This is a genomic window from Streptomyces sp. GESEQ-35 (genome assembly GCF_017948485.1).
Classification (GTDB): domain Bacteria; phylum Actinomycetota; class Actinomycetes; order Streptomycetales; family Streptomycetaceae; genus Streptomyces.
In genome coordinates this window covers 168,305-223,587 of sequence record NZ_JAFFSX010000015.1, presented here as the reverse complement: position 1 = coordinate 223,587, position 55,283 = coordinate 168,305, and the positions used below count along the sequence as shown (strand labels likewise).

Sequence of the window (55,283 nt, the reverse complement as noted above, 5' to 3'; positions counted from 1 at the left end):
CTTGCCGGGGACGGCCGGGATGCTCGGCAGGATGTCGTCGCGGTGGACGACCCGGGCGCCGGCGGCGGCGGCCACCTCGGAGGTGCGGTCGGTCGATCCCGAGTCGACGACGACTATCTCGTCGACGAGCGGGACCTGGTGCATGAGGTCATGACGGATCACGGCGACGATCTCACCGACCGTCTCCTCCTCGTTGAGCGCGGGCAGCACGACACTGACGGTCTGGTGCGTGGCGCGTTTCGCGGCAAGAATCTTGTGGAGCGGACGATCGGTCACAGACCAGGAGCGTGTGCTCAGCCAGCGGTCAACTTCTTCCAGCACAGTAAGCGGCTCCTCACTGTCGCGGATCACCACTCAGGGGCGTGTGATCCATCTCGCGGTTCGGACGACTATCTCAACTGTCCTGGCCTTCGGTTACAGTCTTGAACAACGCTGATGACCATCGCATGTCGGGGGCCGTCGGCGACCACGACCGCATGACAACTGCATACAGCTCATCCAGAGGGGCAGAGGGATACGGCCCGTTGAAGCCCCGGCAACCCTCCAGTCGGTACTCGTAGATCAGTGTTGATCGTTCTTGGCGAGGCTCCCGACTAGGGAAGGTGCCAAATCCGTCTCACGGCGAAGTGCGTCGTGAGGAAGATGAGGAGAAAGGGCCTCGCCTCACATGGCTGCGCAGACAGTTGCAAGCACCACGAACTCCGTAGACCTCGGACCCGCCGCCGCTCTCTCGTGCCGCGAGTGCGGTCACCGGGTACCCCTCGGTCCGGTCTTCGCCTGCGAGGAGTGTTTCGGCCCGCTCGAGATCGCCTACGACTACTCGGCCTACGACACCGAGGAGCTCCGCAAGCGCATCGAGGCGGGACCCGCGAACATCTGGCGGTACGCACCGCTGCTGCCCGTCCCCGCGGACGTGGCCGACAAGCCCAACATCAACCCGGGCTGGACCAAGCTCGTCAAGGCCGACAACCTGGCGCGCGAACTGGGTGTCGACGCCGGCAAGCTCTTCGTGAAGGACGACTCCGGCAACCCGACGCACTCCTTCAAGGACCGCGTCGTGGCCCAGGCCATCGAGGCCGCCCGCGCCTTCGACTTCACCACCCTCTCCTGCTCCTCCACCGGCAACCTCGCCGGTGCCGTGGGTGCCGCCGCCGCCCGCGCCGGCTTCCGCTCCTGTGTGTTCATCCCGCACGACCTGGAGCAGGGCAAGGTCGTCATGGCCGCGGTCTACGGCGGTGAGCTCGTCGGCATCGAGGGCAACTACGACGACGTGAACCGTTTCTGCTCCGAGCTGATCGGCGACCCGGCCGGCGAGGGCTGGGGCTTCGTCAACGTCAACCTGCGGCCGTACTACGCCGAGGGCTCCAAGACCCTGGCCTACGAGATCTGTGAGCAGCTCGGCTGGCAGCTCCCGGACCAGCTCGTCATCCCCATCGCCTCCGGCTCGCAGCTCACGAAGGTCGACAAGGGGCTACAGGAGCTGATCAAGCTCGGGCTGGTCGAGGACAAGCCGTACAAGATCTTCGGCGCGCAGGCCGAGGGCTGCTCGCCGGTGTCCGTCGCCTTCAAGGGCGGCCACGACGTCGTCCGGCCGCAGAAGCCGAACACGATCGCCAAGTCGCTGGCGATCGGTAACCCTGCCGACGGTCCCTATGTCCTCGACATTGCGCGTCGCACCGGTGGTGCGGTGGAGGACGTGAATGACGAGCAGGTCGTCGATGCGATCAAGTTGCTGGCGCGTTCGGAAGGCATTTTCGCCGAGACGGCGGGTGGGGTGACGGTGGGTGTCACCAAGAAGCTCATCGAGGACGGTGTCCTTGACCCCACCAAGACCACGGTCGTCCTGAACACCGGTGATGGTCTCAAGACCCTTGATGCGGTGGCCGGCACGGGGCTGACTGCGACCATTCGTCCCAACCTGGACTCGTTCCGGGAGGCGGGTCTGGGCTAGGGCCCGTCCCATTGATTTCGTCTGCGGGCCTGTGGGGGCTGGTCGCGCAGTTCCCCGCGCCCCTTTCAGGGGCGCTGTACTGACCGGAGGTCACATCGTGAGCGTTAGCGTCCGTATCCCCACCATCCTGCGCACCTACACCGGCGGTGCGGCCGAGGTCGCTGCCGAAGGTGGCACCCTCTCCGAGGTCATCTCCGACCTGGAGAAGAACCACACCGGCATCGCGGCCCGCATCCTTGACGACCAGGGCAAGCTGCGCCGGTTCGTCAATGTGTACGTCAATGACGACGACGTCCGTTTCGAGCAGGGGCTGGAGACGGCGACGCCGGACGGTGCGGGTGTCTCGATCATTCCGGCGGTCGCGGGCGGCTGAATCACGCATTGTTCATCGAATGGCCCCCTCCGTGAGAGAAGCGGAGGGGGCCATTCTCTATGGTTGAGCACGGTACAGTTGGGGAAGCTGCCCGCGCCTTTCATGCCGGGCGCATATGAGTTCCGCCCGCACGGCCGACAAGAAGTAGCCAAAGTACGCGGGCCTTTTGCGTCATTCGCTCCTTTTATTGGGTCCGACTTGCCCTGAATTCCCATAAATTCTCCGCATTTTACCGACCGGTCGTGCCCAGAATTCTCGTCCGATTGACCTGTTGCAGACGGCAGTTGGACAGATACATTCAGCCGCGGTCGACGCGTTCCGGCGCACGCCCCCAACCGTGGGGGGTGAGGTCTGACCCGGATCCGCGAAGTGCGGATCTGTGCAAGGGCCAGTAATAGGGGAGTTAGGCATGGCTCAGGGCACCGTCAAGTGGTTCAACGCGGAGAAGGGGTACGGCTTCATCGCGGTCGACGGTGGTGCGGATGTATTCGTCCACTACAGCGCGATTCAGATGGACGGCTACCGCACCCTGGAAGAGGGTCAGCGAGTTGATTTCGAGATCTCGCAGGGCCAGAAGGGGCCGCAGGCGGACATGGTCCGACTGGCGACCAGCTGAAGCACGCGCCGACTGAGTGCAGCGACGTTCTTCTGTTCTTCTTCGGAGGGCTCGTTTCCCATGGGGAGTCATGGGTTGCGAGCCCTCCGGCATGTCCGGACCCCTTGGCCCGCCTGGGGATCACTGAGGAGAGCTTGCACTCGGCATGGGCGAGTGCTAATCATTGGCGTTAGCACTCTGAAGGTGAGAGTGACAACGAGGACCGGGTCGGTGAGGCCCGCAGGCCGGGTGGGGCAAGGAACCACAGGCAGGCGAGCCGTCCGTCGCGGGCGCCAGCGCGGTCCGGAGCAATCCACCCCAGTCCGGGAGGACCACTTCACATGGCCAAGATCATCGCGTTCGACGAGGAGGCACGGCGCGGCCTCGAGCGCGGCATGAACCAGCTCGCGGACGCCGTGAAGGTGACGCTCGGCCCCAAGGGCCGCAACGTCGTCCTCGAGAAGAAGTGGGGCGCCCCCACGATCACCAACGATGGTGTCTCCATCGCCAAGGAGATCGAGCTCGAGGACCCGTACGAGAAGATCGGCGCCGAGCTGGTCAAGGAAGTCGCCAAGAAGACGGACGACGTCGCCGGTGACGGTACGACCACGGCGACCGTGCTCGCCCAGGCCCTGGTCAAGGAGGGTCTGCGCAACGTAGCCGCCGGCGCCAACCCGATGGCCCTCAAGCGCGGTATCGAGAAGGCCGTCGAGGCCGTCTCCGGTGCCCTGCTGGAGCAGGCCAAGGACGTGGAGACCAAGGAGCAGATCGCTTCCACGGCCTCCATCTCCGCCGCCGACACCCAGATCGGCGAGCTCATCGCCGAGGCGATGGACAAGGTCGGCAAGGAAGGCGTCATCACCGTCGAGGAGTCCCAGACCTTCGGTCTGGAGCTGGAGCTCACCGAGGGTATGCGCTTCGACAAGGGCTACATCTCGGCGTACTTCGCCACCGACATGGAGCGTATGGAGGCCGTCCTCGACGACCCGTACATCCTGATCGCCAACTCCAAGATCTCCTCGGTCAAGGACCTGCTCCCGCTCCTGGAGAAGGTCATGCAGTCGGGCAAGCCGCTGCTGATCATCGCCGAGGACGTCGAGGGCGAGGCCCTGTCGACCCTGGTCGTCAACAAGATCCGTGGCACCTTCAAGTCCGTCGCCGTCAAGGCCCCGGGCTTCGGTGACCGCCGCAAGGCCATGCTCGGCGACATCGCCATCCTCACGGGCGGCGAGGTCATCTCCGAGGAGGTCGGCCTCAAGCTGGAGAACGCGACCCTGGATCTCCTGGGCCGCGCCCGCAAGATCGTCATCACCAAGGACGAGACGACGATCGTCGACGGCTCCGGCTCCGCCGACCAGGTCGCAGGCCGGGTCAACCAGATCCGTGCCGAGATCGAGAACAGCGACTCGGACTACGACCGCGAGAAGCTCCAGGAGCGTCTGGCGAAGCTGGCCGGCGGCGTGGCCGTCATCAAGGCCGGTGCCGCCACCGAGGTCGAGCTCAAGGAGCGCAAGCACCGCATCGAGGACGCCGTTCGCAACGCGAAGGCGGCCGTCGAGGAGGGCATCGTCGCCGGTGGTGGCGTGGCCCTGCTCCAGGCCTCCACGGTCTTCGAGAAGCTGGACCTGGAGGGTGACGAGCTGACCGGCGCCAACGCCGTGAAGCTTGCGCTGGAGGCCCCGCTCAAGCAGATCGCCGTCAACGGTGGTCTCGAGGGCGGCGTCATCGTCGAGAAGGTGCGCAACCTGCCCGTCGGTCACGGCCTGAACGCCGCGACCGGTGAGTACGTCGACATGATCGCCGAAGGCATCATCGACCCGGCGAAGGTCACGCGCTCTGCCCTGCAGAACGCCGCCTCCATCGCCGCGCTGTTCCTCACCACCGAGGCCGTAATCGCCGACAAGCCGGAGAAGGCCGGCGCCGGCGCCGGCGCCGGTGGCGGCATGCCGGGCGGTGACATGGACTTCTGATCCTTCCGAGGATCGGATCCGTCCGTTCGAACCGAGGGCGGCACTCCCTGTTCTGACAGGGGGTGCCGCCCTCGGGCATGTCCGGGATCACACGGCGGGGCGGGGAATGCCGTGGCCTGTGGGATGGCTGACGTTGACGGCCTTTCGATGCGTGTGCACACAATGCATACGCACATACCCACCGGTACCCCAAGGAGCCTCCCACGTGACCGTCACCGTCTCCGAGTCCGCCTCCCGCGCGGCCCAGATCCTCTCCCGGCCGGCCTCCATCAACGGCCTCACGCTCCCCAACCGGATCGTGATGGCGCCGATGACCCGCAAGTTCTCCCCGGGCGGCATCCCGGGCGCGGATGTGGCGTCGTACTACTCGCGTCGCGCCGCCGCCGGGGTCGGACTGATCGTCACCGAGGGGACGTACGTCGGCCATGAGTCGGCGGGGGAGAGCGACCGGGTGCCGCGGTTCCACGGGGAGGAGCAGCTGGCGGGGTGGGCGAAGGTCGCCGAGGCCGTGCACGCGGCGGGCGGGCGGATCGTGCCGCAGCTGTGGCACATCGGCATGGTGCGCAAGGAGGGGCAGCAGCCTTACCCCGAGGCCCCGGCCGTCGGGCCCTCCGGGCTGCGCATCGGCTCCACCGAGGCCACCGGCAAGGCCATGACGCAGGCCGATCTGGACGACGTCATCGGCGCGTTCGCCGAGGCCGCGGCCGCCGCGGAGCGGATCGGGTTCGACGGCGTGGAGCTGCACGGCGCCCACGGCTACCTCCTCGACCAGTTCCTGTGGGCCGGCACCAACCGTCGTACGGACGGATACGGCGGTGACGCCGTCGCCCGTGCGAAGTTCGCGGCGGAGATCGTGGCGGCGGTACGGGAGACGGTCTCCGCCGACTTCCCGATCCTCTTCCGCTACTCGCAGTGGAAGCAGGAGGCCTACGACGCACGGCTCGCCGAGACCCCGGAGGAGCTGGAGGCCGTCCTCGCCCCGCTCGCCGCGGCCGGTGTCGACGCCTTCCACGCCTCCACGCGCCGCTACTGGCTCCCGGAGTTCGAGGGTTCGGACCTGAACCTCGCGGGCTGGACCAAGAAGCTCACCGGCAAGCCGTCCGTCAGCGTCGGCTCGGTCGGCCTGGACGGCGACTTCATCAAGGTGTTCCAGGGTGAGGGCGCCGCTGTCGGCAGCCTCGACAACCTCCTCGACCGGCTGGAGCGCGACGAGTTCGACCTGGTCGCCGTCGGCCGCGCGCTGCTCCAGGATCCGCAGTGGGCGGCGAAGGTGCTCGACGGCCGGTTCGGTGAGCTGGCGGCGTACGACGCGGCGGCGCTGAAGTCGCTGAGCTGAGCTGCGTGTGAGCCGCGTCGGGGGCAGGGCACAAAAAATAGCGCTTGAGTAAGTCAAGCAACTGACTTAAGGTTGCCTAGGTCAAGCTTACAAGCGTTCCTACGGAGGCCCAGTCATGTCCGACGCCCTTGCCCGTCCCGCCGAGGCGGCAGGTTCCTCCCCCACTGCCCGAAAGGCGCGGGAGGGGCCCCCATCGCCGAGGTCGAACGCCGTGGTGGCGGTGCTGGCCTTCGCCGGAATCGTCGTCGCGCTGATGCAGACCCTGGTCATCCCGATCGTCCCGGAGCTGCCCAAGCTCCTCGACGCTCCCGCGTCGGACACCGCCTGGGCGGTCACGGCGACGCTGCTCGCCGCCGCCGTGGCGACGCCGGTCGTCGGCCGGCTCGGCGACATGTTCGGCAAGCGCCGCATGCTGCTGGTCAGTCTCGGCATGCTGATCGTGGGCTCGGTCGTCTGTGCTCTCAGCGACTCTCTGATCCCGATGATCCTCGGCCGTGTCCTTCAGGGACTCGCGTCCGGTGTGATCCCGCTGGGCATCAGCATCATGCGGGACGAGCTCCCGGCCGAGCGGCTCGGCTCCGCCACCGCCATGATGAGCGCTTCCCTCGGCGTCGGCGGCGCCCTCGGTCTGCCCACCGCCGCGCTCATCGCGGACAACTTCGACTGGCACGTCCTGTTCTGGGCCTCGGCCGCGATGGGTGTCGTCGCTCTCGCCCTGGTGCCGGCCTTCGTACCGGAGTCGAAGGTGCGCACCGGAGGCCGCTTCGACCTGGTCGGCGGCATCGGCATGGCGGTGGGCCTGGTGTGTCTGCTGCTGGGCATCTCCAAGGGCGCGGACTGGGGCTGGGCGAGCGGCACCACGGTCGGTCTGTTCGTGACGTCCGTCGTCGTCCTGCTGGCCTGGGGCTGGTGGGAGCTGCGCACCGAGCAGCCGCTGGTCGACCTGCGCACCACCGCCCGCCGTCAGGTCCTGGTCACCAACCTCGCCTCGATCGCCGTCGGCTTCGCGATGTTCGCCATGTCCCTGGTCCTGCCGCAGCTGCTCCAGCTGCCCGCGGCGACCGGGTACGGCATGGGCAAGTCGATGCTCATCGCGGGTCTGGTCATGGCGCCGTCCGGCCTGGTCATGATGGCGACGGCCCCCGTCTCCGCCGCGGTCTCCAAGGCCCGTGGCCCCAAGGTCACGCTGATGATCGGCGCTCTGATCGTGGCCGCCGGCTATCTCCTCAACATCGTGCTGATGTCCGAGGTCTGGCACTTCGTCCTGGTGTCCTGTGTCATCGGCGCCGGCATCGGTTTCACCTACGGCTCGATGCCCGCGCTCATCATGGGTGCCGTGCCCGCGTCGGAGACGGCAGCCGCGAACAGCCTCAACACCCTGATGCGGTCCATCGGTACGTCGTCGGCGAGCGCCATCGCCGGTGTGATCCTGGCCCAGATGACGACGGACTTCGGCGGCTACGCGCTGCCGTCGCAGAACGGCTTCAAGGTCGTCCTCGCCGTCGGCGCCGGGGCGGCGCTGCTGGCCTTCGCGGTCGCGTCGCTGATCCCGCGTCAGCAGCCGGCGCAGGTGGGGGCACCGCACGCCGCCGCCGAGCCGGCGCAGGCGGCGGTGAAGTCGTAGGGGACTGCTGGGCACCTCCGGGCGGTCGCTCTCGCGGAAGCGGGGTGGCCGCCCCGGCGTTTCTGCCGCCGTCCACCGGAACCCCTGACAGTGGCTCGGGGCATGCGCCGGGCTCAGCGCCGGTCTTCGTTCCGGCGTTCCTCGACTCCCAGGTTGCCCAGGGGCTCGATGTCGACGTGGACGGGTGTGCCCCAGACCCGCAGCACCTCGTAGTCGGTGAACTCGTGGACGAGGCGGTAGGCCATCGCCGGGCGGGGGCCGCGTCGCTGGGCGGTGAGATACAGCTCGGCCTCGTGCCGGTCGCGGCGCGGGGTGCCGCACAGCTGCCACACCTGGCCGTTCCACATCTCCGGCAGCCAGCGCTGCTGCGGCTGCGGCCGGTCGTCGCGGACGCCGTAACGGGAGGGCGCCGGGTCGGCGGACCGGGGGCGGGAGGACGGCCCGTTGATCTCCGAGCGACGGGCGGCGCGACGCCTGGTCTCGCAGAGCAGGCACAGGTCGGGGGCGCTCTCGTCGACCGGGCCGGTGGGGTGTTCGGGGCAGCGGGTGGTGGGGGCCGCGCCGGTGACGCTCTCGTCGAGGATGTCCAGGGCGCGACGGAGGTCGGACTTGACCTCTTGGAGGCGCACGTCAGGGGTGTCGGTGGTGAGCGACTCGCCGTGCTCGCCCAGGAGGCGGAGAGCACGGCCGAGGGCGGTCAGCTGGGCGTGGTTCATGAGAGTCAGTGTCCCGGTCGATGAACAAGTGGACAGGACGAGTTCGGTATGTCGCCCCGCGCCCCCGCAGGTGTTGCCGGCACCGGCGGGGGCTGTTCATTATTCGGGCACGCCGGTTGAACCGGTGAGTCAGCCCATGCTCTTCGCTCCGTCCAGGGCCTCCCGGATGATGTCGGCGTGGCCCGCGTGCTGGGCGGTCTCGGCGGTGATGTGCAGCAGTGTCCTACGGGCCGACCATTGAGCGTCGGCTTCGAACCACGGGGCCTTGGGCAGCGGATGAGCCGCGTTCAGGTCGGGCAGGGCGGCGACCAACTCGTCCGTACGGCGGGCCACTTCGGCGTACTCCGCCAGCACGCCGGACAGCGTCTCGCCGGGCAGCATCCGGAATTCGTCGGCCCGCCGGGCGAAGTCGGCCTCGGTCATGGCCGTGAAGTCGGGCATCGCCGTCGGGCCGTTCCGGATGAAGTCCGCCCAGTTCCGTTCCGCTGAGGTGACGTGCTTGATCAGGCCGCCCAGGCACAGTTCGCTGACGGTGGTGCGCTGACCGGCCTGTTCGTCGGTGAGGTCGCGGGTGGTGAAGCGCAGGAAGTACCGCTGCTTGGCCAGCGCTTCCAGCAGGTCGGTGCGCTCGTCGGTGACGGTGTCATGCGTGGTGTAGGTCATGAGAGGCACGTTAGGAGCCCTTTAGGTCAGATACTGACCGCATTGACGAAGGTCGACCAGGCCGACGCTCGGAATATGGGCGTCGGGCCTTGGGGGTTCTTGGAGTCGCGGACCGGGACGAGGGCAACGTACGGACGGCCGAGTGTCTGGCCGATGTGCTGCGCTCGATGTCGACGGGGGAGGAACTGCGGGCCCGGGTACGGCAGTTGAACAGGGAGGGGCAGCGGATGCCATGACCGGTTACCAGAGGTAGAGCTTGTCCAGGCGGGTGACCTGCTCCTCGGAAAGCTCCAGCCCCGCCGCCGCCACGTTCTCCTCCAGGTGAGCCACGTTCGCCGTACCCGGAATCGGCAGCATCACCGGCGAGTGCGCGAGGAGCCAGGCCAGCATGACCTGCGTCGCCGTGGCGCCGGCCTCGGTCGCCACGGCGGCGATCTCGGCCGTCGTGCCCGAGGTGCCGTGGGCGACCGGGCGCCACGGCAGGAAGGCGATGCCCGCTGCCTCGCAGGCGTCGAGGACGGGTTCGTACTCGCGGTCGAGGAGGTTGTAGCGGTTCTGGACACTCGCGATGTCGGCGGTCGCCCGAGCTTCGGCCAGTTCGGTCACTGTGACCTCGGACAGGCCGATCCTGCCGACCTTGCCCTCGGCCACCAGCTCGCCGAGGGTGCCGACCTGGTCGGCCACCGGGATCTCTGGGTCGATGCGGTGCAGTTGGAGGAGTTCGATGCGGTCGAGGCGGAGCCTGCGCAGGGCCGCGTCGACGCCCGCGCGCAGTCCGGCGGGGCTGGCGTCCTGCCGCCACTCGCCGTCTACGCGGGAGATGCCGACCTTTGTGGCGACCAGGAGGTCGTCCGGGTACGGGTGCAGGGCTTCTGCGAGCAGTTCCTCGTTGGCGCCCCAGCCGTACAGGTGGGCCGTGTCGATGAGGGTGACGCCGAGTTCTACGGCTTGTCGGGCGACGGCGATCGCGGTGCGGCGGGCTTCCGCCGGTTCGGTCGGTAGGTGCATCGCCCCGAATCCGAGGCGTTTCACCTCCAGGTCGCCGCCGATCCGGAACGTGGTTGCTGCTGCCGCTGCCATGCGGCCACGCTACGTGCTTTGCGGCTGGCGCCGCGAGGGATTGTCGGTCATCTGCGGGTCCGTCGTGGCTGGTCGCGCAGTTCCCCGCGCCCCTTCGGGGCGCTGCCAGGGGCGATCAGTGCGGCTCGGCGTCTTGTGGCAGGCCCCCGAAGAGATACGTCGCCGCGAATCCCACCCCGTACCCCGTTACCAGGCCGCCCGCGTAGATCGCTACCGTCGGCGCCCAGCCCCCGTCCGCCGCCAGCAGCGGGAACAGGGCCCAGCCCGATGGGCCGATCGCTGTTGCGCCCACGCGGTTTCCGAGCATCGCGAAGAGGCCGATGAAGGCGCCGCCCGCCGCTCCGCCCACGCAGGCGGTGAGGAACGGTCGGCCCAAGGGGAGTGAGACGCCGTAGATCAGTGGCTCCCCGACTCCCAACAGGCCTGCCGGGAGCGCGGACTTGATCGTCGTACGGATGGAGGTGTCGTGGCGCAGGCGGACGTACACCGCGAGCGCCGCGCCCACCTGGCCCGCGCCCGCCATGGCCAGGATGGGGAGCAGGGTGGTGTGGCCCTGTTCTTCGATCAACGTCACATGGACCGGGATCAGTGCCTGGTGGAGGCCGAGCATCACCAGGGGGAGGAACAGGCCGCCTAGGATCAGGCCGGCGAGTGCGCCGGTCGTCGTGAGGAGCCAGTTCGCGGCCGTGCCGATGGCGGTGGAGATCTCGCCGGCCACGTACATGAGGCCGTAGAGCGTGGCCAGGCCGGAGACGAGGACGGTCAGGGTCGGGGTGAGGAGGACATCGAGGGCCTCGGGGATCCAGGTGCGGCACCAGCGCTCCACGTACGTCCCCAGGACCGCGGCGGCCAGTGCGCCCAGCACCCCGCCCTGGCCGGGAGCGAGAGTGACTCCGAACGCCGTCACCTTCGCCACCCCGGGGTACACGACGATCGCCGCCACCGCACCGCCCAGCACCGGGGTGCCGCCGAACTCCTTCGCCGTGTTGTAGCCGACGAAGACCGCGATCAGCGCCATGAAGGCGGAGGCGATGGCGGTCAGGGCGGGGGTGAGGGCGGGGAGCCAACCTGCGTTCAGCAACAGACCGTTGACACCCGCCAGGATGCCGCAGCCGATCAGGGCGGGAATGAGGGGGACGAAGATGTTCGCGATGCGGCGGAGGGTCTGCTTGAGCGGCGTCGCGTTGCGCCGCCGCCGGTCCTCCCTCAACTCGGCGCCTTTCACGCCCAGTTCACCGGCCCGCGTCAGCAGCGCCTCGAACTCCGGCGTCACCTTCGCCACCACCCCCGGCCCGAGCACGATCTGATACGTGTCGTCGTCGGCGACCACGCCGAGGACACCGGGCACTGCCCGTACGGCCGCGTCGTCGACCAGGGCGCGGTCGGCGAGGCCCAGGCGGAGGCGGGTCATGCAGTGGGCGACGGCGGTGACGTTCGCGGGGCCGCCGACCAGCGGGAGGAGGGCGGCGGCCGTGGTTGCGGAGGTGTGCATGCGGTGAGCGTGCGGGTCAGCCCCTCGCCGCAGCCAGCGCGGCGCGCAGATGGCCGCCGGACTCCTCCAGAAGGCGGGCGGCCGTCGGGCCGTCGACGCCGGTGAGGATGGTCAGGATCGCGTTCTTCACCTCGCCGTCCGTGGCCGCGAGGGCGGCCTCGGTCTCCTCGTCCGACGCGCCGGTGGCGAGCGCGACGATACGGCGGGACCGGGCGCGCAGCTTCTCGTTCGACGCGCGTACGTCGACCATCAGGTTCCCGTACGTCTTGCCGAGCCGGATCATCGTGATCGTGGACAGCATGTTGAGGACCAGCTTCTGCGCCGTGCCCGCCTTCAGCCGGGTCGACCCGGTCAGCAGCTCCGGCCCCACGACGATCTCGATGCCGTGGTCGGCGGCAGCCGCGAGAGCGCTGTCCGCGTTGCAGGACAGGCCGACGGTCAGGGCACCCAGCTGCCGGGCGTGCTCGACGGCGCCGACGGCGTACGGGGTGCGGCCGGAGGCGGAGATCCCGACCACGGTGTCGTTGGCGGCCAGCCCGAGTCCGTCCAGGTCCCGTCTAGCCAGCTCACTGGAGTCCTCGGCCCCTTCGATGGACGTGACCATGGCGTCCGGTCCACCCGCGATCAGGCCCACGACCTGGGAGGGGTCCGTGTTGAAGGTGGGCGGGCACTCGGAGGCGTCCAGTACGCCGAGGCGACCGGCGGTGCCCGCGCCTGCGTAGATGAGGCGGCCGCCGCGAGACATACGTTCGGCGATGGCATCGATGGCGGCGGCGATGACGGGAAGTCTTGCGGCCACGGCAGCGGGAACGGTCGCGTCCTCGCCGTTCATGAGCCGCGCGATCTCAAGGGTCGGCAACTGATCGATCTCAGAGAGTTCAGGCCGAAACGCTTCGGTCGTCAATGACTCCAACTCGGCACGTACGTCGCGGTGAGGAGAGGTAGAGGTCATGGGCGCGGCTCTTTTCAATCTACGGTCAGGGCTGCGCCCCAAAGGGGCGCGGGGCTGTATCGATATGCGGCTCCGCCGCGTGGGCGCGACCAGCCACGAACCACCCGCAGCCGCCCGCGACGCTTCAGACCTACGGTCTACCGCGCACCGTTCCGATGCCGATGCGCCAACGCCTCATAAGACGCCGACAACGCGGGCGCAGCCGTCTCATACGTCCGCTGCGCAACCCCGATGAACAGACAGTCCACCACCAACAACTGACTCGTACGCGACGACATCGCCGCAGGCCGAAGCTCACTCTCCCGGGCCGTGGATGTGGTCAGCACATGATCCGCATACTGGGCCACCGGCCCGCCCGGCCGACCGGTGATCGCAACAGTCGTGGCCCCGTGCTCGAACGCGACCCGCAACGGCTCGATGACATCCCCCGTGGACCCGGAGTGCGTGATCGCGATCGCCACGTCCCCCGCACGGAGCTGCACGGCATTGGTCACGGCAAGGTGCGGATCGCTGTGCGCCTGGGCTATGAGGCCTATGCGCAGCAGCTTCTGGGTGAGGTCCTGCGCGACCAGCCCCGACGCCCCGACCCCGTACACATCGGTGCGGCGCGAGGAGGCCAACGCCGACACGGCCGCGCCCAGCTGCACCGTGTCCAGCCCGGCCGCCGTGTCCGCGAGGGTCTGCTGTTCGTCGTAGGCGAGCTTGGCGACCACGTCGGCGATCGGGTCGTCGACGGCGATGTCGGTGGTGAGCGCGGGCGCCCGCCCGGACTGAAGCTGTGCGGCGAGCCCGGCGAGGGCGAGGCGCAGATCCCGGTAACCGGGGTAGCCGAGCAGGCGGGCGGTGCGGACGACGGTCGCCTCGCTGGTGCCGGTGAGTTCGGCGAGGCCGGTGACCGTGAGGGCGGCGCAGCCGGCCGGGTCGTGGGCGACGGCTTCGGCGACGCGCTGCATGGAACGGGTCATCGAGGGGGCGAGGGTGCGCACCTTCGCCGCGAGGGCGGCGGGTGCGGGCGGGGCGGCTCCGGAGCCGGTGGCGAAAATTTCCTTCACGTCCTGGGTCACTACTGAAAGATATTTTCGGCTCGGTGTCGTGGTCAAGAGTGCGCACAATGGAGGCATGGATCCCACCGGCTCCCCTGTCAGCCCCCTTGAGCAGGCGTTGCACGCGGCACGCGCCCTCGTGCTCGCCGATCTGGTCGCGGGCGATGTCGCCGAGGCGGATGTGGTGTCGCTGGTCGAGGAGTCCGTCGTACAGCGGCGCTGGTGGGTGGAGCAGTGGCCGGAGGGCGCGGAGTATGTGGCCGGGCTGGTCGCCCAGGACGTACAGGACGCGCTGCTGGAGCGGTACGGCCGCTGGCCCCTGTGCCCGGTCTGCGGCTCCGGCGACCCGCACGCGCTCGACGTCGAGCCGGAGCTCGGGCCCGACCCGCACTGGGTGTGCCACAAGGCGGGCGTGAGGGTCGCGTCCGTCGGCACGCTCGGGGCGGCTCCCGGCGGAGCGGTCTCCTCGTGACGGTCTACATCGACCCGCCCACCTGGCCGGGACACGGCCGTATGTGGTCCCACCTCGTGAGCGACGTGTCGTACGACGAACTGCACGGCTTCGCGGACGAGTTGGGCGTGCCCCGGCGCGCCTTCGAGCGGGATCACTACGACATCCCGTCGCATCGTTACGCGGATGCGGTGGCCGCCGGGGCGGTGGAGGTCAGCAGCCGGGATGTGGTGCGGCTGCTGACGGGGGCGGGGCTGCGGAGGCCGAAGGGGCGGCCGTAGGGCTTGCCCGACCGCCGATCGTCTGCGGGCCCGTCGTGGCTGGTCGCGCCCCGCGGCGGAGCCGCACATTGATGCAGCCCCGCGCCCCTTTGGGGCGCTCAGCCGCGGAGTTCGTAGACGAACAGCCCCTCGTCCTCGCCCACCTTGGTGAATCCGGCGCGGGTCACCACGCGCTGCGACGGCAGATTGTCGTGCTCGATCTTCGCGAGGATCCGCTGTACGTCGTCCCGGGCCAGGGCCCAGGTCGACAGTGCGCGCAGCGCTTCCGTGGCGTAGCCACTGCCGCGGCCGCTCTCGACCAGGTCGTAGCCGATCTCCACCTGGCTCTCCTCGTCCGGCGCCGCGTGGAAGCCCATGCCGCCGACCGCACGGCCGTCGTCCCGCCGCACGAGGACGAACACGCCGAACTCCGGCCGCAGCACGCCCTCTTCGTACGCCTTCAGCAACAGCCCGGCAGCCACCCGCGTGCCCTCGAACGGCTCACCGTCCACCCACTCGAACCCGCCGTCGCCGCCTGCGTGGAGGTCGGCGGCGGCCGTGGGGGTGAGGCCCTCCAGGCTGAGGCGGTCGGCGGGGAGGACCAGGTTGTTGTGCCAGCGCCACTGGGCGACGGGCGCGCGGCCGGGCAGGTCGCCGCGGCCGGTGGCCCACAGCAGGGTGGGCCAGGGGGCGGGGCCGGGGCGGACGTGCGGGAAGATCGTGGTGAGGACGGACTCACAGAGCTCGGCGGAGGGTTCGTACGCCAGGCCCAGCCCCTCGGCGATGTCCTGCGTGTGCAGGAGCACCTCCGCGATCCCCATCGCCGCGAAACCCTCGCGGTTCGCGCTGCGGAACGGGTACGGGTGGAAGGCGCGCACCTCGCGAGGGGTGGTGCGCAGGGTGGCCGAGAACAGGGCGCCGGTCGTCTCGATCACGTCGAGCACGCCCGCGTTGTCGACGCCGTCCTCGGGGACGATCTCGAACGGGACGTACCGATCCTGCGCACGTCCGGCGAGCTGGCCGGCGTACGCGAGCAGGTCCTCGGCGATGTGGAACGCGGTGTAGCGGCAACTCCACGTCAGCCCACCGGCCTTGACGCCCTCCCAGTCCCGTTCCGTGGCCGTCCGCAGTACGGCGACACAGCCCGCAACGGCTTCCTGCACCTGATCCCCACCCGTGTTCCGCATGCGGTGCAGGCTAGGCGACGGATCTCAGCCGAGCGACAGCATTTCCAGCTCCGACCGCAGGTTGTAGCGGGCCGTCGCCTCCCACTCCCTCTCGCCGTACGGGGTGTGGAACAGGTGGGGCAGATCGAGGAGCTGGCGGAGGATCGCCGAACGGCCGTCGCGGAAGGCGTCGTTCGGGACGAAGTGGTACTCCTCGCGGACGGCCGCGGTGTAGGCGGCGTACACGGACGGCGCGGACGCGAGGATCGCCAGGTCGGCATCGCACAGCACCTGGCCGTCGCGGTCGTCGTCGGCCGGGGCGTGGGTGACGGTGAGCCGGACCAGCCGGGCGACCTCGGCGGTCTTCGCGGCGGACAGACCGCTCTCCGGGAGCGCGCGCTCGGCGAGGCGTGCCGACCGCTCCTCGTTCTCGGACCGGTCGGGCGCGTAGACCGCGTCATGGAACCATGCCGCCAGCCGTACGACGTCCGGGTCGTCCGCGTGCTTCTCCAGTACGTCGATGTGGTCGAGGACCGCGGTGAGGTGCGTGAGCGTGTGGTACCGGCGCTGGGGTTCCTGCCAGCGGGTGAGGAGGTCGTTCGCGTACGGCGCCGGGTCGGGGGAGTCCACGGGTGCGCGGGCCGCTCGCAGGGCGTCGGAGAAGCGGGTGCGGAGGACGTCGAGGTCGGGCATGTGTCCATTCTCCCGTGACGTGGGCCACGCGCCCTAGCGTGTGGGGCATGACTTCTGCTGACGTACGTGACCCGGAACTGCCCGGACGGCTGCTGACCATCGAGCGGGACACGCTGGTTCCGCTGCTGCGCGGGCGGCCTGACCCGGACTACGCGCTGCCGGTCCCCGCGTGTCCCGGGTGGAGTGTGCGGGATGTGCTGGCGCACTGCTCGGCCGCGCTGCTGCGGGTGGTGGAGAGCCGGTACGAGAAGGGGGTCTTCTCGCCCGAGGCCAACGACCGGGACATCGCCGAGCGCGCCGACTGGACGAACGCGCAGGTCGTCGACGAGCTGGAACGCGGGATGACCGAGGCCGGGCCGGTGATCGCCGCTGCGGGCGGGGTGCTGGACGCGATCGCGCTGGGGGAGTGGGTGCACGCCGGGGACGTTCGGGAGGTGTGGGGGGAGCCGGGGGCGTATGCCGATGCGGGCCTGCCGTATGCGCTGGAGCTGCTGGTCCGGGTGACCCGCGACCGGGGGCACGTCCCGCTGCACGCCGACCTCGACGACGTCGACGAGCCGGTGCGGCTGGGTGATGTGTCCGGGGTGCGGACGCCGGCGCGGTTCATCGGCGACGCGCCGACCCTCGTACGGCTGTACTCGGGCCGTCCGGCCTCGGGTGTCGCGTACGAGCTGGCGGGGGTGAAGGAGGGCGAACTCAACATCTTCGGGTGAGCGGCGGCGCGGGCAGCGGGCGTAGTCTTGGATTGGACTAGACCTGTAGCCGCCCGACGAATGGGGTCCCATGAGCAAGCGTGCAGTCCTGGAGGTGATCGCCCTCGACGCCGAGGACGCGGTCGCCGCCCAGGCCGGAGGCGCGAACCGCCTCGAACTGGTCACCGACATGGCGGCGGACGGCCTCGCACCGTCCGCCACGACCTTCGCCGGGATCCGTTCCGCGGTCGACATCGACCTGCGCGTGATGCTGCGGCTGGAGGACGGGTTCGCCGCGGGCGATGTCGAGCGGCTGGTGGGTGCCGCCCGGGAGCTGCGGGCGGCGGGGGCGGACCAGTTCGTGCTGGGGTTCCTGGACGCGGATGGTGGAGTGGACCTCACGGCTGTCGAGCGGATCGTCGCGGAGCTCGACGGCTGCCGGTGGACCTTCCACCGGGCGATCGACCGCGCCGCCGACCGCGACGCCCTGCGCAAGCAACTCGACGGTCTGTCCGGACTCGACACCTACCTGACGGCCGGATCGGCGGACGGGGTGGACGACGGTCTCCCCACGCTGCTCCGTGAGGCGGGGCGACGCGGGGAGCCGGGTTACGAGCAGCAGATCCTGGTGGGTGGAGGCCTACGCCTCGATCATGTGCCGACCCTGCGGGCCGCCGGGATCGATGCCTTCCACATCGGCGGGGCCGCGCGACCGGATGGCTGGGAGCACCCGGTCTCGGCGGAGGCAGTACGAGAGTGGCGCCAAGTACTGGACGAACGCTGACCGGATCGCCCTTAGGGGCGCGGGGCTGTATCAATATGCGGCTCCGCCGCGTGGGCGCGACCAGCCCCCACTCACCCGCACCCGCCCCGCAACCTCAAGAGGCAGTCACAACTGAGACGGCAACGCGGCCGCATGCGTCACGATCAACCCCGAGACCGCCCGGGTCAGACCCACGTACAGCCGTCGCAGACCAGTCCGCTCATCCGGCTCCCCGTCCACCACCGCCTGCGGCTCGTCCAGCACCACGTAGTCGTACTCCAGCCCCTTCGCGAGCGACGCCGGGACCAGCGTCAGCCGGGTCTCGGCCGTCGTCTCCTCGCCGGGGGCGAGATACGTGATCCCGGCCGCAGCCAGCGCCTCGGCCAGCGCCGGGATCCGCGCGTCCGCCGCGATCAACCCCGTAGACCCCTCATTACGCAGCAACTCCTCGCACGCCGCCACCACTTCACCCGCCCCGGAGACCGAACGGACATCGAAGAACCCCGGATTCTCCCGAACCGACGCCACCGGCGTCAGCCCCGGCGCGATGTGCGGCAGCAGCCGGGACGCGTACGTGATGACGTCCGTGGGGACGCGGAAACCCGCCGTCAGCTCCTCGACCACCGCGTCCGTCTTCCCCAGATGGGCCAGCGCCTCGTCCCAACTCCGCGTCGCCCAGGGCGTCGTACCCTGCGCCAGATCGCCGAGGACCGTCGCCGAACCGGTGGTGCAGCGGCGGCCGACCGCCCGGTACTGCATGGGGGAGAGGTCCTGCGCCTCGTCCAGCACCACATGCCCGAGTGAGTGCGTGCGCTGCACGAGATCCGTCGCCTCGTCGATCAACACGGCGTCCGCGGCGGACCACTTGGCGGCCTTGACCGACCGCACCGGCTTCGACCACTGAATCGTCTTCTGCTCGTCCTCGGTGAGGACTCCCTCCGCGTGCACGGCGAGGAAGTCCGCGTCCGTCAGCAGCCGCAGCACCAGTTTCGCCGGGTCGACCGGCGGCCACATCCCCTTCACCGCCGCCTTGACCGCGGAGTTACGGGCGACGGCGTCCTGCACACGGTCGTCCGGGGCCTCCCCGGAGCGTTCCATCTGCACCAGGACCGCGTGCGCGATGCGCTGCGGGAGGGCCTCGCGGGCGGCGCCGTAGCGGATGTCGCGGTCGAGCAACTCCTGGACGATGCCCTCCAGTTCGTACGCCGGGACCCGCCAGCGACGCGAGCCGCGCACGACGACGACCTGCTCGGTGGGCATGGTCACATGGGAGCGGACGGCGCGCCGCAGTACGCCCGCCATCCGCGCGTCGCCCTTGATCACCGCGGCCGCCGAGTCGTCGGTGCCCCGCACGTCGACGTGTGCCACAAGGTCATCGACCGTCGCCTGGCGGACCGCCAACTCCCCCAGAGCGGGCAGCACTTGCTCGATGTAGTGCAGGAAGGACTTGTTCGGCCCAATGACGAGTGTGCCGGTGCGGGCGAGCCGCTCGCGGTGGGCGTACAGGAGGTAGGCCACCCGGTGCAGGCCGACGGCCGTCTTTCCGGTGCCAGGCCCGCCCTGTACGCACACGGTCCCGCCAAGACCGCTGCGTACGATCTCGTCCTGCTCCGGCTGGATCGTCGCCACGATGTCACGCATCGGGCCGACGCGCGGGCGCTCGATCTCCTGCTGGAGCAGCTTGCTGGTGCGGGCCGCCTCGGCCGGATTGGAGAGGTGCTCGTCCTCGTACGCGGTGAGGTCGCCGCCCGTGTAGCCGAAGCGGCGGCGCAGCGCGATGTCCATCGGGTCCTTCTTCGAGGCCCGGTAGAAGGGCTGGGACACCGGGGCACGCCAGTCGATGACCATGGGGTCGCCGTCGTGGTCGTGCACATGCCGCCGCCCGATGTAGAAGCGCTCGCCTTCAGCGCCCTCCGCCCGGTCCGCACCCGGTGCGTGCAGGTAGTCGAGCCGGCCGAAGAACAGCGGGGTGTCGCTGAGGTCGGCGAGGGCCTTGATGCGCTCGTCGATCTGGTGGGCGAGCGCCTCGGCGTTGACCCAGTTCGCGGTGACGTCGTTGATGTCGAGGGACTCGACGTCCTCGCGCATCGCGCGCAGGGCGCCACGGGAGGAGGCGAGATGGGAGCGCTCTCGTGAAAGGGGATCGGCGGACGACGGCGTGGACAAGGGGTGCCTCCGTTGGATCCAGACAAGAGCGGAGATTCTAGGTCGCCGCGAGAGATGGACGCCAACGGTTTTTCGCTGCCGTGAGCCGTCGCGTTTCTGTGCCGCGCGTCATCCCCTAGGGGAACTCGCTCTCCGCCCTAAGGGGCATGGCTAGCCCCGGAGGCGTACGAACGGACGGCACCGGTTCGCCCCACAGACCGATGCCCTCCTTATACGGGGAGAGCGACCATGGATACATGAGCGCAGCAACCTTCACCCCAGCCCCCGGCCGCGCCTCAGGCGCGACCGCAATGACTTCCGCCCAGCACCGTCACCGCCTCGGCGAGGCCCTGCGTGCCGTCAAGGTCTTCGCGGGCGCCGCCCTCGACGTCGTCATCCTCGGCGAGTACGGCGAGGAAGCCGGCGTCCGCCGCAGGCACTGAGCCCCTCGCCGGCCGTCAGCTGTCCGCCAGCAACTCGTCCGCGTCCACGATCCGGTACGCGTACCCCTGCTCCGCCAGGAACCGCTGCCGATGCGCGGCGAAGTCCTGGTCGATCGTGTCCCGTGCCACCACCGAGTAGAAGTGGGCCTGGTGTCCGTCGGCCTTGGGCCTGAGCACCCGCCCCAGCCGCTGCGCCTCCTCCTGACGCGACCCGAAGGTCCCCGACACCTGGATGGCGACCGTCGCCTCCGGCAGGTCGATGGAGAAGTTCGCGACCTTCGAGACGACCAGGACGCTGATCTCGCCCTCCCTGAAGGCGCCGAAGAGCTTCTCGCGCTGGGCGTTGGAGGTCTCGCCCTTGATGACGGGGGCGTTCAAGTGCTCGCCCAGTTCGTCGAGTTGGTCGATGTACTGGCCGATGACCAGGGTCTGCTGCCCGGCGAAACGCCGTACCAGCGCCTCCGTGACCTTGCGCTTGGTGTCGGTCGTCGCGCAGAAGCGGTACTTCTCCTCCTGCTCCGCGGTGGCGTACGCCAGCCGCTCGGCGTCGGTGAGATTGACCCGGACCTCGACGCAGTCGGCCGGCGCGATATAGCCCTGCGCCTCGATCTCCTTCCAGGGAGCGTCGAAACGCTTCGGCCCGATGAGGGAGAAGACGTCCGACTCACGGCCGTCCTCCCGGACCAGCGTCGCCGTCAGGCCGAGCCGGCGCCGCGCCTGAAGATCCGCCGTGAACTTGAAGACCGGCGCGGGCAGCAGATGCACCTCGTCGTAGAGGATCAGCCCCCAGTCACGGGAGTCGAACAGCTCCAGGTGCGGATAGACGCCCTTCCGCTTGGTCGTCAGCACCTGGTACGTCGCGATGGTGACCGGCCGGATCTCCTTCTTCGTACCGCTGTACTCGCCGATCTCGTCCTCGGTCAGCGAGGTCCGCTTCACCAGCTCGTGCTTCCACTGGCGGGCCGAGACGGTGTTGGTGACGAGGATCAGGGTCGTGGACTTCGCCTGGGCCATGGACCCGGCCCCGACCAGCGTCTTACCGGCACCGCAGGGCAGTACGACGACACCGCTGCCGCCGTGCCAGAAGTTCTCCACGGCCTGCTTCTGGTACGGCCGGAGCGCCCAGCCGTCCTCGTGCAGCTCGATCGGGTGCGCCTCGCCGTCGACGTATCCGGCGAGGTCCTCGGCCGGCCAGCCCAGCTTCAGCAGCGTCTGCTTGATCTGTCCGCGCTCGGAGGGATGCACCGCGACGGTGTCCGCGTCGATCCGGGCGCCGACGAGCGGAGCGACCCGCTTGGAGCGCAGGATCTCCTCCAGGACCGGGCGGTCGGTGGTCGTCAGGACCAGTCCGTGCGTCGGGTGCTTGGAGAGCGTCAGCCGCCCGTACCGGTCCATCGTCTCGGCGACGTCGACCAGCAGGGCATGCGGCACCGGGTAGCGGCTGTACTGCACCAGCGCGTCGACGACCTGCTCGGCGTCATGTCCGGCCGCCCGCGCGTTCCACAGCCCGAGCGGCGTCACCCGGTAGGTGTGGATGTGCTCCGGTGCCCGCTCCAGCTCGGCGAACGGCGCGATGGCCCGACGGCAGTCGTCGGCCTGCTCGTGATCGACTTCCAGGAGCAGCGTCTTGTCGGACTGGACGATGAGGGGACCGTTCACGCGCGGCATCCTTCCGTAAGGCGGCCAGAGGTCACGGCCAAACACCCAGTGTGCCGCATACGGCGGTGATCACATCAGGGGCGGAACGCTCAGTGGACGGACGGTGACACAGGGACCGGGACGTCGGCGGCCTCCGTGCCGATGCGCGGCAGTCGCCGGTCGAGGGGACGGGGCAGCCACCAGTTGGCGCGGCCCAGCAGCGCCATGACCGCGGGCACCAGCACCATGCGGACGATCGTGGCGTCGAGCACGATGGCCGTCGCCAGACCCAGGCCCATCATCTTGACGAGCGGCGAGGGGTTGGCGACGAAGCTGAGGAAGACGACCGTCATGATCAGCGCGGCGGAGGTGATGACGCGGCCCGTGACCGCCATGCCGCGTGCCACCGACTCCTTGGTGTCACCCGTGGCGTCGTACTCCTCACGCACCCGCGAGAGCAGGAACACCTCGTAGTCCATGGACAGGCCGAAGAGGACCGCGAAGAAGATCGTCGGCATGGGGGAGGCGATCGGCAGGGTCTCTTCGAGGTGGAACAGGCCCCCCAGCCAGCCCCACTGGAAGACGGCCACGACGACGCCGTACGCGCCTCCGATGGACAGCAGGTTCATCAAGGCGGCCTTCAGCGGTATCACGACGGAGCGGAACACCAGCATCAGCAGCAGGAACGACACCAGGATGATCGCGCCGATGAACAGCGGCAGGGTGTCGGCGAGTTGGCGGGTGAGGTCGTCGGTCATGGCGGTGAGGCCCGATACGGCGACGTTGTCGGGGACGGCGTCGCGGACGCGTTCGAGGGTGTCGGAGGTCGCGACGTCCGCGGGGGCGGTGGTGGGGAGTACGGGCAGGACCACGGTGTCCCCCGCCGCGGAGACCTGGGGCTCGCCGACCGACGCGATGCCCGGCTCGGCGGCGAGGCGCCGGGACAGCTCGGGGATGCCCTCGGCGGCCACGCCGGGGCTGCGCAGATCGGCGACGATCAGCAGGGGGGCGTTGAAGCCGGGGCCGAAGCCCTCCGCCAGCAGGTCGTAGGCGCGGCGGTGGGTGGTGGTGGTCGCGTCGTCGCCCGCGTCCGGGAAGCCGGTCTCCATGCGCAGCGCGGGCGCGGCCAGGACGAGCAGCACCGCGGACGCGGCGAGCAGGTGGCGCCAGGGGCGTCCGGCGACGCGGTGGGCGAACCGCCACCATGCCGTGTCCTCGGGCCGGCCGGAACTCCGGTTCCGCCGGAACCGCCCCTCCTTGTGGATACGGTCGCCCAGCAGGGTCAGCAGCGCGGGCAGCAGCGTCAGAGCGGTCGCCGCGGCGAACAGCACGATCAGCGAGGTGCTCAGGCCGATCGAGGTCAGAAAGCCCAGGCCGGTCAGCGCGAGCGCGGTCATCGCCACGACGACGGTGCTGCCGGCGAACAGGACGGCCGCGCCCGACGACGCCATGGCGTTCGACAGCGCGGTGCGGTTGTCCTGTCCGGCGGCCCGGTTCTCGCGGCAGCGGGCCACGATGAACAGGGCGTAGTCGATGCCGATGCCCAGGCCGATCATCGCCCCGATGGTGGGGGCGGCGGTGGAGACGTCCGTGGCATGGGCCAGCAGCGCGATGCTGCCGAGCCCGGCGGCCACGGCGACCAGGGCGAGCGCGATCGGTACCAGCGCGGCCACGATCGTGCCGAACGCGACCACCAGGATGACCACGGCGGTCAGCAGGCCCGCCGCCTCCGCGCCCGAGGTCGGCGTCTCGGCGTTGATGAAGACGGTGTCGCCGCCGAGTTCGGCCGTGACACCGTCGCCGCGTACGGGTTCGATCGCATCGGCCAAGGCGTCGATCTGCTCGGGATGCACGTCCATGGCCGGTATGTCGAAGGTGACTTGGGCGAAGCCGATCCGTCCGTCCGGCGAGACCGTGCCGGCGGTGAAGGGATCGGTGACGGTGGCGACGTGCTCCGCTTCGGCGATCCGGTCGACCGCCGCCTCGACGGCGGGCCGGTGGCGCTCGATCCGCTCCCCCTCCGAAGCGGCGAAGACCGCCATGGCACCGCCGCCGGACGCTTCGGGGAAACGCTCTTCGAGCAGTTCCATCGCCTCCTCGCTCTGGCTGCCGGGAGCGACGAGGTCGTCGACGAAGGAGCCGCCCGCCAACCCGGCCAGGGGCAGTACGAGGGCCAGGCCGGCCAGCCAGGCGGCGATGGTCACCCACGGTCGGCGAGCGCTCGCGTCGCCGATCCGGCGCGTGAGTCGGTTCATGGCGGGGCTCCTGTGAGACGGGAGGTCCGGCAGACCCCGGGATGCCGCGGGCCTGGATGGAACGCTCCCAGCGTGGTCGCGGGCGTCCGTGCCGTCTCCCGCCGCCTGGAGGGTTCGGGGCTCCTGCGCGCGACGGGGAGAACAGGGCGGCGTCTCCGCCCGGGAGCGGAGACCGGATCCGTCGTCAGACGGGTGACGGGGCCTCCGAGCTGGAATTACGATGACTTGCCCGGTGCGTCCCGATGATCTGCGCCAGGGCTCCGGACGCCTTGATGGAGCGACCATGAATCGCACGGCCGGGCACACCGAGCCCCCGGGCCGCAACGCGCCGGGCAGGTTCCGCGGCCCGTTCACCCGCTGGCCGCGGGCCGCGGACGCCGTCCTCGCCATGGCGCTGTTCCTGCCGACGATGGTCCTGGAGGACGGTCCGGGGGACACGATGGTCGTCCGCCCGGTCTCGGGCATCGTCCATCCCGCCCTCCTGCTCTTCCTGGTGGCCGCCGCGGCGATCTACCGGCGTCGGAGCAGGCCGGTCGCCGTGCTGTGCGTGACGCTCCTCGCGTGGGCCGCGACGCTGGGAAGCAGCCACTCCACCCTGGGCGGGATGGTGATCGTCGCCCTGTACAGCGTCGGGCGGCACGCCGACGACAACCGGTGGGGCCCGCTCGGTGTCGTCGCGGCCATCGCCGCGCTCACGATCGACGGCATCCTTCTCTCCGTCCCCTGGGGGGACATCGGCTTCGGCGCCTTCGTCATGTCCGGGGCCTGGTACCTCGGCCGGCGCCTACGGCTTCGCGCCGGGCGTGCCTCCCGGCTCCTGAAGGAGCAGGCCGCCGAGGCGCGGCGGATCGTCACCGAGGAGCGCAGCCATATCGCCCGTGAACTGCACGACGTGGTCGCCCACCGGGTGAGCATGATGACGGTGCAGGCCGGTGCGGCCCGGATGGTGGCCGCCGAGGATCCGCAGGGTGCCCTGGAGGCGATGGCGGCGGTGGAGGAGGCGGGACGCCAGGCGCTGGACGAACTGCGGCACCTGCTGGGAGTGTTGCGGCCGGACGCGGAGAGCGACGAGCTGGGGCCTCAGCCGGGTCTGGCCGAGTTGCCCCGCCTCGTGGCCGAGGTCCGCGAGGCGGGTCTGGACGTCTCGGTCACCAACGGCATCCGGGACCCTCTCCCGGCTCGCGTGGACCTCTCGGCGTACCGCATAGTCCAGGAGGCCCTGACCAACGTGCTCAAACACAGTGGACCGCGCACCCACACCCAGGTGCATCTGCGTGACGAGAGCGACGGCATCACGATCGAGGTGCTCGACGACGGCCCCGGCGCCGCCGTCCAGGCCGCGCCGGCCGCACCCAAGGGGCCGCCCGGCCATGGCATCGTCGGCATGCGGGAAAGGGCGAACCTGCTCGGCGGAAGCCTCGACGCCCGGCCGCGTTCCGGCGGCGGATTCCGGCTCACCGCCCGGCTGCCCGTCAAGGGAGAGCCCGCGTGAGCATCCGCGTCGTCGTGGCGGACGACCAGGCGCTGGTACGGCGGGGCTTCACCATGATTCTCCGGGTCCACCGCGACATCGAGGTGGTCGCCGAGGCGGGCACCGGCGTCGAGGCGGTCGAGGCGGCACGTCTGCACCGTCCGGACGTGATCCTCATGGACATCCGCATGCCCGAGATGGACGGCCTCGAAGCGACCTCCCGGATCCTTCAGGAGGCCGACTGGGGTCCCCGGGTGCTGATCCTGACCACGTTCGACCCGGACGAGTACGTCTACAAGGCGCTGCGCGCCGGCGCCAGTGCCTTCGTGCTCAAGGACATTCCCCCCGAACAACTGGCCACCGCCGTACGCACCGTGGCCGAGGGCGGGACGCTGCTGGCCCCGTCGATCACCCGGCGCTTCATCGACCGGTTCGCGCAGCGCCGTGTCGTCAACTCCTCCGTCGCGGCCCGGCTGGAACGGCTCACCGGCCGCGAACGCGAGATCATGACCGCCGTCGCCCGGGGCGCGAGCAACGCGGAAATCGCCGGGCAGTTCGTCATCGGTGCCGCCACCGTCAAGTCACATGTGTCGAGCGTCCTCACCAAACTGGGGCTGCGCGACCGCGTCCAGATCGTGATCTTCGCCTACGAGAGCGGCCTGGTCGAAGCGGGTGACCACGACATCGGCCACTGAAACACCGGTCCTGGCGGTCAACCAACTGAGGGACGGTGTCCCGTCGTACAGGATGTCTATTCATTCCTGTGAGTGGTGTGGTTTCACCTGTACGGCGGTGAATGCGAAGAATGGCCGACCGTGCAGCTCCTCACCCGTGATCCGTCCACGCCCCCCACCACTCTGGGGTACGCCCTGTTCGCCACTCGCTGGCTTCAGGCCCCGCTGTACTTCGGCCTGGTGGCCGCCCAGGGGGTCTATGTCTACAAGTTCTTCAACGAGTTGTGGACCTTAATCCTGCGGTGCGTCACCGGGCAGGCGAACGAAACCTACGTCATGCTCGCCGTGCTGAAACTGGTCGACGTCGTCATGATCGCCAATCTGCTGATCATGGTGATCGTCGGCGGCTACGAGACCTTCGTGTCGCGCATCGGCCTCCAGGGCCACCGCGACCAGCCGGAATGGCTCTCGCACGTCAACTCCAACGTGCTGAAGGTCAAGCTCGCCACCGCCATCGTGGGCATCTCCTCCGTCCATCTGCTCCAGATGTTCGTGGATGTGCACCACACCGCGCGGCACTCGCTGCTGTGGGGGACGACGATCCATATGGCGTTCATCGCCTCGGCGGCGATCCTGGCGTACATGTCGGGGCCGATGGCAGCGCATGCCGAGCGTGACCGGCACCGGCCTCACGAACACAAGGCCGCCCCGCCGCCCATCGCGCCGATTCCGGCCCAGGCGGGGCCGCCCGCCGAGGAGACGGGGGCCGAGGAGCGGATCCGGGCCGCACGGTTCCCGGCCCGGAAGCTGCTGGAGGAGTTCGACGCCGAACACCCCCGGTCCTTCGACCGGGAGGCGGTGGCGCGGCTCGGCAAGCTGGACTTCGTCGGCGACCGCGGCAACGTGGTGTTCGTCGGGCCGCCCGGCACCGGCAAGACGCATCTGGCCCTCGCGCTCGGCGTGCGCGCGTGCGAGGCCGGACACCGGGTGCTGTTCGACACGGCCGCCGGATGGGCCGCCCGGCTGGCCGGGGCACAGACCGCGGGCCGGCTCACCGAGGAACTCGCCGGCCTCGACGCCTGTCCGCTGCTGATCGTCGACGAGGTCGGGTACGTCCCCTTCGACGCGGACACCTCCCGGCTCTTCTTCCAGCTGGTCGCGCACCGCTACGAGCGGGGGTCGCTGATCGTGACCTGCGACCGCCCGCTCGAGAGGTGGGACGAGGTGTTCGGCGGCCCGGCCGCCCCGGCGATGGTGGACCGGCTGGCCCACCACGCCGAGATCGTGCGGCTGGAAGGGGACAGCTACCGGATGCGCCGGGCTACTTCAGACTGGGCAGGCCGAGGTTGTTGACCAGCGGCTGCGCGAAGACGTGTCCGTCGACGTTGACGAGGGGCTCGCCGGCGGCCCCGGCGACCGGGAGCGGCAGCGGCAGCGCGGGGGCCGCCGAGGCCTCGGGCGCCAGTGCGGCGAGGAGCGCGGCCACGGAGACCAGCGCGGCGGCGGAGACGACGACGGCGGTGGAACGGGTGCGGGTGGGAAGCTTGGAAGACATGGGGACGTCAGGGACCTTTCACAGCACGTACGGGGGATCGAGCGGGGCGGGCCGGCCCCGGGGACACCGGGACCGGCCCGGAGAGTGCGCGGGTACGGGTCAGATGGGCGGCGTCTCGAGAACCAGTCCGGCGACGTCGATGCCGATGGCCGCGGCCTGGGTGGCGAAGGCGCCGATCATCACGGCGGTGGCGGTCAGGACGGCGGCGACACGACGGGCAGCACGCATGGGCGGGGATTTCCTTTCAACTGCACCTTGATCAGGACACCCGGTGACTGCCCGCCGCCCCACCCCGGAATGCGGGATGACCTGCGGGTTCCCTCATGGGTGGGAAGTGCCCGGCGTGGCGTGCATGAATGTGGGCGTACACCCGTCCGAGCGACGTGCTCCGCGGTTGCCGCGATAGGCCGTTGATCGTCTGCGGGTCCGTCGTGGCTGGTCGCGCAGTTCCCCGCGCCCCTTCGGGGCGCTTTAGTCGTCGGCCAGTTCCGAGACGCCGGTGATCCGGTGCAGCGGGTAGGTGCGGACCTCGTCCGCGGTGTGGTCGTACGCCGTCACGAAGCCGCCCTCGACGCGGATCGGGGCGATGACGCGCTGGCTGGCGGAGCCCTCGGCGTTCACGTAGCCGATCCACAGGGCCTCGCCGGTGAGGACGGCGGCCTGCATGGTGGCGAGGGTCTCGGCCGAGCCGGTGCGGGGGAGCGAGCCGTTGGCCACGGGGGTCTGCTTGCGGGGGGTCGTGGAGGCCAGGTCGCCCGCCCGGATCGCGCGGATCGCGGCCGTCAGGAGCGTCGCGTCAGGTGCCGGAGGGCCGTCCGGCACCGGCTCGGGGGCCGTGCGCGGAGGGGTGCGGTGGGCGTGGGCGCGGGCGATCAGGACGTCGCCCTCGGCGGACTCGGCGGCCGGCGCGAACCCCATCGCACGCAGGCCCTCCAGCAGCGTCGCCGGGTCGGCCTGGGCGGCCAGCACGGTCGGGGCGAGGCGACGCAGATGCAGGGCGGCGGCGCGCTTGTCGGCGAGGATCTCGTTCAGCATGGCGTCGTCGTCGCAGCGGACGTACGCCGACGCGGCACCGATGCGGAGGTGGCCGTGTCTGCGGGCCACGTCGTCGATCAGATACGCCAGCGGTTGCGGAACCGGCGTACGCGAGTGCGCGGTGAGGAAGCCGTGCAGGTCGGAGGCGCTGCGGCCGGCGTCCAGCGCACGGCGTACGGAACCCGGCGTGAACCGGTAGACCGTCGCCCCGCCCTTGGACTCCACGTCGGCGAGGACACCGAGCATGTCGGCGAGCGGGCGCTCGAGCGGGCCGGGGGCGACCGCCGTCAGGTCGGCCTGGAGGAGGACGTGGTCCAGAGGCTCCGGGAGGAGCGGGGCGAGGAGACGGGCGGCGGTGGCGGCGGCCACGGCCTGTTCGGCGGAGGTGAGGGGTTCGCGGGCCGGGGCCCTCAGGTGCTTGTGGTGGACGGGGAGCTTGTCGCCGGGACCCGAGGGCTCGTCCGCGGCCGGCTTCGCGACGGGCGCCCCGATCAGCGCACGCCCGTGCGCGGACAGCGCGCCGCGGCCGGTGATGCCGAGCTGCTCCGCCTCCGCAACCGTCCACCGGGCGAGCCGGGTACGCAGGTCGTCGTCGATCTGCGGTGCGCGCAGCGGGCGCTCCCAGCGCAGCCGGGCCAGCACCGACTCGGCGGACGGCGCGGCGCCTTCCGGCAGTTCGGCGAGCAGGTCCAGCACCCGGTGCCGTACCTCCGGCGCGGCGGAGCGGTCCAGGCCCGGGCCGAGGGCGGACAGCGTGCGGTCCTTGGCGTCCCGGCCGCCGACCAGGCCCGCCGTGCGGGTCGCCGCCAGCCACGCCTGGGCGAGCTGCGCCCAGCGCCGGCCGGCGGGCTGCTCCAGCCACTCGTCGTACGCCGGGGTCGCCGCGTACCGCTCCTCCGCCTCGCCGTCCGCCGCGATCAGGCCCGCCGCGTACGCCAGTTCCACCCAGAACGCGGCGACCGGTTCCGTCACGTCGAGGGCGACGGCCGTCCGCTTCAGATCCCGGACGCTCAGACCCCCCGCCCGCAGCACCGTCGGCCCGCCCTCGTCCCAGTCCTTCAGCAGCTCCTCGACGGTCGCCAGCGCCGTGTACGCCTGCCCGGCCGCCGTCCCGTCCACAACCTGTGGACGGTGCGTGCCGGACGGCTCGATGAGGGGCGGCAGCGGCTCGGTGACACGGTGGGCGCGGCCGTCGCGCAGGCGCAGGGCCACCTCGCGGGGGAGTACGACGGTTCCGGGCGCCGTCGGCAGCAGCAGCCCGCGGTCGAGGAGCCACCGCAGCCGGGGCGCGGGGTCGGCGGTGACCTGCCCGTACGGCGGGCCCCAGACCAGGCGGCGCAGGACCTCCAGGGACTCCTCGGGGGCGTCGGCGAGCAGGGCCGTCATCCGCTTGCGGTCCTTGAACAGGGTGGTGAGCGCCGTGACCGCTGAGACCGCGTCGTGCGTGGACGTCAGCCCGGCCGTCGTGACGATCTCCTGGATACGGCCCGGCGACATGCCCGCCGTCGCCTCCTGGACGGTCGGGCCCAGGCCCGTCGGGGACGGGTGCTGCGGGGACGGCGACAGCAGCTCACGGGCCGTGCGGACCAGGCGGAGCCGGTTGTCGGGGCCCCAGGCCAGGGCCTGTTCGCGGAGGGTGGCGAGGGCGTGCGGAAGAGCCTCGGCGACGGTCCGGTCCCCCTCGTCGCCGGTCATGAGACCGAGGAGTTCCTTGTACGGTGCCGGGTCCGCGGCGACCGCGAGCGCCTCCGCCGTCTGTAGCGCGAAACGGTCCAGCCGCTCCAGGGCACGCACGACCGAGGCCCGGGTGCCGGCCCGGGTCGCGAGCTGCGTGAGGTCCGTCGGGACGGGGGTGATGAGGTCGGGGCGGCTGCGCAGAAGCGCGGCCAGGGCGGCGTCGTCCTGCCCGCGGAGCGCTTCCGCGAGAGAACGCGGGGCGGCCGGCTTGTCCACGGTGCTCATCCGCCTCACGGTACCGGGTTCGTACGTCGGCCTCCTTGCCGCGAAGCGCTTCGCGGGGTGCCGTTGTGGGCCGTCGGTCGTCTGCGGGTCCGTCGTGGCTGGTCGCGCAGTTCCCCGCGCCCCTACGGGGCACGAATACCCCCGGCTTGAAGGTAACGTCTGTCACCACGGGGTTATCCAACGCATCCGCCCCGGAGGGGACTTCGTGGGGATCGAGAGCGACCAGGTCGTCTACGAGTATCTGAGCCGCGTCGGGGACGTGGCTCAGCAGCAGCAGTTGCCGTCGGCTGCGCGGATGCGGCTGGTGTCGGAGTTGCGGAACGAGATCGACCGGCGCAGGTCGAAGGCGCCGGTCGACAGTCCTGCCGCCGTTCGCCGTATCCTCGCCCGGCTGGGCAGCCCGGACGAGGTCGTCGCGGCGGCCGACGGCAGCGGCGGTGCGATCGAGGCGCCGGAGGCCTCCGTGCCCGTACAGCGGAAGGGGTTGCGTCGTGTCGTGCCCCGGCCTCGGCCCGCCGAGGACAGCGGCCCTTCCGATGTGCCCGCCCCGCCGCACCTCGCCGGTGCGGACGAGCTGGGGGGCAGTGCGACGCGGCCCGACTGGTGGCGGGTGGACAGCAGCCCGTTCGGGGTCGGGGACGAGGTTCCGGGATTCGTCGGCGGGGTGGAGATCCCGGAGCTGCTGAAGCCTCCGCCGCCGAAGGAGATCGAGAAGGCGGAGAGGAAGAAGGAGGCCGTCGAGGACGAGCCCGTCGCTGTGGAGGAGGCCGAAGAGGCCACTTCCAGGCGCCGTCTCCGCCTGCCACGCCCCGGGAACTGGAGCAACCCCCTCCTCTTGATCGGCGCCGCCCTCCTCGTCACCGGTGCCGTCCTGGGGAATCTGCTCGTGCTCCTCTTCGGCTGGCTCATCGCCTACGCCTCCCGGCGGCTGACCCAGGCGGAGCGGAAGTGGGCCGTCATCGGGCTGCCGGGCGCGGCGCTCGCCGCCGGGATCGTCTGGCTGTGGGGACGCAACGAGGGGCGGTGGGGCGACCCTATCGCGGAGGCGCACATGAACGACGCCGTCTCCGAGACCTGGCCATGGGTGATCCGGGGCGCCGCCGTCGCGTCAGCCCTGTTCCTGCTGTGGAGGTCCCAGCGGCAGCGGTAGGGGACCGGGCGTCTTGATCGCCCTCCCGCCTGGGCACAATGGCCCATATGACCTCTGCCGCCCTCCCTTCCCTCACCGTCGGCTTCGACCTCGACATGACGCTCATCGACTCCCGCCCCGGCATCCACGCCTGCTACGAGGCGCTCGCCGAGCGGACGGGGACGTTCATCGACGCCGACCTGGCGATCACGCGGCTCGGTCCGCCGCTCGCGGAGGAGTTGATCAACTGGTTCCCGGCGGAGCGGATCGAGGAGATGGGGGATCTGTACCGCTCTATGTACCCGACGATCGCCATCGCCGCCACACCCGCCCTGCCCGGCGCCCGTGAGGCGATCGCCGCGGTGCGCGCGGCCGGCGGTCGGGCGATCGTGGTCACCGCCAAGTACGAGCCCAACGCCAAGCTGCACCTGGAGCACCTCGGTATCGACGCCGACGCGGTGATCGGCGACCTGTGGGCCGAGCAGAAGGCGGAGGCGCTGCGCGAGCACGGGGCGGGGGTGTACGTCGGCGACCACATCGGCGACGTGCGCGGAGCCCGTACCGCCGAAGCCCTGTCCGTGGGAGTGGCGACCGGGCCGTGCGACGCCGACGAACTGCGCGCGGCCGGAGCGGATGTGGTCCTGCCGGACCTCACCCACTTCCCGGCCTGGCTCGCCGACTACCGTCCGGCGCGCGCCTGACGGCGGCCGGCCGCGACTGATTGCAGGACCCCGGCACCGGCCACCAGGAACCCGACGCCCATGAGCATGCTCAATCCGAACATGTACGTCGGAAATGGCGTCGTATCGAGAAGAAGCGGGGCCACGGTGACGAGTGTGGCCACGGCACCGATGAAGAAGACGATGGCTCCGGCACGGATCAGTCGGTCACCGGGCGCGGCGGAATTCGTTTGGGTTTTGTCAGGCACCGGACCAGGGTAGTTCCCTGCGCGAAGGAACAACCGGGTGACGTCTTGTCACCGGGGGGAAGACCATTAGCCTTGGTACCGGCGGGTCCACACGACCCGCCCCAGTGCTATCAAGAGCAGTTCCTGAGCCGTTTCCGAAGCAGTTTTCCGACGAGTACGAGGACGAGGACAGACGTGCCTACCGGCAAGGTCAAGTGGTTCAACAGCGAGAAGGGCTTCGGCTTTCTCTCCCGTGACGACGGCGGCGACGTCTTCGTCCATTCCTCGGTCCTCCCCGCCGGAGTCGAGACGCTCAAGCCGGGGCAGCGAGTTGAGTTCGGGGTCGTCGCCGGGCAGCGCGGTGACCAGGCGCTTTCGGTCACGATCCTCGACCCGACCCCTTCCGTCGCCGCCGCCACTCGCAAGAAGCCGGACGAGTTGGCCTCTATCGTCCAGGATTTGACGACTCTTCTCGAGAACATCACGCCGATGCTCGAGAGGGGCCGTTACCCCGACAAGGCCGCCGGCGGGAAGATCGCCGGTCTGCTGCGGGCGGTGGCCGACCAGCTCGACGTATAGATCCTGTGGATCCTTTGGATTTCTAGGGGAAATCCAGTGCATCCGGGCCGAGGGGCGGCAACAGCCCCTCGGCCGCTGCGCGTGTGAGCAGGCCCCTGACCGCCGCATAGCCGTCCACGCCGAGGTCGTGGGTGAACTCGTTGACGTACAGGCCGATGTGCTGGTCGGCGACGGACGGGTCCATCTCCTGGGCGTGTTCCATGACGTACGGGCGGGAGACCTCGGGGTCGTCCCAGGCGGCCTTCACGGACGTACGGATGGACTCGGCGAGCAGTGTCAGGGTGTCGGCGCCGAGTGAGCGCTTGGCGATGATCGCGCCCAGCGGGATCGGCAGCCCGGTGGTGTTCTCCCAGTGCTCGCCCATGTCCGCGAGCTTGTGCAGGCCGTAGTTCTGGTACGTGAAGCGCGCCTCGTGGATGACGAGTCCCGCGTCCACCTTCCCGTCCCGTACGGCGGGCATGATCTCGTGGAACGGCATGACCACGATCTCGCCGACGCCCCCGTCGACCGTGTCCGCGGCCCAGAGGCGGAACAGCAGATACGCCGTCGACCGCTCGCTCGGCACGGCGACCGTACGGCCGGTGAGGTCCACGTCCGGCTCGCGGGTGAGGACGAGCGGGCCGCAACCCCGGCCCAGCGCACCCCCGCACGGCAGCAGCGTGTACTGGTCGAGGACGTACGGCAGCACGGCGTACGACACCTTCAGCACGTCGAACTCGCCGCGCTCGGCCATGCCGTTGGTGATGTCGATGTCCGCGAACGTCACATCGAGCGCGGGGGCGCCCGGCACGCGGCCGTGGGCGAGGGCGTCGAAGACGAAGGTGTCGTTCGGGCAGGGGGAGTACGCGATCTGCAGCGGGTCATGCAGCGGGTCAGCGGTCATGCCTGTTCCAACTCTCCAGTACGGGCGCGAGCTTCCCGAAACCCTCGGTGAGGGCCGCGAGGGCGTCGCCGATGCGCCAGGCGGCGCGGTCGCGCGGGCCGACGGGGTTGGAGACGGCGCGGATCTCCAGCACGGGAACGCCGTGCGCGGCGGCCGCCTCGGCGACGCCGAAGCCCTCCATCGCCTCGGCGAGGGCGGTCGGATGACGGTCGAGGAGCGCGGCGGCACGGGCGGCGGTGCCGGTCACCGTGGAGACGGTGAGTACCGCGCCGGCACGGGCTCCGGTGGCCGCCGCGACGTCTCGTACGAGTGATTCCGGCGGACGGTGGGTGACGGTGCCGAAGCCCAGCTCCGTGACCGGCAGAAATCCGTCGGGCGTCTCGGCGCCCAGGTCGGCGGCGGTGATCTCGTCGGCGACGACGAGGGAGCCGACGGGGGCGGACGGCTGGAAACCGCCGGCGATTCCGGCCGAGATCACCAGGTCGTACGAGGCTCTCGCGAGGGCCGTGGCGGTGGTGGCGGCGGCGCGGGCGGGACCGACTCCGACGGCGAGGACGTCACCCGGGAACCCGCCCGTGAACGCCTGTGCCACCGCGTCCCGTTCGGCGGGGACGGCGGTGGCGACGAGGACGCGTACGGCAGGCGTGGTCAGCCGTCCTTCTTCAGCTTGAAGGACCACAGGCCGGTGACCGTCTGGCTTTCCTTCTTGCCGTCGGCCGCCTTGATGGAGACGAGGGTGGAGTCCCCCTGGGCGCCGTACTGGGTGTTGAAAAACACGCTGCCCGGGATCGTGCGGTACGTCTTGTCGGTGTCCTCGGTGAGCGGCTGACCGTTCATCAGGATCGTCCAGCGCTTGTCGGCGACCTCGGGGTCGACACCGAAGCGGACGGTTTCGTCCGGGTCCACGGTGATGGACTTGATGTCGGTGTCCTTCAGGCACTGCGTCAGCTCCGCCGACTTCAGAGCCTCGCCCTCACCGCCACAGGTGGCCTCCTCGCTGACCGAGGCCCTTCCGACGGTGATCGTGGACAGCGGCGTCGGCTTGTCGCAGGCCGACAGGACGAGCAGTCCGGCGGATACGGCGCCGGCGGCGGCGAGCGCGCGGCGGCGTCGCACAGCGGATTGCATGGTCATGGGCGAAGGCTATCGGGCACGCGCTGTCCGCCTGCCATGCGGGGTACGGCGTGCCGTGCGCTCCGCGGGATAGGCGGTGACTTACCCGCGGGCCGGTGGGGGCTGGTCGCGCAGTTCCCCGCGCCCCTTCGGGCGCTTTGGTTTACGTCACCCGCGCAGGCGGGCCGTTGCCTTGTCGGGCCGAGGCGAGCAGGCCGCGGACCGTGGTCAGCCAGCCGGTGGCGACGATGGTGGCGGCCACCGAGAGGCCGAGGGTGCCGTTGAGGGGGAGGACGATGCCGATCGCGCCGCCGAGGACCCACGCCACCTGCAACAGCGTCTCGGAGCGGGCGAAGGCGGAGGGCCGGACCGTCTCCGGTACGTCCCGCTGGATCAGCGCGTCCAGGGACAGCTTGGCCAGCGCCTGCGCGAACCCGGCGACCGCCGCGAGACACGCCACCAGGGCCGCCCCGAAGAAGATCGCCGCCGTGATCGCCACGCCCAGCACGAACGCCACCACCGACACGACGATGATCTCCGGCGCGCGTGATCTCAGCCAGGCCCCGACCGCCGTACCGATCGCGTTGCCCGTGCCCGCCGCGACCACCACCATCCCCAGCGACCACGCCGCGCTCTCGCCGGTCAGCGGATGCTCCCGCAGCAGGAATGCCAGGAAGAAGGTCAGGAAGCCGGAGAGACAGCGCAGGGCGGCGTTGGCAGCGAGGGCATGGGTGACGGCGATACCGACGGTGCGCAGATTGGGGCGCTTGACGGGCCGGCGGTGCGGGCCGTGCAGATGCTGCTCGTCGGCGGCGAGGAGGGCGGTGTCCTCGCCCTTCGCCGAGTCGACCTTCGGCGGGAGGGAGAAGGAGAGGAACATACCCGCTATGAAGATCACGAAGGCGCCGTAGAGGGGCCAGCGGGGCCCTATGGCCTGTAGGCCCGCCCCGATGGGAGCCGCCACACCGGTGGCGAGCAATCCGCCGAGCGTGACCCGCGAGTTGGCTTTCACCAGGGAGAAGCGGGGCGGCAGCAGCCGGGGCACGACGGCGCTGCGGATGACGCCGTACGACTTGGACGCGACGAGCACCCCCAGCGCGGCCGGGTACAGCTCGATGCCACCGGTGATCACCGCGCCGGAGAGGATCAGCGCGAGCAGCGCCCGGGCGAGCATCGCCATCCCCATCGCCGCACGACGCCCGTGCGGGATGCGGTCGAGGAGCGGGCCGATCACGGGGGCGAGGAGCGTGAACGGCGCCATGGTGATGCCGAGGTAGAGCGCGACCCGGCCGCGGGCCTCGTCGGTCGGCACCGAGAAGAAGACGGTGGAGGCGAGGGCCACGGTGATCATGACGTCACCGGCGCCGTTCACCGCGTGCAGCTCGATCAGCTTGCCGAGGCCGGACTCACCCGCGCCGTGCGCGTGCGTCGCCTTGCGGATGCCGCGGGCGGGCCCCGTCACCGGCAGGTGGAGGGCACGGCCGACCGAACGCAGCGGTCCGCCCACCCGGCCGGTTCCGTTGCGCCGGCTGCTCCCCTTGACCCCGCCGACACCGGTGGCACCGTGGGGCGTCCTTGCGGCTGCCATTCCGCCATAGTGCCCCGAGATGGGGGTGGGTAGTGCGGTTACGGCACGGATGGCGCGGCACTTTTGTACAGCCACGGTCCCCGCAGCGCCCTTTAGGGGCGCGGGGAACTGCGCGACCAGCCGAGACGGCGCAGCAGCCGCCAGACGACAGATCGTGGCACGTCAGAAGGCGAATTCAACAACCCCCGGTCTGGAAGAGCCCACCGGAAACCCAACGTCGGTGTAGGCCCAGCGCCAGCGAACAGGTAGCGTGCGTAGCGCGTCGTGGCGAACGTTCTCGGCCGCGCGCCTCTCAGTCATCCCGCAGAATGGATGGAGAAGGTGCGCCCGAGCGCGATCGGGCGTGGACGTTGACGCGGCCCAATGGTCCGCTCCGTTCCGCCTGACCGCCTTCAGGCAAGGCGCACCCGAGAGACGGCGTAGGAGAGAAGCGATACCTGTGAGCGCAGCGACCACGCGAAGCCGCACCCCCGACCGTCTGTGTGCCGAGGCCGTCGACCTCGCCCGCGCCGCCGCCGAGGAGGCCGCCGCGCCAGGGGTCGTGGGCGAGCACGCGGGACTCGTCTCGGAGGGCGACCGCGTCGTCACGCACTACTTCGAGTGCAAGGAGTTCGGGTACCGCGGCTGGCGCTGGGCCGTCACGGTGGCCCGCGCCTCCCGCGCCAAGGTCGTCACGCTGGACGAGGTGGTCCTCCTCCCCGGCACCGACGCCCTGCTGGCCCCCGAGTGGGTCCCGTGGAGCGAGCGGCTGCGCCCCGGCGACATGGGCCCCGGCGACCTCCTCCCGACCGACGCCGAGGATCTGCGCCTGGAGCCGGGCTACTCCGGCGAGGACGATCCGCGCCTGGAGCCCGGCTACTCCGGCGAGGACGAGCCGGCGCCCAACGCCGCTGTCTCGCACGAGATGGCCGAGCTGGTCGAGGCGGAGGACGCGGAGGTGACGGCCGGGCCGCCGGCGAACTTCCCGATCGCCCCCTCGCGCGGCTCGATCGCGGCGGTCGCGGAAGAACTCGGCATGCGCCGGGCCCGCGTCCTGTCCCGCTACGGCCTGCACGTCGCCGCCGACCGCTGGGAAGACTCGTACGGCCCCAAGACCGCGATGGCCCAGGCGGCCCCGGCATCCTGCGTGAGCTGCGGCTTCCTCGCCCCGATCGGCGGCTCGATGGGGCAGGCCTTCGGCGTCTGCGCCAACGAGTTCTCCCCGGCCGACGGCCGCGTCGTCTCCCTCGCCTACGGCTGCGGCGGCCACTCCGAGGCCGCGATCATGCCGAAACCCCCACGACCGGCTCCGCCGGTGATCGACGAGACCCGAGTGGACCCGTTCCCGCTGCGGCCGTCGCCGGATTCGGGGTCGGTTTCGGTGGGGGCGGACGAGGAGTCCGGGGAGTTGGGGCACTCGTAGCGGGGCGGCTCAGGCCGGATCGCCCGGGTGGGTCAGGCGTTCTCCACCGTCGCGGCGATGGGTGTGCCGATCTCGACCGTGCGGCTGACGGTGCAGAGCCGGTCGTGGGAGGTCTTGACCGCCCGGGGGAGGATCGCCCGGGCACGATCCGCGCCTTCGCCGTCCGAGAAGGTGACGGAAAAGGTGACGGCGAGCTCGGTCATCCGGTTGCCGAGTTCGTCACTGATCTTGTGACCCGTCACCGCGACGGAGAACCTGGTGGGCTCCGCGTGACGGCTGGTCGCGACGTCGACGTCCACCGCCGTGCAGCCTCCGATCGCTGCGAGCAGCATCTCGACCGGGGTGAACTCCGCCTCCCCCTCAGGATCGGAACCGGTACCGAAGCTGATCGTGCCGCCACGGGCGTTCGTCGCGACGAAGCGGCCGCTGCTGGTGCGCTCGACGGTGACGGAGCGCAGGGAGTTGTCGGTCATGCCGTCGAGACTAGTGACCGAGGGCGAGCAAGCTCTGCACGACCTCTTCCGCCGTCATGGGCGTCGTGGCATGCTCACCGCTCAACGCACATCTGAACATCGTTCATATCTGTGAAACGCATCTGAAGTCGCACGGCGTCGGCCCGTCCGAGGGACCACCTACATGAACGGAGTGGATGAATGAGCGCACGATCCCGCTTCTGCATCCTCTTGGCAGCCCTCGCCACCTTCACCACGGGAGCCTCAGTTCCTGTAGTCGCACAGACGGCGCACCGAGTCCCGAACACCGCCGTCCTGGACGGCGCCCGTCTACAGCAGACGAAGCTCCGTCTGGATCGCGGCGACCCGCAACTTCGGCGAGCCGTCCAGGCGTTGACGGTCCGCGCCGACAGGTGGCTGGACCAGGGCCCCTGGACGGTCGTCGACAAGCCCAGGCCCGCCCCCGGCGGCGACGCCCATGACTACCTCAGCCAGGCCCCTTACTGGTGGCCCTCCCGGACCCCGACCTCCGACAACCCCTGGGGCTGCCCGTACGTGCAACGCGACGGCGAGCGCAACCCCGAGGTCGACACCGGCACCGACCGCCAGGACGTCGAGAGGACCTTCGACTCCGCCTACGACCTCTCCCTCGCCTGGTACTACACCGGCGAGAAGCGGTACGCCGAGAAGGCCGGGCGGGTGCTGCGGACCTGGTTCCTGGATCCGGCCACGAGGATGAACCCGAACCTGAACCACGCGCAGTTCATCCCCTGCAAGTACGAGGGTCGTGCCATCGGCATCATCGACTTCTCACAGTCGTACACCAGCGTCCTCGACGCGCTCGCCCTTCTGGCCACCGGCGCTCCGGGCTGGACCGAGACCGACCGCGCCGGCATGACCAAGTGGAACACCGACTTCCTCGACTGGCTCAAGAACAGCGACTTCGGCAAGCAGGAGGCCGCCGCCACCAACAACCACGGCACCTTCTACGACATGCAGCTCGCCGGCCTCGCCTACGCGACCGGCGACAAAGCTCTGGCCCGCCGGACGGTCCTGGACGCCCGGAGCAAGCGCATCGCGCCGCAGATCGCGGCTGACGGCAGCCAGCCCCAGGAGCTGACTCGCACCCGGAGTTGGCACTACTCGACCTTCGACCTGGTGGCCTACACCCGGCTAGCGGCCATCGGCCGGCATGTCGGGGTGAACCTGTGGGCCTACCGAGGTCCGGACGGGCAGAGCCTGTTCAAGGCGGTGGACTACCTGTTGCCCGCCGCGACGGGAGCCGCCGCCTGGCCGCATCCGGAGCTCGAATTCCACCGGTACGCGGCGACCGACGTCGTGCACGCGGCCGCCGATGCGGGAGACAAGCGAGCGCGACGGGCCGTTCCGTTGCTGGAGGAGCCGCCCGGCGGCGACCTGTGGGCCCTGCGCCCAGCCGCAGAGCAGCTCGACTCCATCGCGGGCTGACCTGCCGAATTCCTCCCGACTCAGCCGGGAATACAACAAGGCGCTTCCATGGCGCACTCGGCCCAGACCGTCTTGCGCGGGGCGGGGCGTTCGCAGGCCATGGCGAACGGCCAGCCGGTCACCGAGCCCAAGCAGCTCCGTATCCTTGAACTGCGGTATGGCATCATCCGAGCTCAGGCGCTCACGCCCCGTGAGTCGATTCGCCTCTCACCCGGACCTGTCGTCGACGCGGTAGGCCATGCACCGATCCCAGCCGTCATGACCGTGTACGACGTCAAAGACACCGTCATGGGCGTACAGCCGGCAGTTCCCCGCCCTGGCCCGGAGAAAGTCCGCGTCGGCGCCACTGGCCACTGCTTCGTGGCCGTCTCCGCAGATGATGTCCCTTCCCGACCCGGCGTTGACGGTGCCGTCGCCGGGTCCTCCCCACACGGTGGCGTACGCGCCGTAACAGCGCGGCGGCGTCGCGGCGGCGTCCGTCTCGGTGGCCACCGTGGCTGCCAGGGCCAGCACTGCCGCGCCGGACCCCGCGAGGATCCTTGTTCGCGTGATCCTCGGTTTGGTCGGTGCGTTCATGGACTTCCCCCCCGTTCAAGAGCCGATCCCCCCGTCCGAGGGGCGGATGTTCTGTGGTCCACGGTGGCCTCGCCCCCTCGTGGCGACCATTCGTCATTGCGCGAATCCTTCGGACCCCGGTCTCCGGTGAACGGGCGTACCTTCGAAGCAGGCCGGGGGCTGTGGAAGGGGGGCGAGGTCATGAGCCGTCACTCGATCACCGAGAGCCACATGCGGGCGATGCTCGGCGTCATCGACGAGGCACGGCACGACAAGGGGGACGAGGTCCCGCCGCGATCGCTGCTGGAGGGGCTGGGGCGGCTGGTGCCCTGCGACCTGGCGGAGTTCGGCGAGGTGGATCTGCCTACCCGGTGTTTCTTCGGGGACCAGGAGGTGGAGTACGGCGGCCACTACCCCATGCCGGACAGCGAGGTCTGGTGGCGCTTCAAGCACCAGCATCCCCACTGCGTCGCGGTCGAGCGAAGCCCCGGTGGTCTGGAGGTTTCCCAGCTGACGGACTGGATGGCCACGCGGGAGTTCCGGAACCTGGCCTTGTACACCGACTACTTACGCCCCTTCCCCAACATGCTCGTGGTGCCCCTGCCCACCGCCCCCGGCCGCATCCGCATGTACACCTTCAGCCGCGAGAGCACGCGCCCCTTCAGCGAACGGGACAGGCTCACACTGGAGTTGATGCGCCCGCATCTGTACGACATCTACCGGGAGGCCGCCCGGCGACGGCAGGCGCCCGTGCGGTTGACGCTCCGCGAACTCGACGTCATGCGTGCCGTGGCGAAGGGTCTGAGCAACGACGCCATCGCCCGGCAGATCGTGGTCGAGCTGAGCACGGTCCGCAAACACCTGGAGAACGTCTACCGCAAGCTCGGTGTGTCGAGCCGTACGGCGGCCGTCGCGAGGCTGTTCCCCGAGACGCCGTGACACATCTGCGGGCGGCGAACGTCGGCGACGTGGACAGGATCACCGACCTGCACACGCTGGCCCGTGCGGCGTACTACCGGGCCGGCGGGCTGTCGGATGCGGCGCTCACGTCTTCCGGTGCGCTCTCCGACCGTCGGGAGGGCTGGATGCGTGCCGTCCGTCGGGACGACAGGACTGTGCTGTGCGCGGAAGGCGGCGGCGAGCTGGTGGGGGTCCTGTCGATGGGCCCGCCCTACGAAGCCGACGTCGATGCCACCGCAGTGGGGCAGCTCTACCAGATCCACGTCCGGCCCGGTCTGTGGGGACAAGGCGTTGGCAGCGACCTGCACGCCGCATTCGTGAAGTTCCTCCGCGACGCGTCCCTCTCGGCGGGCGTGCTGGAGGCCTGGGAACGCAACAGCCGGGCCCAGGTCTTCTACGCCCGGCACGGCTGGAAGCCGGACGGATATCATCGGCCAGGTCCGGGTGACGTGAACTACGTTCGCATGCGCCTCAATCTGGACGTCGCGGTCTGATTCCGTCGAGCAGGGCGCGCACGTCAGCCGCGTCGGTGTCCGCGCGGAGCGCGCCGGCCGGGGGACTGGCCAGAGTCCGGGCCAAACCCTCGTACATGCTGCTCTGCTCCATGTAGCTGAAGTTGGGGTTCTGCGCCGACGAAGATGCCATCCTCCGCCGCGTCGACGAGCATCTCGACGCCGGCGCCGACTGGGAGCCGCACTCGGCGACCGGCACCGGGCGTGAGAGCGGGCGGATTCCTGAGCCGCCGACGCGCACACCCCGTTCCGTGAGAGTTCGGGTGCGGGGAGGTGGACGGCGAACCGCGGTGTCGGTGTCGCGCGATACCTTCATCCTCACGCCGATGAGGGCTGATGAGGAGAGACAACGTGAGCAAGTTCGTGCGGCCCGCCGGCGAAGGTGCGGATCCCTTCGGGACGGCTCGTCTGCGTCGCGGGGTGCTGGACGCTTGGGCGACCAGTCCGGCCCGGTTCCGTGAGGACGCCAACGCCGAGGAAGACCTTGTTCTCGGCGGGTACAGGGACCGGCTCGTTGTCGAGCTCGCGCAGAACGCCGCCGACGCCGCGGCCAGGGCAGGCGTGCCCGGCCGGCTCCGTCTCACCCTCCGCGACGGCGTCCTGTTCGCCGCCAACACCGGCGCCCCTCTGGACGCGGCCGGCGTCGAGTCCCTGGCCACGCTCCGCGCCTCCGCCAAGCGCGACGCCCGGGATACGGCGGTCGGCCGCTTCGGTGTCGGATTCGCCGCCGTACTCGCCGTCACCGACGAGCCCGCGGTCGTCGGCCGGCACGGCGGCGTGCGCTGGTCCCTCGCCGAGGCCCGCGAGCTGGCCGGGGAGACGGCCGGCCACAGCGCCGGCCTCGGGGACGAGATCCGGCGGCGCGACGGGCACGTCCCGCTCCTTCGCCTCCCCTTCGCGGCCGAGGGGACCGCTCCCGACCCCTACGACACCGTCGTCATCCTCCCTCTCCGCGACACGGCCGCCGCCGACCTCGCCGAGCGCCTTCTGCACGCCGTCGACGACGCCCTCCTCCTCGCCCTGCCCGGCCTCGAAGAGGTCGTGATCGAGACCGATGACGTCCGCACCCTGCGCCGCCGCACCGAGGGCGCCCTGACGGTCGTAGAGGACAGCAGGGAGGGCACGACCGGGTGGCGCAGCGTCTCCGCGCACGGGCCGCTGACGCCCGAACTCCTCGCCGACCGGCCCACCGAAGAGCGCCTGCGCCCGCACTGGTCCGTCACCTGGGCCGTCCCGGTCGACGCCGACGGCTCCCCGGCCCGCCCCCGCACCAGCGCCGTCGTCCACGCCCCCACCCCCAGCGACGAGCCCCTCGGCGTGCCCGCCCTGCTCATCGCCTCCTTCCCCCTCGACACCACCCGCCGGCACGCCGCCCCCGGCCCGCTGACCGACTTCCTCGTCGAGCGGGCGGCGGACGCGTACGCCGAACTGCTCGCCGACTGGCGCCCGGTGAGCACCGGCATCATCGGCCTCGTCCCCGGGCCGCTCGGCAAGGGCGAACTGGACGGAGCGCTGCGCCAGGCGATCCTCCAGCGCCTGCCGCGTACGTCCTTCCTGCCCCCCGCGGTCCACGGCACGGACGACGACGAGCTGCCCGAGTCCCTCCGACCCCGCGACGCCGAGATCGCCGAGGGCGCCGGTGCCGACACCGTGCACGTCCTCGCCGAGGTGCTGCCCACGCTGCTGCCCGCCGGGCTCGAACGGCGTGTGGAGCTGCGGACGTTGGGGGTCGCCCGGGTTCCGCTGACCGACGCGATCGACCGCCTCGCCGGGCTGGAGAAGGAGCCGGGCTGGTGGCGGCGGCTCTACGACAGCCTCGCGGGCGTCGACCCGGATCGCCTCTCCGGCCTCCCCGTACCGCTCGCCGACGGCCGTACGACGATCGGCCCCCGCCAGGTCCTCCTGCCCACCCCGGACGGCTCCCGTGTCGCCCCGGAGATGCTCGCCCGGCTCGGCCTCAAGGTCGCCCACCCGGACGGCGTGCATCCGCTCCTGGAGAAGCTGGGTGCCCTGCCCGCGACGCCGCGCGCCGTGCTCACCACCCCGCAGGTACGGGCCGCCGTCGCCGCCTCCCTGGACGAGGACGGCGGGATCTCCTGGGAGGACGACGCCGCCCTCGACGCCGAGGAACTGGCCGACACCGTCCTCGCGCTCGTCCGGGACGCGGCACTGGAGCCCGGCGACGAGCCCTGGCTCGGCGCCCTCGCCCTGCCCGACGAGGAGGGGGACTTGGCCCCCGCAAGCGAACTCGTCCTCCCCGGCAGCCCCTTCGCCCAGGTCATGCGGGATGGCGAACTCGCCGCCGTGGACGCCGAGCTGGCCGAGAAGTGGGGCGAACAGCCCCTCGCGGCCTGCGGCGTGCTGGCCGGTTTCGCGCTGGTGAGGGCCACGGACGTCGTGCTGGACCCGGACGAACTGGAGCCGCGGGAGGGCGACTTCGCCGAGACCGACGACGCGGGCCTGCTGGACGCGGTGGACGTCTGGTGCGAGGACATCCTCGACCGTTTCCCGGACACGCCCGTACCGCCGGTCGCCACGGAGCTGGTCGCCGTACGTGACCTGGACCTGGTGGACGACGACAGCTGGCCCCAGGCCCTCGCCCTGCTGTCGAAGCCCCCGCTGCGTGACGCGATCGTCGAGCCCGTCCGGATCCTGCTGCCGGACGGCACCCACGAGACCGTACGGCCCTACACCGCATGGTGGCTGCGCGGGAACCCGGTCCTGGACGGCCGCCGCCCGGCCGGTCTGCTGGCGGCGGGCGGGGATCCCCTGTTGCGTGGCCTGTACGAAGAGGCCGACGCGACCGGGTTCGAGGACGAGCAGGTACTGCGGGCCCTCGGCGTACGGACCTCGGTGTCCGCCCTCCTCGACGAGCCGGGCGGCGCCGCCGAACTGCTGGACCGCCTCGCCGACCCCGACCGCGAGGTCACCGGCGCCCAACTGCACGCCCTGTACAGCGCGTTGGCCGACCTCGACCCCGAGCAGGTGACCCTGCCGGACGACCTCCGGGCCGTGGTCGACGGCGACGTGGTCGTGGTGGACGCGGCGGACGCGGTCGTGGTCGACTCACCGGACCTGCTGCCCTTCACGGACGGCGTGCCCTTGCTGCCCGTCCGCCCCTCCCGCGCCGCCGAACTGGCCGAGCTGTTCCAGGTGCGGCGGCTGAGCCAGTCCGTGACGGGGTCGGTCGACTCCGAGGGGACTGAGCACGACGTACCGGAGTCGGTGCGGGTGCTGCTGGGGGCGCTGACGCCGTCCTCGTACGTCGAGCACGAGGAACTCGTCGTCGACGGCGTGGAAATCGACTGGCGGCTGACGACCGACGGCGTCCTGCACGCCTCGACCCTGGAGGGCGTCGCAGCGGGGCTTGCATGGGCGGCCCGGCAGTGGCCGCGGCGGTTCGAGGTGGCGGCGCTGCTGGAGGATGCTTCGCGGACGGAGGAGCTGGCTCGGGACCGGTGGTTCGACTGAGACCGGCACGGACGTAAAGGCCGCCCCACCGGTGAGATTCCGGTGGGGCGGCCTTTCCATCTGTCGTCTATCCCCAGATGTGCGCGTACATCGCTTCGTAGCGTGTGTACATCAAGCCCAGTTCTCGCGGCTTGTTTCGCACGTCCAGGAATTCGAGGACGAGTGAGAACAGGTGGTCCACGGCCTGTCGATGCTGCTCGGGGGTCAGATGGTCCGGGTTCTTCCAGCCCCTGAGGTCGATGTCGGGGAACAGGTCCAGGAGGACGAGCTTGTGCCAGTAGAAGCTGCTGCACTCGCCCCTGCGGACGACCAGCCACTCGGTGAAGCCGCGCAGCATTCCGCCCGACCTGCCGACGTCGATCCCCGTGAGGAACATGGCCGTCGGGTAGTAGGTGCCGTTCAGGCCGTAGCCCTCAGGATGTTCGCCCATCTTCTCGATGAGCTGCTTGTCGTTCACTAGTCCCCCTAGAACCCGAAGTCGGCGTTGTAGACCAGGATGTTGAGGATGGCCGCCGGTTTCTCCGGCAGTGCCCTCACGCCCGCTAAGCGGCGTCCCGTTCGCTCAGGAACGTGAGCAGCAGGGCGAACAGACAATCCACCGCATGCTGTTGCTGTTCATCGTTCAGTCCCGCCCAATGCCGGATGGCGGCACCGGGGAAAGCTTCCTCAAGGACGAGCGCCGTCCAGCCGAGGCTGCTCCTCTCGCCCTTGCGCGTGACGAGCCACTCGTTGAACCCTTCGAGCAACTTGCCCGAGGTGCCTCTCGATCAGCGTCTTGTGCACCTCATCGCCGTCCTCCGGTCAACTCCCGTTAATCCGCGGCAAGTTCGCAAGTAAGTTCACCGCATCCGTACAACCTTTCACAACCGCCGCGAATCTCCTCACATGAGTCAACAGGCTCCGCCATCACTTGGGCCCCGCGCCGACGACGAGCCGTGAGGAACGACCGGCGCCGGGGTTCGCACACGACGTGGGGAACGCATGCGCATACGAGCCACCGTGGCCGCCCTCTCCGGCGCCCTGGCCCTCTCCGCCTTCGCCGTCCCGGCCGCCCAGGCCGACGTGCAGGGCACCGTGAGCATCGACAAGCCAAGCGCCCAGGAGCGCTTCGGAGCCTCCTCGGCCAAGTCCGGGTTCGCCGCCCAGGCCCTGCCCGAGGTGTCCAACGTGACCGTCAACTCCGGCAAGGCGCTCGTCTTCGGCACCACGACCGTCAGAACCTTCGAGGTGTCCCTGACCGCCAGCCACCCCAGCGGCATCGTGGACGCCTACATGGACCTCTGGCACGGCACGGACCTCGACAACGTCGACGGCTACCTGCCGCCGAACGAGGAGGCGGCCAACTGCACGGCGATCAGTGCCACGACGTCGAACTGCAAGCTCACCATCACTGCGTCACCGGGTCTGCACGGTGACGGGGTCGGCGAACTGTACGCCAACGCGCTGGCCGGTACCTGGCACGTCACCGCGGCCGTCCAGTCCGCGGACGGTGAGGTCTACGGCAACGACTTCTACCAGACCCACAAGGTCCAGCGCCTCGCGAAGCTGACCACCGACGCCGCGCCGGAGCCGGTGAACGCGGGCCAGACCATCTCGGTGACGGGCAAGCTGACCCGCGCCGACTGGGAGACCGGCAAGTACGTCGGTCTCAGCGGCCAGGCGCTGCACCTGCAGTTCCGTGCGACGGGTGCCAGCGCCTACGCGACCGTGAAGGGCATCAAGTCCACCACGGGCGGTGCCGCGAACACGACCACGAAGGCGACCGTCGACGGCCACCACCGCCTCAGCTACCCGGGCATCTCCAGCACGGGGCAGGCCGTCGCCACCGGCGACTACGTCGGCGTGAGGTAGGCGCCGCATGTCTGTGGTCCGGCCCCGGAAGCCGTCCGGGGCCGGACCGGGCCGTGGGGACATTGATATTTCCCGCACAAATTTCGCACCATCCGTACAACCATTCCCCTGCGCCGCAGATCTGATCACGCGGGTCAACAGACTCCATGATCACTTGGGCCCCGTGCCGACGACGAGCCGTAGGGAACGACCAGCGCCGGGGCCCCTTTCTCCACTTGGGGAACGCATGCGCACAAGAGCCACCGTGGCCGTCGTCACCGGCGCCCTGGCCCTCTCCGCCTTCGCCGTTCCGGCCGCCCAGGCCGCCGGTTCCGCCCCCTCCTCCGCCGACAAGGGCGACCTCGTGGCCGCCGCGCAGGCTGCCCGTGAGGCCGCTTCCGGCACGTCCGCCTTCGGCACCTTCGCCGCAGCCGACACCGGTGTCCCATACGCGCTGGACCTCTCCTTCTCCAGCGTGAAGGTCAACAACGGCAAGCCGATCGTCGCCGGCACCACCCAGCAGGTGACGGTCCCGGTCACCTACAAGGTCACGCACTCCGCGGACATCGACCTCAACGCCGCCGACTTCTGGATGGACGTCGAGATCTACCGTGGTTCGTACGACGAGCCCACCAACTTGCTGTTCGGGGACGACTGGCCGGTCTGCACCGCCGTCACGTCGACCACCGCCACCTGCAAGGGCACCATCGACGTCTACCCGGACTTCGAGCTGACCAACGCCGACGCCACCACCTGGAAGGTCGGCGGCTACGCGGTCGACTGGAACGACCAGGACCCGCTGGCCGACGACATCGACTGGAGCAAGGTCGGTTACATCGACAACGACGCCCTCGGCACCACCAAGCTCCAGCGCTTCTCCAAGCTGACGGTCAACGCTTCGCCGGAGCCGGTGAAGAAGGGCAGGACCATCACGGTCACGGGCAAGCTGTCCCGCGCCAACTGGGAGACCGGCTCCTACGCCGGTTACGCCAACCAGTCGGTGGTGCTCCAGTTCCGCAAGAAGGGCACCACGAACTACACGAACGTCAAGGGCATCAAGTCCACCTCGACGGGCGCCCTGAAGACCACCGTGACGGCCTCCGTCGACGGCTACTACCGCTTCCAGTTCAAGGGCACCACGACCACCCCGCCGGTCACTGTCGCGGGTGACTTCGTCGACGTGCAGTAAGCCCTTCCCTCTCAGCACTCCCTCTCTCACTCCCACCTGAGGAACCCATGCGCATCCGTGCCACCCTGGCCGCCGTCACCGGCGCCCTGGCCCTCTCCGCTCTCGCCGTCCCGGCCGCCCAGGCCGCCGACGCCCCCGGCAAGCTCCCCCTGAGCTCCGCCGGCTCCACGGCCACCGCCGCCGAGCTCGATGTCACCTTCTCCAACATGAACGTCAACAAGGGCAAGTCGATCGTCGTCGGCACCACGGCCCAGGTCGCCGTGCCGGTCACGTACACCCTGACGCACGCCGCCGACCTCGACACCAGCGCCGACAACTTCGCCAGCGGTCCCCTCATCTACCGCGGTACCTCGGTGGAGTCGGCGACCAACATCCTCATCAGCGACGACCCGGGCACCTGCACCGCCGCCTCGTCGACCGTCCTCAACTGCTCGGCCGTGATCTACATCCGCCCGGCCGACGCCGATCTGTCGAGCTCCGAGGCGGGCACCTGGAAGGCGGGCGGTCTCGCCATCACCGCCGACGAGGACACGAAGTGGCAGGGAGACCTGGGCACCCGCAAGGTCCTCCGCACCGCCAAGCTCACCGTCAACGCCTCCCCCGAGCCCGTGAAGAAGGGCAAGACCATCACGGTCACGGGCAAGCTGACCCGCGCCAACTGGGACACCAACACCTACGCGGGCTACAGCAGCCAGTCGGTGGTGCTCCAGTTCCGCAAGAAGGGCACCACCAACTACACCAACGTCAAGGGCATCAAGTCCACCTCGACGGGCGCCCTGAAGACGACGGTCACGGCTTCCACGGACGGCTACTACCGCTTCACCTTCGCGGGCACCGCGACGACCGCACCGGCCACCGTCGCCGGCGACTACGTCGACGTCCAGTAAGAGCGCCCCGTAAGGGGCGCGGGGAACTGCGCGACCAGCCACGATGGCGCAGCAGCCGACACTCGGCCGGAGCCGTCTTGGCTGATGCCGAGCGCTAAGCGGAAAAGCGGCGGTCGACCCACCTCCACAAAACCTCCAGGGCGACCGCCGCCACCACCGCGATGCCGACCGCGATCCACGGCATCGTCACCCCCACCAGCTTCAGCGCGAAGAAGTCCTGCAGCCAGGGCACGATCAGTACGACCAGGAAGCCGGCGCCCATGGCCGCGACCAGGAGAACGCGCCACCACGTGTAGGGGCGGGCGATGATCGCCAGCACCCACATGGAGATCAGGAACAGCGTCAGCGTCGCGGCGCTCGTCTCCGCGTCCAGCGCGCCGTCGCCGGTGTAGTAGTGACGGGCTATCAGGTACGTCGCGAAGGTCGCCAGGCCGGCGAGGACCCCGCCCGGGATCGAGTAGCGCATCACCCGCCGTACGAAGCGGGGTTTCGCGCGTTCCTTGTTGGGCGCCAAGGCCAGGAAGAACGCCGGGATGCCGATGGTCAGGGTCGAGAGAAGGGTCAAGTGGCGGGGGAGGAACGGGTATTCGACCTGAAAGCAGACCACCAGGATGGCCAGCAGCACTGAGTAGACCGTCTTGACCAGGAACAGGGTCGCGACCCGCGTGATGTTGCCGATGACCCGCCGGCCCTCCGCCACCACCGACGGCAGCGTGGCGAAGCTGTTGTTCAGCAGCACGATCTGGGCGACGGCCTTCGTGGCTTCCGAGCCCGAGCCCATGGACACGCCGATGTCGGCGTCTTTGAGGGCGAGTACGTCGTTCACGCCGTCGCCGGTCATCGCGACCGTGTGGCCGTGGGACTGGAGCGCGCCCACCATGTCCCGCTTCTGCTGCGGGGTGACCCGTCCGAACACCGTGCCGTCGTCGAGGGCCTGGGCCATGCCGTCCTTGTCGGCAGGGAGCCGGCGCGCGTCGACCGTCGTACCGGACAGGCCCAGCTTGCTCGCGACCGCGCCGACCGACACCGCGTTGTCGCCGGAGATGACCTTGGCGCGGACGTTCTGCTCCTCGAAGTAGCGCAGGGTGTCGGCGGCGTCCGGGCGCAGTCGCTGTTCCAGGACGACCAGGGCGGTGGGGCGTGCGCCCTGCGCGACCTCGGGATCGTCGAGGTCGTGGGAGACGCGGGCCAGGAGCAGGACGCGCAGGCCCTGTTCGTTGAGCCGGTCCGTCTCGGCGAGGGTCGGGTCGGTGTCGGCCAGCAGGACGTCCGGCGCGCCCAGGAGCCACGTACTGGACTCGCCGTTGCCCTCGCTGAAGGAGGCGCCGCTGTACTTGCGGGCGGAGGAGAAGGGGAGGGACTCGGTGCAGCGCCAGGAGTCGGAATCCGGGTAGGCGTTGATGATCGCCTGCAAGGACGCGTTCGGGCGGGGGTCCGACTCGCCGAGCGCGCCCAGCACCTGGCGTATGTACGGCTCCTCCGCGCCTTGGAGGGGGCGGAGTTCCGTGACGTCCATGCCGCCCTCGGTGAGCGTGCCCGTCTTGTCGAGGGCGACGGTGTCGACGCGGGCGAGGCCCTCGATCGCGGGGAGTTCCTGGACGAGGACCTGTTTCCGGCCAAGGCGGATGACGCCGATCGCGAAGGCGACCGAGGTGAGCAGGACCAGGCCCTCCGGGACCATGGGGACGATGCCGCCGACGGTGCGGGCGATCGAGTCCTTGAAGTCGTTGTCCTTGACGACGAGTTGGGTGATGATCAGGCCGATCGCGGCCGGGATCATCATCCACGTCACGTACTTGAGGATCTCGGAGATACCGGTGCGCAGCTCGGAGTGGACCAGCGTGAAGCGGGAGGCCTCCTCGGCGAGCTGGGCGGCGTAGGCCTCGCGGCCCACCTTGGTCGCCTGGAACGCGCCACCGCCCGCGACGACGAAGCTGCCGGACATCACCTGGTCCCCGGGCTGCTTGAGGACCGGATCGGCCTCGCCGGTGAGCAGCGACTCGTCGATCTCGAGACTGTCGGCCTCGATGCACACCCCGTCGACGACGGCCTTGTCGCCCGGCCCGATCTCGATCAGGTCGTCCAGGACGATGTCCGACGTACTGACCTCGGAGGCCACCCCGTCCCGCCGTACCGTCGGCCGGGCCTCGCCGATCACCGCCAGGGAGTCGAGGGTCTTCTTCGCCCGCCACTCCTGGACGATGCCGATCGCGGTGTTGGCGAGGATCACGAAGCCGAACAGGCTGTCCTGGACGGGCGCGACGAACAGCATGATCACCCAGAGCACGCCGATGATCGCGTTGAACCGGGTGAAGACGTTGGCGCGGACGATGTCGACGGTGGAGCGGCTGCTGCGCACCGGGACGTCGTTGACCTCCCCGCGCGCGACCCGCTCGGCCACCTCGGCGGCGCTGAGCCCGGTCACCGCCACGTCGGTGGGTATGGGGTGCACGGGATCGAGTTCGGCGCCCGCGTCGATGTGCGTCATGCATTCGACGGTACGTGCGGATTTACGCCTTCACCCGCCGAGTGGGCGGAAGTTCCGACTTGGGGAGGAGGGGTGTCGTGCCCTGGTTGTAGGGCGCGGACACATCAGGACGACTGGGGTTCGCCGGTCGTTTCCCCGGGTGGCTCGACGGCCGCCCGCTTGAGCGCCGCGTCGCGCCCCCGGACGTACCAGATGCCGATGAGGCCGAGGCCGCCGCCGGCCAGGCAGGTCCACAGCCACCAGGTGTGGCCGTGGTCGTCGAACCAGCCGTAGAAGGGCAGCTGCGCCAGGAAGAGGACGAACCAGAGGATCGTGCCGCCGGTGACCGTGCCGACCACGGGGCCCTCCAGGGGCTCCGGCGCCTCGCGTGTTGGGGTCCACTTCGCCATGGAGGACAGCTTACGAGGTGGCACTGTCTACGCGCGGAGATGGCCGATCTCGGCGTCATATGTTCATACTGAAACCGTTTATGCCTGACTACTTCTATTCGTAGGAACCACCAAAAACATGTCCACCTCGGCCCCTGCCAAGGCCCCCGCGCCCGAAGGGCCGGGCGCACAGCCCGGCTACGGCGCACTCGACCGCTTCTTCAAGATCTCCGAGCGGGGCAGCTCGCTGCCGCGCGAGGTCCGCGGCGGTTTCGCCACCTTCTTCGCGATGGCCTACATCATCGTGCTGAACCCGATCATCCTGGGCAGCGCGAAGGACATGTACGGCCACCAGCTCGACAACGGTCAGCTGGTCACCGCGACGGCCGTGACGGCGGCGTTCACCACGCTGCTCATGGGCGTCATCGGCAATGTGCCGATCGCGCTCGCCGCCGGTCTGGGTGTGAACTCGGTGGTCGCGCTCCAGCTCGCCCCGCGGATGTCGTGGCCGGACGCGATGGGCATGGTCGTCCTCGCCGGTTTCATCGTGATGCTGCTCGTGGCCACCGGGCTGCGTGAGCGCGTCATGAACGCCGTGCCCTACAGCCTGCGCAAGGCCATCTCCATCGGTATCGGCCTGTTCATCATGCTGATCGGCCTGGTCGACTCCGGTTTCATCTCCCGCATCCCGGACGCCGCCCAGACCACCGTCCCGCTCCAGCTCGGCGGCGACGGTCACCTCACCGGCTGGCCGGTCCTGATCTTCATCCTCGGCACCCTGCTCACGCTGGCGCTGATCGTGCGCAAGGTGTCCGGCGCGATCCTGATCTCGATCGTCGCGATGACGGTGCTGGCCGTCATCATCAACGCCGTCGCCGACATCCCCTCCTGGGGCCTGACGACCCCGACCTGGCCGGGCAACCCGGTGGCCACCCCCGACTTCGGCCTGATCGGCGAGGTCAGCCTGTTCGGCGGCTTCTCCAAGGTCGGCATCCTCACCGGCGTCCTCTTCGTCTTCACGGTCCTGCTGTCGTGCTTCTTCGACGCGATGGGCACGATCATGGGCGTCAGTGACGAGGCCAAGCTGACCGACGCGCAGGGCTACATGCCCGGCACCAACAAGGTCCTCTTCGTCGACGGCATCGCGGTCGCCGCGGGCGGCGCCAGCTCCTCCTCGGCCACCACCTGCTTCGTGGAGTCCACGGCCGGCGTCGGCGAGGGCGCCCGTACCGGCTTCGCGAACGTGGTCACCGGCGCGCTGTTCGCCGTAGCGCTGTTCCTGACACCCGTCGCCACGATGGTCCCGTCCCAGGCGGCCACTCCGGCGCTGCTCGCGGTCGGCTTCCTGATCCTGGCCGGTTCGATCAAGGAGATCGACTGGGCCGACCACACGATCGCCATCCCGGCCTTCGTGACGATGCTGCTGATGCCGTTCACCTACTCGATCACCAACGGCATCGGCATGGGCTTCATCACCTTCGTCGTCCTGCGCCTGGCGGCCGGCCGCGGCAAGGAGATCCCGGTGGCGATGTACGTCGTGTCGGCGGTGTTCGCGTTCTACTACCTGATGCCGGCGCTCGGCCTGACGTGAGCGGCGCTCAGGTGACCCCGTAGAACCTCTCCGTCTCCTCGACGGCGGTCTGGAACCGCTCGTCGAAGTCGTCCCGAATGAGCGTCCGGACCACATAGTCCTGGACGCTCATTCCCCTTTTCGCCGCATGGTCACGGAGCCGGTCGAGCAGCTCCCCGTCTATCCGCAGGCTGAGCACGCTGGTCCCCATGTGTACGAGGGTCGCCGGACCGAACCGGGCGACGCGTCACTTTCCGGAATCAACTCACCCGTACGGGTGATGAGAGGGTTCCGTGGGCGGAGTCACGGGCATTTGTGCGCGCGGGAGTGGTCTTTAGCGAGAGTAATGAGTTACGCTAAAGAACATGTCGGACCTTAGCCATGGCGACGACGCTGCCGCCGTGAACTCCCTGCGATCTGCCGTGATGCGGCTGTCCCGTCGGCTCAAGCACCAGCGAGTCGACGAATCGCTGAGCCCCACCGAGATGTCGGTGCTCGGCACCCTCGCCCGCTGCGGCACCGCCACCCCGGGCGAACTCGCCCGCAAGGAGCATGTGCAGCCGCCCTCGATGACCCGGATCGTCGCGCTGCTCGAAGCCAAGGGGCTGGTCCGTCTGGAGCCGCACCCCGAGGACCGGCGCCAGAAGGTCGTCACCCAGACCGAGCAGGCCGAAGCGATGCTCGAGGAGAGCCGCCGTAAGCGGAACGCCTTCCTGGCCACCCTGACCGCGGGGCTCGACGAGGACGAGTGGGCGAAACTCCGCGCCGCCGCCCCCGTGCTGGAGAAGCTCGCCCATCTGTAAGCCGTTATTTCGAGGAGGCGACCCTTTTGAGTACGGGATCCGGAGCAGACTCCGCCCCCGCACCGACCACCCACTACTCCCCGCCCACCCCCAAGACCCGCTCGTCGATGTTCAGCTCGCTGAAGGTCCGGA

Annotated in this window: 56 protein-coding genes, 2 pseudogenes and 1 riboswitch (2 of these 59 running past the window's edge); of the genes and pseudogenes, 30 read left to right on the top strand and 28 right to left on the bottom strand. The window is 70.2% G+C overall.

What is annotated here, in order from left to right; translation table 11 throughout:
• Positions 1–321, bottom strand: partial view of a glucosyl-3-phosphoglycerate synthase gene (locus KCH87_RS27870; protein ID WP_210589013.1) — the beginning only. The gene continues 624 nt to the left of window position 1, outside the view; the window shows 321 of its 945 coding nt (coding positions 1–321); the start codon lies at positions 319–321; its stop codon lies off the left edge, out of view.
• Between the two features lie 170 nt (positions 322–491).
• Positions 492–649, top strand: a riboswitch (SAM riboswitch).
• A gap of 18 nt (positions 650–667) precedes the next feature.
• Between KCH87_RS27870 and thrC the strand changes: the two genes are divergently transcribed.
• From thrC to KCH87_RS27840, 6 genes are all read left to right on the top strand, one after another.
• Positions 668–1,951 (top strand): threonine synthase, encoded by a 1,284-nt coding sequence (gene thrC, locus KCH87_RS27865; RefSeq protein WP_210589012.1) that lies wholly within the window; start codon positions 668–670, stop codon positions 1,949–1,951.
• A gap of 97 nt (positions 1,952–2,048) precedes the next feature.
• A complete protein-coding gene (locus KCH87_RS27860; RefSeq protein ID WP_210589011.1) occupies positions 2,049–2,324 on the top strand; it encodes a MoaD/ThiS family protein in 276 nt (91 codons plus the stop codon).
• 409 nt (positions 2,325–2,733) lie between these two features.
• Entirely contained in the window at positions 2,734–2,940 is a 207-nt protein-coding gene (locus tag KCH87_RS27855) for a cold-shock protein (RefSeq protein ID WP_019057200.1), read from the top strand.
• A 320-nt stretch (positions 2,941–3,260) separates the two neighbouring features.
• Entirely contained in the window at positions 3,261–4,889 is a 1,629-nt protein-coding gene (gene groL, locus KCH87_RS27850; RefSeq protein WP_210589010.1) for a chaperonin GroEL, read from the top strand.
• Between the two features lie 205 nt (positions 4,890–5,094).
• Positions 5,095–6,225: an NADH:flavin oxidoreductase gene (locus KCH87_RS27845; RefSeq protein ID WP_210589009.1), complete on the top strand. Its 1,131-nt coding sequence runs from the start codon at positions 5,095–5,097 to the stop codon at positions 6,223–6,225.
• 115 nt (positions 6,226–6,340) lie between these two features.
• Entirely contained in the window at positions 6,341–7,849 is a 1,509-nt protein-coding gene (locus KCH87_RS27840; RefSeq protein ID WP_210589008.1) for an MFS transporter, read from the top strand.
• Between the two features lie 113 nt (positions 7,850–7,962).
• Here the strand turns inward: KCH87_RS27840 and KCH87_RS27835 are convergent, their stop codons facing one another.
• The 3 genes and pseudogenes from KCH87_RS27835 to KCH87_RS50490 form a co-directional block, all read right to left on the bottom strand.
• Positions 7,963–8,565: a hypothetical protein gene (locus KCH87_RS27835; protein WP_210589007.1), complete on the bottom strand. Its 603-nt coding sequence runs from the start codon at positions 8,563–8,565 to the stop codon at positions 7,963–7,965.
• 129 nt (positions 8,566–8,694) lie between these two features.
• Positions 8,695–9,228, bottom strand: a complete 534-nt coding sequence (locus tag KCH87_RS27830; protein WP_210589006.1) for a DinB family protein — start codon at positions 9,226–9,228, stop codon at positions 8,695–8,697.
• A gap of 26 nt (positions 9,229–9,254) precedes the next feature.
• Positions 9,255–9,314 (bottom strand): annotated as a pseudogene (locus tag KCH87_RS50490) (hypothetical protein); the annotation flags it as partial.
• A gap of 3 nt (positions 9,315–9,317) precedes the next feature.
• Here KCH87_RS50490 and KCH87_RS49295 point away from each other — a divergent pair.
• Positions 9,318–9,464, top strand: a complete 147-nt coding sequence (locus tag KCH87_RS49295) for a hypothetical protein (RefSeq protein ID WP_247196908.1) — start codon at positions 9,318–9,320, stop codon at positions 9,462–9,464.
• 4 nt (positions 9,465–9,468) lie between these two features.
• Here KCH87_RS49295 and KCH87_RS27820 read toward each other — a convergent pair whose 3' ends face one another.
• The 4 genes from KCH87_RS27820 to KCH87_RS27805 all read right to left on the bottom strand — a co-directional run bounded on the left by KCH87_RS27820 (position 9,469) and on the right by KCH87_RS27805 (position 13,816).
• Positions 9,469–10,308 carry an aldo/keto reductase gene (locus KCH87_RS27820; RefSeq protein ID WP_210589005.1) on the bottom strand — a complete coding sequence of 280 codons (840 nt, stop codon included), beginning with the start codon at positions 10,306–10,308 and terminating at the stop codon, positions 9,469–9,471.
• Positions 10,309–10,423: 115 nt separating this feature from the next.
• Positions 10,424–11,800 carry a PTS transporter subunit EIIC gene (locus KCH87_RS27815; protein WP_210589004.1) on the bottom strand — a complete coding sequence of 459 codons (1,377 nt, stop codon included), beginning with the start codon at positions 11,798–11,800 and terminating at the stop codon, positions 10,424–10,426.
• 16 nt (positions 11,801–11,816) lie between these two features.
• Complete coding sequence (gene murQ, locus KCH87_RS27810; RefSeq protein ID WP_210589003.1) at positions 11,817–12,752, bottom strand: N-acetylmuramic acid 6-phosphate etherase; 936 nt, start codon at positions 12,750–12,752, stop codon at positions 11,817–11,819.
• A gap of 137 nt (positions 12,753–12,889) precedes the next feature.
• Complete coding sequence (locus KCH87_RS27805) at positions 12,890–13,816, bottom strand: MurR/RpiR family transcriptional regulator (RefSeq protein ID WP_210589002.1); 927 nt, start codon at positions 13,814–13,816, stop codon at positions 12,890–12,892.
• Positions 13,817–13,871: 55 nt separating this feature from the next.
• Here KCH87_RS27805 and KCH87_RS27800 point away from each other — a divergent pair, with 55 nt between their 5' ends.
• Together KCH87_RS27800 and KCH87_RS27795 are read left to right on the top strand one after the other, a co-directional pair.
• Positions 13,872–14,267 carry a hypothetical protein gene (locus KCH87_RS27800; RefSeq protein WP_210589001.1) on the top strand — a complete coding sequence of 132 codons (396 nt, stop codon included), beginning with the start codon at positions 13,872–13,874 and terminating at the stop codon, positions 14,265–14,267.
• Complete coding sequence (locus KCH87_RS27795; protein WP_210589000.1) at positions 14,264–14,527, top strand: DUF4031 domain-containing protein; 264 nt, start codon at positions 14,264–14,266, stop codon at positions 14,525–14,527. The genes KCH87_RS27800 and KCH87_RS27795 overlap by 4 nt, the downstream gene beginning before the upstream one ends.
• A gap of 98 nt (positions 14,528–14,625) precedes the next feature.
• Here KCH87_RS27795 and KCH87_RS27790 read toward each other — a convergent pair whose 3' ends face one another.
• Together KCH87_RS27790 and KCH87_RS27785 are read right to left on the bottom strand one after the other, a co-directional pair.
• Complete coding sequence (locus KCH87_RS27790) at positions 14,626–15,693, bottom strand: GNAT family N-acetyltransferase (RefSeq protein WP_247196906.1); 1,068 nt, start codon at positions 15,691–15,693, stop codon at positions 14,626–14,628.
• Between the two features lie 24 nt (positions 15,694–15,717).
• Complete coding sequence (locus tag KCH87_RS27785; protein WP_210588999.1) at positions 15,718–16,365, bottom strand: hypothetical protein; 648 nt, start codon at positions 16,363–16,365, stop codon at positions 15,718–15,720.
• 47 nt (positions 16,366–16,412) lie between these two features.
• Between KCH87_RS27785 and KCH87_RS27780 the strand changes: the two genes are divergently transcribed.
• Both KCH87_RS27780 and KCH87_RS27775 read left to right on the top strand, forming a co-directional pair.
• A complete protein-coding gene (locus KCH87_RS27780; RefSeq protein WP_210588998.1) occupies positions 16,413–17,078 on the top strand; it encodes a maleylpyruvate isomerase family mycothiol-dependent enzyme in 666 nt (221 codons plus the stop codon).
• A 70-nt stretch (positions 17,079–17,148) separates the two neighbouring features.
• On the top strand, positions 17,149–17,841 hold the full coding sequence (locus KCH87_RS27775; RefSeq protein ID WP_210588997.1) for a copper homeostasis protein CutC: 693 nt from the start codon (positions 17,149–17,151) through the stop codon (positions 17,839–17,841).
• Positions 17,842–17,946: 105 nt separating this feature from the next.
• Here the strand turns inward: KCH87_RS27775 and KCH87_RS27770 are convergent, their stop codons facing one another.
• Complete coding sequence (locus tag KCH87_RS27770; RefSeq protein WP_210588996.1) at positions 17,947–19,986, bottom strand: UvrD-helicase domain-containing protein; 2,040 nt, start codon at positions 19,984–19,986, stop codon at positions 17,947–17,949.
• A 236-nt stretch (positions 19,987–20,222) separates the two neighbouring features.
• Between KCH87_RS27770 and KCH87_RS27765 the strand changes: the two genes are divergently transcribed.
• Positions 20,223–20,408, top strand: coding sequence for a hypothetical protein (locus KCH87_RS27765; RefSeq protein WP_210588995.1), 186 nt, complete (start codon positions 20,223–20,225; stop codon positions 20,406–20,408).
• A 15-nt stretch (positions 20,409–20,423) separates the two neighbouring features.
• On the opposite strand, the gene KCH87_RS27760 is transcribed toward KCH87_RS27765, so the two are convergent.
• Together KCH87_RS27760 and KCH87_RS27755 are read right to left on the bottom strand one after the other, a co-directional pair.
• Positions 20,424–22,067: a DNA repair helicase XPB gene (locus KCH87_RS27760; protein ID WP_374199042.1), complete on the bottom strand. Its 1,644-nt coding sequence runs from the start codon at positions 22,065–22,067 to the stop codon at positions 20,424–20,426.
• Between the two features lie 89 nt (positions 22,068–22,156).
• Entirely contained in the window at positions 22,157–24,301 is a 2,145-nt protein-coding gene (locus KCH87_RS27755) for an MMPL family transporter (RefSeq protein WP_210588993.1), read from the bottom strand.
• Between the two features lie 283 nt (positions 24,302–24,584).
• On the opposite strand from KCH87_RS27755, the gene KCH87_RS27750 reads away from it, so the two are divergent.
• The 3 genes from KCH87_RS27750 to istB all read left to right on the top strand — a co-directional run bounded on the left by KCH87_RS27750 (position 24,585) and on the right by istB (position 27,799).
• Positions 24,585–25,793 (top strand): sensor histidine kinase, encoded by a 1,209-nt coding sequence (locus KCH87_RS27750; protein ID WP_210588992.1) that lies wholly within the window; start codon positions 24,585–24,587, stop codon positions 25,791–25,793.
• Positions 25,790–26,467, top strand: coding sequence for a response regulator transcription factor (locus KCH87_RS27745; RefSeq protein ID WP_210588991.1), 678 nt, complete (start codon positions 25,790–25,792; stop codon positions 26,465–26,467). Before KCH87_RS27750 ends, KCH87_RS27745 begins: the two co-directional genes overlap by 4 nt.
• A gap of 120 nt (positions 26,468–26,587) precedes the next feature.
• Positions 26,588–27,799 (top strand): IS21-like element helper ATPase IstB, encoded by a 1,212-nt coding sequence (gene istB / locus KCH87_RS27740; RefSeq protein ID WP_210588990.1) that lies wholly within the window; start codon positions 26,588–26,590, stop codon positions 27,797–27,799.
• On the opposite strand, the gene KCH87_RS27735 is transcribed toward istB, so the two are convergent.
• The 3 genes from KCH87_RS27735 to KCH87_RS27730 form a co-directional block, all read right to left on the bottom strand.
• Positions 27,768–28,001 carry a hypothetical protein gene (locus KCH87_RS27735; protein ID WP_210589038.1) on the bottom strand — a complete coding sequence of 78 codons (234 nt, stop codon included), beginning with the start codon at positions 27,999–28,001 and terminating at the stop codon, positions 27,768–27,770. The two genes, istB and KCH87_RS27735, sit on opposite strands and share 32 nt — an antisense overlap.
• Positions 28,002–28,100: 99 nt before the next feature.
• Positions 28,101–28,229, bottom strand: a complete 129-nt coding sequence (locus tag KCH87_RS50160; RefSeq protein WP_282613000.1) for a hypothetical protein — start codon at positions 28,227–28,229, stop codon at positions 28,101–28,103.
• A 243-nt stretch (positions 28,230–28,472) separates the two neighbouring features.
• Entirely contained in the window at positions 28,473–30,998 is a 2,526-nt protein-coding gene (locus tag KCH87_RS27730) for a helicase C-terminal domain-containing protein (RefSeq protein WP_210588989.1), read from the bottom strand.
• Positions 30,999–31,203: 205 nt separating this feature from the next.
• Between KCH87_RS27730 and KCH87_RS27725 the strand changes: the two genes are divergently transcribed.
• Together KCH87_RS27725 and KCH87_RS27720 are read left to right on the top strand one after the other, a co-directional pair.
• Positions 31,204–32,148 carry a hypothetical protein gene (locus KCH87_RS27725; RefSeq protein ID WP_210588988.1) on the top strand — a complete coding sequence of 315 codons (945 nt, stop codon included), beginning with the start codon at positions 31,204–31,206 and terminating at the stop codon, positions 32,146–32,148.
• A gap of 38 nt (positions 32,149–32,186) precedes the next feature.
• Positions 32,187–32,828, top strand: coding sequence for an HAD family hydrolase (locus KCH87_RS27720; protein WP_210588987.1), 642 nt, complete (start codon positions 32,187–32,189; stop codon positions 32,826–32,828).
• On the opposite strand, the gene KCH87_RS27715 is transcribed toward KCH87_RS27720, so the two are convergent.
• Positions 32,807–33,055, bottom strand: a complete 249-nt coding sequence (locus tag KCH87_RS27715; RefSeq protein WP_210588986.1) for a hypothetical protein — start codon at positions 33,053–33,055, stop codon at positions 32,807–32,809. The two genes, KCH87_RS27720 and KCH87_RS27715, sit on opposite strands and share 22 nt — an antisense overlap.
• A 174-nt stretch (positions 33,056–33,229) precedes the next feature.
• Between KCH87_RS27715 and KCH87_RS50155 the strand changes: the two genes are divergently transcribed.
• On the top strand, positions 33,230–33,613 hold the full coding sequence (locus tag KCH87_RS50155) for a cold-shock protein (protein WP_067434904.1): 384 nt from the start codon (positions 33,230–33,232) through the stop codon (positions 33,611–33,613).
• Positions 33,614–33,635: 22 nt separating this feature from the next.
• On the opposite strand, the gene KCH87_RS27705 is transcribed toward KCH87_RS50155, so the two are convergent.
• The 4 genes from KCH87_RS27705 to KCH87_RS27690 all read right to left on the bottom strand — a co-directional run bounded on the left by KCH87_RS27705 (position 33,636) and on the right by KCH87_RS27690 (position 37,197).
• Positions 33,636–34,496, bottom strand: coding sequence for a 1,4-dihydroxy-6-naphthoate synthase (locus KCH87_RS27705; RefSeq protein WP_210588985.1), 861 nt, complete (start codon positions 34,494–34,496; stop codon positions 33,636–33,638).
• Complete coding sequence (locus tag KCH87_RS27700) at positions 34,486–35,175, bottom strand: futalosine hydrolase (RefSeq protein WP_210588984.1); 690 nt, start codon at positions 35,173–35,175, stop codon at positions 34,486–34,488. Before KCH87_RS27700 ends, KCH87_RS27705 begins: the two co-directional genes overlap by 11 nt.
• On the bottom strand, positions 35,145–35,630 hold the full coding sequence (locus KCH87_RS27695) for a DUF2771 domain-containing protein (protein ID WP_247196904.1): 486 nt from the start codon (positions 35,628–35,630) through the stop codon (positions 35,145–35,147). The genes KCH87_RS27700 and KCH87_RS27695 overlap by 31 nt, the downstream gene beginning before the upstream one ends.
• 142 nt (positions 35,631–35,772) lie before the next feature.
• Positions 35,773–37,197 carry an MFS transporter gene (locus KCH87_RS27690; protein WP_210588983.1) on the bottom strand — a complete coding sequence of 475 codons (1,425 nt, stop codon included), beginning with the start codon at positions 37,195–37,197 and terminating at the stop codon, positions 35,773–35,775.
• 439 nt (positions 37,198–37,636) lie between these two features.
• On the opposite strand from KCH87_RS27690, the gene KCH87_RS27685 reads away from it, so the two are divergent.
• On the top strand, positions 37,637–38,599 hold the full coding sequence (locus KCH87_RS27685; RefSeq protein ID WP_210588982.1) for a DUF3027 domain-containing protein: 963 nt from the start codon (positions 37,637–37,639) through the stop codon (positions 38,597–38,599).
• 32 nt (positions 38,600–38,631) lie between these two features.
• Here KCH87_RS27685 and KCH87_RS27680 read toward each other — a convergent pair whose 3' ends face one another.
• A complete protein-coding gene (locus KCH87_RS27680; protein ID WP_210588981.1) occupies positions 38,632–39,072 on the bottom strand; it encodes an OsmC family protein in 441 nt (146 codons plus the stop codon).
• Between the two features lie 180 nt (positions 39,073–39,252).
• Between KCH87_RS27680 and KCH87_RS27675 the strand changes: the two genes are divergently transcribed.
• Together KCH87_RS27675 and KCH87_RS49285 are read left to right on the top strand one after the other, a co-directional pair.
• Positions 39,253–40,518 (top strand): alginate lyase family protein, encoded by a 1,266-nt coding sequence (locus KCH87_RS27675; RefSeq protein WP_210588980.1) that lies wholly within the window; start codon positions 39,253–39,255, stop codon positions 40,516–40,518.
• A gap of 84 nt (positions 40,519–40,602) precedes the next feature.
• Positions 40,603–40,716, top strand: a pseudogene (locus KCH87_RS49285) (transcriptional regulator); the annotation flags it as partial.
• Between the two features lie 9 nt (positions 40,717–40,725).
• Here KCH87_RS49285 and KCH87_RS27670 read toward each other — a convergent pair.
• A complete protein-coding gene (locus tag KCH87_RS27670) occupies positions 40,726–41,094 on the bottom strand; it encodes a hypothetical protein (protein ID WP_210588979.1) in 369 nt (122 codons plus the stop codon).
• Positions 41,095–41,274: 180 nt separating this feature from the next.
• Here KCH87_RS27670 and KCH87_RS27665 point away from each other — a divergent pair, with 180 nt between their 5' ends.
• The 3 genes from KCH87_RS27665 (at position 41,275) to KCH87_RS27655 (ending at position 46,016) form a co-directional block, all read left to right on the top strand.
• On the top strand, positions 41,275–42,012 hold the full coding sequence (locus KCH87_RS27665; RefSeq protein WP_210588978.1) for a helix-turn-helix transcriptional regulator: 738 nt from the start codon (positions 41,275–41,277) through the stop codon (positions 42,010–42,012).
• 29 nt (positions 42,013–42,041) lie between these two features.
• The gene (locus KCH87_RS27660; RefSeq protein ID WP_308298930.1) at positions 42,042–42,527 is read left to right on the top strand and encodes a GNAT family N-acetyltransferase; all 486 of its coding nucleotides are present in this window, start codon (positions 42,042–42,044) and stop codon (positions 42,525–42,527) included.
• 369 nt (positions 42,528–42,896) lie between these two features.
• Positions 42,897–46,016, top strand: a complete 3,120-nt coding sequence (locus KCH87_RS27655; RefSeq protein WP_210588977.1) for a sacsin N-terminal ATP-binding-like domain-containing protein — start codon at positions 42,897–42,899, stop codon at positions 46,014–46,016.
• Positions 46,017–46,083: 67 nt separating this feature from the next.
• Here the strand turns inward: KCH87_RS27655 and KCH87_RS27650 are convergent, their stop codons facing one another.
• Positions 46,084–46,473 carry a hypothetical protein gene (locus tag KCH87_RS27650; protein ID WP_210588976.1) on the bottom strand — a complete coding sequence of 130 codons (390 nt, stop codon included), beginning with the start codon at positions 46,471–46,473 and terminating at the stop codon, positions 46,084–46,086.
• Between the two features lie 85 nt (positions 46,474–46,558).
• On the bottom strand, positions 46,559–46,762 hold the full coding sequence (locus tag KCH87_RS27645) for a hypothetical protein (protein WP_210588975.1): 204 nt from the start codon (positions 46,760–46,762) through the stop codon (positions 46,559–46,561).
• Positions 46,763–46,997: 235 nt separating this feature from the next.
• Between KCH87_RS27645 and KCH87_RS27640 the strand changes: the two genes are divergently transcribed.
• The 3 genes from KCH87_RS27640 to KCH87_RS27630 all read left to right on the top strand — a co-directional run bounded on the left by KCH87_RS27640 (position 46,998) and on the right by KCH87_RS27630 (position 49,922).
• Positions 46,998–47,867: a calcium-binding protein gene (locus KCH87_RS27640; protein WP_210588974.1), complete on the top strand. Its 870-nt coding sequence runs from the start codon at positions 46,998–47,000 to the stop codon at positions 47,865–47,867.
• 226 nt (positions 47,868–48,093) lie between these two features.
• Complete coding sequence (locus KCH87_RS27635; protein WP_210588973.1) at positions 48,094–49,035, top strand: hypothetical protein; 942 nt, start codon at positions 48,094–48,096, stop codon at positions 49,033–49,035.
• 47 nt (positions 49,036–49,082) lie between these two features.
• Positions 49,083–49,922, top strand: coding sequence for a hypothetical protein (locus tag KCH87_RS27630; protein WP_210589037.1), 840 nt, complete (start codon positions 49,083–49,085; stop codon positions 49,920–49,922).
• 94 nt (positions 49,923–50,016) lie between these two features.
• Here the strand turns inward: KCH87_RS27630 and KCH87_RS27625 are convergent, their stop codons facing one another.
• Both KCH87_RS27625 and KCH87_RS27620 read right to left on the bottom strand, forming a co-directional pair.
• Positions 50,017–52,410, bottom strand: coding sequence for a cation-translocating P-type ATPase (locus KCH87_RS27625; RefSeq protein ID WP_210588972.1), 2,394 nt, complete (start codon positions 52,408–52,410; stop codon positions 50,017–50,019).
• 104 nt (positions 52,411–52,514) lie between these two features.
• Positions 52,515–52,799, bottom strand: a complete 285-nt coding sequence (locus KCH87_RS27620; protein WP_210588971.1) for a DUF2530 domain-containing protein — start codon at positions 52,797–52,799, stop codon at positions 52,515–52,517.
• 118 nt (positions 52,800–52,917) lie between these two features.
• Here KCH87_RS27620 and KCH87_RS27615 point away from each other — a divergent pair, with 118 nt between their 5' ends.
• Positions 52,918–54,369 carry an NCS2 family permease gene (locus tag KCH87_RS27615; RefSeq protein ID WP_210588970.1) on the top strand — a complete coding sequence of 484 codons (1,452 nt, stop codon included), beginning with the start codon at positions 52,918–52,920 and terminating at the stop codon, positions 54,367–54,369.
• A 7-nt stretch (positions 54,370–54,376) separates the two neighbouring features.
• On the opposite strand, the gene KCH87_RS27610 is transcribed toward KCH87_RS27615, so the two are convergent.
• Positions 54,377–54,559: a ribbon-helix-helix protein, CopG family gene (locus KCH87_RS27610; protein WP_210588969.1), complete on the bottom strand. Its 183-nt coding sequence runs from the start codon at positions 54,557–54,559 to the stop codon at positions 54,377–54,379.
• Positions 54,560–54,713: 154 nt separating this feature from the next.
• On the opposite strand from KCH87_RS27610, the gene KCH87_RS27605 reads away from it, so the two are divergent.
• Positions 54,714–55,151, top strand: coding sequence for a MarR family winged helix-turn-helix transcriptional regulator (locus tag KCH87_RS27605; protein ID WP_210588968.1), 438 nt, complete (start codon positions 54,714–54,716; stop codon positions 55,149–55,151).
• 26 nt (positions 55,152–55,177) lie between these two features.
• Positions 55,178–55,283, top strand: partial view of an MFS transporter gene (locus tag KCH87_RS27600; protein WP_210588967.1) — the start only. It continues 1,250 nt past the right edge of the window; only the first 106 of its 1,356 coding nucleotides appear in the window; it begins with the start codon at positions 55,178–55,180; its stop codon lies beyond the right edge, outside the window.

What these genes read in the sequence shown, in the direction of transcription:
- thrC (WP_210589012.1), top strand. Translation starts at nt 668, where the DNA reads ATGGCTGCGCAGACAGTTGCAAGCACCACGAACTCCGTAGACCTCGGA.
- KCH87_RS27855 (WP_019057200.1), top strand. Translation starts at nt 2,734, where the DNA reads ATGGCTCAGGGCACCGTCAAGTGGTTCAACGCGGAGAAGGGGTACGGC.
- groL (WP_210589010.1), top strand. Translation starts at nt 3,261, where the DNA reads ATGGCCAAGATCATCGCGTTCGACGAGGAGGCACGGCGCGGCCTCGAG.
- KCH87_RS27840 (WP_210589008.1), top strand. Translation starts at nt 6,341, where the DNA reads ATGTCCGACGCCCTTGCCCGTCCCGCCGAGGCGGCAGGTTCCTCCCCC.
- KCH87_RS27835 (WP_210589007.1), bottom strand. Translation starts at nt 8,565, where the DNA reads ATGAACCACGCCCAGCTGACCGCCCTCGGCCGTGCTCTCCGCCTCCTG.
- KCH87_RS27830 (WP_210589006.1), bottom strand. Translation starts at nt 9,228, where the DNA reads ATGACCTACACCACGCATGACACCGTCACCGACGAGCGCACCGACCTG.
- KCH87_RS27820 (WP_210589005.1), bottom strand. Translation starts at nt 10,308, where the DNA reads ATGGCAGCGGCAGCAGCAACCACGTTCCGGATCGGCGGCGACCTGGAG.
- KCH87_RS27815 (WP_210589004.1), bottom strand. Translation starts at nt 11,800, where the DNA reads ATGCACACCTCCGCAACCACGGCCGCCGCCCTCCTCCCGCTGGTCGGC.
- murQ (WP_210589003.1), bottom strand. Translation starts at nt 12,752, where the DNA reads ATGACCTCTACCTCTCCTCACCGCGACGTACGTGCCGAGTTGGAGTCA.
- KCH87_RS27800 (WP_210589001.1), top strand. Translation starts at nt 13,872, where the DNA reads ATGGATCCCACCGGCTCCCCTGTCAGCCCCCTTGAGCAGGCGTTGCAC.
- KCH87_RS27790 (WP_247196906.1), bottom strand. Translation starts at nt 15,693, where the DNA reads ATGCGGAACACGGGTGGGGATCAGGTGCAGGAAGCCGTTGCGGGCTGT.
- KCH87_RS27785 (WP_210588999.1), bottom strand. Translation starts at nt 16,365, where the DNA reads ATGCCCGACCTCGACGTCCTCCGCACCCGCTTCTCCGACGCCCTGCGA.
- KCH87_RS27780 (WP_210588998.1), top strand. Translation starts at nt 16,413, where the DNA reads ATGACTTCTGCTGACGTACGTGACCCGGAACTGCCCGGACGGCTGCTG.
- KCH87_RS27775 (WP_210588997.1), top strand. Translation starts at nt 17,149, where the DNA reads ATGAGCAAGCGTGCAGTCCTGGAGGTGATCGCCCTCGACGCCGAGGAC.
- KCH87_RS27765 (WP_210588995.1), top strand. Translation starts at nt 20,223, where the DNA reads ATGAGCGCAGCAACCTTCACCCCAGCCCCCGGCCGCGCCTCAGGCGCG.
- KCH87_RS27755 (WP_210588993.1), bottom strand. Translation starts at nt 24,301, where the DNA reads ATGAACCGACTCACGCGCCGGATCGGCGACGCGAGCGCTCGCCGACCG.
- KCH87_RS27750 (WP_210588992.1), top strand. Translation starts at nt 24,585, where the DNA reads ATGAATCGCACGGCCGGGCACACCGAGCCCCCGGGCCGCAACGCGCCG.
- KCH87_RS27735 (WP_210589038.1), bottom strand. Translation starts at nt 28,001, where the DNA reads ATGTCTTCCAAGCTTCCCACCCGCACCCGTTCCACCGCCGTCGTCGTC.
- KCH87_RS50160 (WP_282613000.1), bottom strand. Translation starts at nt 28,229, where the DNA reads ATGCGTGCTGCCCGTCGTGTCGCCGCCGTCCTGACCGCCACCGCCGTG.
- KCH87_RS27730 (WP_210588989.1), bottom strand. Translation starts at nt 30,998, where the DNA reads ATGAGCACCGTGGACAAGCCGGCCGCCCCGCGTTCTCTCGCGGAAGCG.
- KCH87_RS27720 (WP_210588987.1), top strand. Translation starts at nt 32,187, where the DNA reads ATGGCCCATATGACCTCTGCCGCCCTCCCTTCCCTCACCGTCGGCTTC.
- KCH87_RS27705 (WP_210588985.1), bottom strand. Translation starts at nt 34,496, where the DNA reads ATGACCGCTGACCCGCTGCATGACCCGCTGCAGATCGCGTACTCCCCC.
- KCH87_RS27695 (WP_247196904.1), bottom strand. Translation starts at nt 35,630, where the DNA reads ATGACCATGCAATCCGCTGTGCGACGCCGCCGCGCGCTCGCCGCCGCC.
- KCH87_RS27690 (WP_210588983.1), bottom strand. Translation starts at nt 37,197, where the DNA reads ATGGCAGCCGCAAGGACGCCCCACGGTGCCACCGGTGTCGGCGGGGTC.
- KCH87_RS27680 (WP_210588981.1), bottom strand. Translation starts at nt 39,072, where the DNA reads ATGACCGACAACTCCCTGCGCTCCGTCACCGTCGAGCGCACCAGCAGC.
- KCH87_RS27675 (WP_210588980.1), top strand. Translation starts at nt 39,253, where the DNA reads ATGAGCGCACGATCCCGCTTCTGCATCCTCTTGGCAGCCCTCGCCACC.
- KCH87_RS27670 (WP_210588979.1), bottom strand. Translation starts at nt 41,094, where the DNA reads ATGAACGCACCGACCAAACCGAGGATCACGCGAACAAGGATCCTCGCG.
- KCH87_RS27665 (WP_210588978.1), top strand. Translation starts at nt 41,275, where the DNA reads ATGAGCCGTCACTCGATCACCGAGAGCCACATGCGGGCGATGCTCGGC.
- KCH87_RS27640 (WP_210588974.1), top strand. Translation starts at nt 46,998, where the DNA reads ATGCGCATACGAGCCACCGTGGCCGCCCTCTCCGGCGCCCTGGCCCTC.
- KCH87_RS27635 (WP_210588973.1), top strand. Translation starts at nt 48,094, where the DNA reads ATGCGCACAAGAGCCACCGTGGCCGTCGTCACCGGCGCCCTGGCCCTC.
- KCH87_RS27630 (WP_210589037.1), top strand. Translation starts at nt 49,083, where the DNA reads ATGCGCATCCGTGCCACCCTGGCCGCCGTCACCGGCGCCCTGGCCCTC.
- KCH87_RS27625 (WP_210588972.1), bottom strand. Translation starts at nt 52,410, where the DNA reads ATGACGCACATCGACGCGGGCGCCGAACTCGATCCCGTGCACCCCATA.
- KCH87_RS27620 (WP_210588971.1), bottom strand. Translation starts at nt 52,799, where the DNA reads ATGGCGAAGTGGACCCCAACACGCGAGGCGCCGGAGCCCCTGGAGGGC.
- KCH87_RS27615 (WP_210588970.1), top strand. Translation starts at nt 52,918, where the DNA reads ATGTCCACCTCGGCCCCTGCCAAGGCCCCCGCGCCCGAAGGGCCGGGC.
- KCH87_RS27610 (WP_210588969.1), bottom strand. Translation starts at nt 54,559, where the DNA reads ATGGGGACCAGCGTGCTCAGCCTGCGGATAGACGGGGAGCTGCTCGAC.
- KCH87_RS27605 (WP_210588968.1), top strand. Translation starts at nt 54,714, where the DNA reads ATGTCGGACCTTAGCCATGGCGACGACGCTGCCGCCGTGAACTCCCTG.